The following is a 56,685-nucleotide window of genomic DNA, read 5'->3' on the forward strand; positions in this document are numbered from 1 at the left end:
CGGTTCCAGCCTGTTGTCCCCCATACCGTCAGCACACCGAAGAACAGCAGCCTGTCACCAGCACAGCCATGATCTGAAACAGAACACAGCTCACGTGGCGAAGCGAGACATCAAGACCGGCTCACTAGAGCCTGTCCGACGGATCCTCATCGGCTCCCGGTTCCTGGAGCGCCTCCGGCCCCTCGGAGGCCCCCGGGTCCTCGGGCCCGTCGTCGTAGGGGTTCCACTCCACGGGCCCCTGGTCCTCGGGGTCCTGGACGTAGCGGAGGACCCCCCACATGCCGTGCTCGTCGGCGTGCGGGGCGTCGCTCTTGCACGCCTCGAGTTCCTTGCCGAGGGCGGGAGCGTCGATGCCGGAGCCGATGAGGACCAACTGGGTGAGGCGTTCCTCGGCGTGGCCCCAAGGCTCCGGGTAGAAGCGGAGGAACCGTCCGACGGCGTGCACGGCGTAGCGGTTGCGGGTTTCGTACGGGCCGAAGTCGACGTACCCCTTGATCCGGTACAGCCCCTCGGGTCGGCTGTCCAGGAAGCCCATCAATCGCCGCGGGTCGAGGGGGACTTCGGAGACGAAGGAGAGGCTGTCGTAGCCGGTGTGCAGATGCCCGGCGTGCTCGTCCTCGCCTTCGCCGTGCTCGTGCAGGTCGTCGAAGGACAGCTGCCCGATGCGCTCCTCGCTGGGCCGGCAGTCGAAGAGGAACTCGGGGTCGATACGGCCGTAGGAGGCCGGGACGACGGCGGCGCGGTCGACGAGGGACCGGACGAGACCGAGCACCCGCTCCCCGCCGGCGGCCCGGTCGATCTTGTTGACGACGACGAGGTCGGCAAGGCCGAGGTGCCGGTCGATCTCAGGATGCCTGGCTCGGGTGTCGTCGAACTCGGCGGCGTCGACGACCTCGACGAGCCCGCCGTACACGGTCCCCGGCAGTTCGCTGGCGAGGACCATGCGCACGAGTTCCTGGGGCTCGGCGAGGCCGCTGGCCTCGATGACGATGACGTCGATGCCGAGGGAGGGCTCGGCCAGCCGCTCGAGATAGAGATCGAGCTCTCCCGCGTCGACGGCACAGCACAGGCAGCCGTTGCCCAGTGACACGGTCGAGTCGCCGAGCGCGCCCGCCACGGCCATCGCGTCGATCTCGATGGCCCCGAAGTCGTTGACGATGGCGCCGATACGGCTGCCGCCGCTGCGGTGGAGGAGGTGGTTGAGCAGAGTGGTCTTCCCGGATCCCAGGAATCCGGCCAGGACGATGACCGGGATCTGTCGGAGGCCGGAACTCGGGCTCGGGATCTGTCGGGAGCCGGAACTCGGGCTCGCGATCTGTCGAGGGCCGGAATACGGGCTCGGGCTCGGGCTCGGGCTCGCGCTGGGATGCCTGCTCGGGCTCGGACTCGTGCTCGGCTGACTCACCGTGCGACCTCTCTCACGCCGACGCGCGCACCGGCTCATGGCGCCGGTACACACACGAAGATTGAATGCCGCCCCAGGATACGAGCCGCAGGAATCGCGACGAAGTGAACGATTGTTAGCAGCACTTGCGGGGCAGACGTTGGGCATGGCGCCGGAGTGTGCGACCCTCGCTTCCCTCCGTGCGCCTTCCTCTCCGCCTCCCTGCCGATCAGAGCCGCTCGGCACTCTGGGAGACGGCAAGCGCCGCCCACCGCTCGCCGGTCCCCTCCTGTCGACCCGCACCCGACGACCGGCGGACGGCCGCCTGACTCGGGGGTTGACATGGCCACACAGAAGTCCGGGACGCAGGGGCTGAGTTCCGCCGCAGTGGCGGGCATCGGCCTGTTGGCGGGAGTTGTCGCCGCCATGGCCGCACAGCGCCGCAGGATCGATTCTTTGCGTATCCGGCTCGAGCACTTGGAGCAGGCTGCGCAAAACCAGCGCCACGCCGACCTCGCCATCCAGCAACGCCTCCACTGGGAACTACTGAGCAAGGCGATCGACAATCCGGATTTGGCGGAGGTGCTCGACGTCTTCGAAGGACAGGTCTCCCCCGAGCGGCGGCGGCAGTTCCTGTTCGCCAACGCCCTTTACACCAATCAGGTCTTCAGGTACCGGGTCGGCAACATCAACCGCGAGGAGTTCTTCGGCTTCATGCGCGGCCTGTTCCAGAATCCGATCGTCCGGGAGTACTGGTACGCGGGCCGGCACCAGCGGGCGACCATCGCCGACCGCTCCGACGAGGCCAAGCTCGGGCGCCTGGTCGACGACTTGCTACGTCAGCTGGAGGAGGCCGACATAGACGAATGGTGGGTCGTCGGAGAGCCACCGATGGAGTAACTTCCGCCACAAGACACCAACAGTCACATTGGGTCAACTTCGTTCGCGTTTCTTCAGGTATCGCAAGGGTGAACCCAATCCGGCGATAACGAAGTCGAAACACCTTCTGTTTCGCAGGTTTCACGGGGCTCGCCTGTCGCAGCACAAGAGCACCATATGAACCACTGAACACTCTGAGCGCTCTGGGCGCGGTGGTTGGCTATTCTCGACCCTGAGGCCGTGCCGGCTGCCCGCGTGCGCGCCCGCACCCATGCCTCGAACCCGTGCGAACGAAGGAAAAGCAACAGTGAGTCAGATCATCCGTCGCCTTGGTGCATCTCCACGCGACCGGGGCAGCGCCGGCGGAGCGAATTGCCCGGACATTTTCGAATTGTCCGACGGGCGCTTCGCCATTATTGGTACGGATGTCACGGACTCACTGGACACCGAACTCCCCGATGACGCCTCACGCGCCGACTACGAACGCATCGTGGTGATCACCCGCGAGACCCTGGTGAGGGCGAAGGCCGACATTCCCGACGCGTAGGCACCCTTCCTTGCGGGGCCGGCTCGGCAGAACTCCGAGCCGGCCTTTGTCACGCCGCCGGCACCGCCACCGGCGCCGTCGACCCCACATACCGCGCCACCGGCCTGATGATCTTGGAGTCCTCCGCCTGCTCCAGGATGTTGGCCCCCAGCGGAGATCCTTGCCCTACGGCACCAACTGCTGGTCCCAACGCCAGGTCGGCAGGCCCGCGTTCACCAACACCGACCGCGTAATCCTCGCCGACCTGCTCCACCGCCTCCCGAGAGACAAACTGCGACAGCTCCTGCTGCTGGTACAGCCGGACACGAGATTGCGCTGGCACCGCGATCTGTTCAAGCGGCGCCATGCCGCCACCTGCGTGCCGGAGCGCCGCGGGCGCCCGCCCACGATCCGCTCGATCCGCACCCTGGTCCTGCGCCTCGCCCGCGAGAATTCCTCCTGGGGGTACCGCCGGATCCACGGCGAGCTCGCGGCCCTGGGCTTCCAAGTCGCCGCCTCCACCGTCTGGGAGATCCTGAAGGAGCACGGCATCCCGCCCGCGCCCGAGAGACAGAGCCACACCCGGGCCGACTTCCTGCGCGGCCAGGCCGACGCACTGCTCGCCTGCGACCTCTTCGAGGTCCGCACCCTGACCGGTGCCCGCTTGTACGTCTTTGTCGTTCTCGAGCACGCCACCCGGCGTATCCGCATCCGCGGCGCCACCGCACACCCCACCGCCGAGTGGGTAGCGCGGCTCGGCGGAACCTCGTCATGGACCTCGAGGACGCAGGCAGCAAGGCCAGGTTCTCGATACGCGATCGCGACTCGAAGTTCACGCAGGCCTTCGACGCCGTCCTGGCGACGCCGGACTCAACGTCATCACCACCGGAATCCGAGTGCCCGTCGACTCGGCGGGACCCTTCACGAGTACCACATGCCGCTTGACCAGGCCGGATGATTAATTGACACCCGCACTGTCGCGAACCCTCTGGGCAGCCCCGATGTACTGCCCCTGGCCAGCGGCGGCAGATCGGGACCGCGGTTGCACAGCGGTTCAGAGCCCAAATCCGGGTAGCCGGACCATTCGACGTCCCGTGGGAGCGAAGGACGGCCTCCCTACTGTCCGACGACGGGACCAATCGCTGCTGGCCAGTACTCCAGTCGGCGTCCCAGGGTGGAGTCACAGGCGATCCCGTACAAGGTCAGGAGTGAAGCGGTCGAGCAGTGCGTCCAGCCCGGCGGCCAGCCCCGCCGGGCCACCATGCTCGATGAAAGCCGGGGCCGTTTTGCGAAGCCTGGGAAGTTCCTGAATTGGCATACGGTGCAGGCCGAGCCGAAACGCGGGGTCGGACTCCTCCGGGTTGTCCACCATGGCCCGTAGCTCCACGAAGACGTAGCCGAGTATCCAGCTGGTGAAGGCCCGGAAGGTCGCGGTGGCTTGGATTTCCTCGAGGCCGGCCTTTCCGAGCACGGTCAGCACGCGCTCATCGTCCTTGAGGACCGCCAGCGGGCGCCGGGCCAGCGGGACGGCCAGCATGCGGGTGGCCAGGAGCGGCACCACGTGTGGGTGGGCCAGCGAGACCTGGTAGGTCGCCTGGGCGATCCGGTGTAGTTCGGTGCGCCAGTCAAGCCCCGTTCCGGAGGAGGGGGTCTCGGGCCTGGCCGCCGCTTCACCGGAATCTGCTGCCAGGCAGTCCGGCAGCTCGGTGTACAAGGCTTCGACCAGACCGTCCAGGAGTGCGTCCTTGCTGAACGCGTACCGGTAGAGGGCCATCGCCTCCACCCCCAGTTCGGCTCCGACCCTGCGCATGCTCAGCGCGGACAGCCCTTCCCGGTCGACCAGCTGCTCCCGCTGGGAGCATGCCGCGCTATCTCCTCTTGACGGTATGCCTAAATGGGGCAAAAATGTATGTATACGTCGTAAATATACATCTGTTGCATACTACGCATATCTCTGGGAGAGGCCGTCATGTTCACGATGCAGAGGAGCCGTCCTCGGACGCCGTTCGTGCCGCACCCACTGCGACGCGCAACGGACTGGCCCGCCGCCGGCTCACGGCGCGCCTGCTCCTCGGCGGGTACCGATAGGCCAGGGGCGTCAGGCCACCGCGTTCGTCATCCCGCCCGGCGAGCTTCGGATCATTTCGTGCTCACTGCAGCCGACCGCCGTACTGGCCGACGTTGCGCCAGCGCTCCTCGGCGCCCGCGAGCACGGACGGGCTCCGCCCGGACCCGCACCGGTCGTCGCACGGCCGACGGCGGCGACCATCCAGATCATTCCCGTAGCCCTCGAGGCCAGCACGGGCACGAGAGGGGCGTGCTGATGGGCTCCCTGCCGCTCGTCTCGCCCGCACGGTTGGTCTTCCCTCTCCGCCACGACAGGCCTCGCCGTCATGACAAGCCGGATGAGATTCCGCCCTGGCTCGTGCGTCCCCTGGTGGACCTTGAGCTGATCGTTCCGGCGTTCAACGAGGAGCGCCGTCTGCCCCCGACCATCGCCTCCGCCGTTGCATACCTCTCGGGACGGCCATGGTCATCAGCCATCGTCGCGGTCGACAACGACAGCGCTGACTCCACGCGGGACGTCGTCGGGCAGTTCGCCCACGCCCCGATCAGCGTGTACGCCATCGACTGTAGCGATCACGACAAAGGAGCGGCCGTACGCCGCGGCATCGCCACCTCCCGCGCCCGATATGTCTGCTTCGTCAGCGCGGACAACGCCACGCCCATCGACACTCTTGACCGGATCATGGCCCCGCCGCGGAAGAGCCATATCGCCGTAATTGCCTCCCGGCGGACTCCCGGAGCGCGTTACGAGATCGAGCAGTCGCCAGCAAGGCGGTGCGGCTCGCGGGTGTTCCGGACACTGGCCCAGCTGACGCTTTGTCACGAAGAGGTGCCATTCGTGACAACCGGATGCGGCTTCGCGGCGCTGCCAGAGCGTGGGCGGGGCGGCGGAGACTCCCACGTATGCGTGTGACGAGGAAGACGGAGGAGAGCGTCGTGGACGTGCAGACAAGTCCGCGATCCAACCGTGGCACCGTCCTGCTGGTTGGCCACCACGAGACGGCGCCCGCGCCGGTGGCCGCCAGTCTGCAGCGCGCCGGCTACGAAGTGGCCACCGCGAGCAGCGGTCGCGAGGCTTTGGTCCAGATCGGTCTCGAACTGCCCGATGTCGTCGTTTTGGATGTGAGCATGCCCGACATGGACGTGTTCGACTTTGTCCAGCGACTGCGGGCGGACCCGGCCGGGCGGACCGTGCCTCTGATCTTCCTCATGTCCCGGCGAAGCTCGGTGGATGTGATGAAGGGGCTGCGGCTGGAGACGGACGACTGTGTGCACAAGCCATTCGAGGTTGACGAGCTGGTCGCCCGGGTGGATGCCAAGGTTGTCCGGCGCCCGGTCCCCGCGGACCTGCTGGAACGTGATGCGTACAGTGGCGTGCTCTCCGAGTGGAGGCTGCGGGAGATGGCGGGACGCGAGCTGGAGCACGCCGACCGGACTGGCCGTCCCGGTTTCTTCGCGGTGCTGGAGATCGCTGAGGCCGAGGAACTCCGGGCTCGGTTCGGTCCGGCGGCCCTTGACGCCTTGACGCGCCAGCTCGCGGCTTCGGTGGCTTCCGGTGCCGATCCCCTGGAGGACATCGGCCGTTCGGAAAGCGGGCGGGTCTTCGTCCTGCTGCCGGAGACAAGCCTGGAGCGGGCGAGGGAGAGGTTGTCGAGCATCGCGCGCACCGTTGCCGGGCGCAGCATGCAGGTGCACGAGGAATTGGTGTGGACGACCCCGGCGATCGGCTTCGTGGGTTTCTTCGAGGCGGCGGACGTCGACGATCTCGTAGCGAAGGCAGGGATTGCCGCGGAACACGCGAAGATTCTCCTGGACCTGCGGCCGCAGCAGTGGTCCAAGCGGATGCTCCCGCCGAAGAGGGCTGTCCGGCCGGTGTGGAAAATTTCGCTGACTGTCCTGCGGACGCCCTTCCAGATATGCCTGACGCTGCTGGTCGGAATGGCGCTGCCTTTTTTTTCTACGTGTGGGTGGGCGCGGTTTACGACCTTTCGAACATCACCTACCTGATCGTCGTCGCCTTCCTGGCGGTCACCGCTTTCACGATCTGGTGGGAGGGGTTTTTGGCGCTGTTTCCGCCCTCTCCGCCCGATGAGCCGGGATCTCCATATCCGGCCGCGAGTGCGATCATTCCTGCTTACCTGCCCAATGAGGCGGCCACGGTGCTGGAGACCATCGATGCTTTTCGGTCGGTCGACTACAGCGCGCCATTGCAGATCATTCTGGTGTACAATACGCCGCGCCCTCTGCCGATCGAGGGCGCACTGCAGGAGGTCGCTGCGCGGGACCCCGACTTCCTGCCTTTGAAAGTCAAAAGCTCCACATCGAAGGCACAGAATGTGAATGCCGCCCTGGCTCGGGTCACTGGAGAATTCGTCGGCGTTTTCGATGCGGACCATTGGCCCGCCCCGGGCTCCTTCCAGCGGGCGTGGCGCTGGCTGTCCAACGGGTACGACGTGGTGCAGGGACATTCGGTGATCCGCAACGGCGATGCCTCGTGGGTCGCGCGGACCGTGGCGGTCGAGTTCGAGGCCATGTATGCCATCAGCCACCCTGGCAGGACCCGGTTGCACGACTTCGGGCTTTTCGGCGGCTCGAATGGTTACTGGCGCACCTCGCTCCTGCGCAAGACGCGCATGCGCAAGTCGATGCTGACCGAGGACATCGACTCGTCACTGCGGGCCATCGAGGACGGCGCGAGGATCGGGACGGACCCGCTGCTGATTTCCCGCGAACTGGCCCCGGGCACCGCTCGCGCATTGTGGAAACAACGAATGCGCTGGGCACAGGGCTGGACCCAGGCTTCGCTGCTGCACCTGCGCCCCGGGCTGCGCTCCCCCCGCCTTACGTTTCGGCAGAAATGTGGATGGTTCTTCCTCCTCGGATGGCGCCAGGTATCTCCGTGGGTCGCGATGCAAATTTTCCCGATCATCGCATACAAGATCCTGTACCAAGGACCTCTGAACTGGGTCATTCCCGTCTTTTTGATGACGGCGACCTTCACGCTCTCGGTGGGTCCTGGCCAGACCTTCTTCTCCTATATCCGCGCCGATCCGTCGATTCGCCGACACACCGATTGGTTCTGGTGGTATCTGATCATCGCCAGCTTCCTCTATTCCGAGATCAAGAACCTCATCTCCTGTATCGCGCAATTCAAGGAGCTCATGCGCGAGCGGACGTGGAACATCACACCGCGCGCCAAACCGGATCACGGCCACTGATGATCTGGCCGCAACCGGACCGGGGTGCCATGAAAGCCAGCGTGCGGCCGCCCCGCGCATCAGCCCACCGGTGCACTCGGCCGATCATGAAAAAAACGATGACCCGCCTTCGCTGACGTCCACGTCGATGGCGCTGATCCGCGCCTGGCCACTGTCGACGGTGAGGGTGAGGGTGTGAGGGCCGGCGGTGACGCGGCCGAGGGCGATAGCGGTGTGACCGGAGGTCGAGGGGACCGGAGGGAGGTCGGTGCCGTCCAGGGAGAGGCGCAGGCAGGCGCCGGGCGCTACAGAGCCGAGGACGACGGCGGTGAGGTCGGCGGGGTCACGTGCCTCGAAGCGGTAGGCGACCCACTCACCCGCCGCGAGTCGGATCTCGAGCGCGTCCTCCAGATGCGGGTACGGGTCCCCGGTCGCCGGGAAGGAGACCGCGCCGGTGCGCTGGGGGTCGGTGAAGCCGATGGTGACGCCTTCGCTCTCGCGGACTCCGCGCAGCCCGGTGTCGCGCCGGGTCGCGGACCAGGAGACACCCTCCCCGCCGACCGGGAAGTGGGCGGCGTACAGGCGCAGCGGAGCGCGGCGCATCATGGCGTGGACGACGTCGGGGTGCTGCTCGCAGGCCTCGTAGGCGATGTTGTCGAGGTACTGGCCGAGGATCTTGGCCGCGGCCTGGGGGGCGGGGCGGTCACCGCCGGTGGCCGCGGCCTGGATGAGGTGCCAGTCGTCGGGGATGCGGACGGAGAGAGGGGAGACGCGGGTGTCCAGTTTCTTCCACTGCCAGAAGTTCCATCCGATGCCGAGGTCGTCACACATCCCGAAGGTGCCCTGGCACCAGGCGAGGTGGTTCTCGCCGCCTTCGCCGAGCCAGATGGGGACCTCGAGCCGTTCGCGCATCTGGAGGTAGGGGCGGATGCTGCCGATGTCGGGCGCGTCCCAGTACTTGTGGAACTCCAATACGACCTGGTCATCCCACAACTCGGTGAAGATGCTCCAGTCGTTGGACCAGTCCATGCCTTCCAGGAAGATCAAGTGCTCGTGGTCGACGGCCCGGATGGCGATGATCAGGTCCTGGTAGAGCCGTACGAGCCGGTCGCGGTAGCGGTCCCGGTGGTCTCCCGGCAGCGGTTCGTTCAGCAGGTCGTACCCGGCGATCACAGGATCGTGGCGGTGGCGGCGGGCGAGTTCCTGCCACAGGCGGACGGTGAGGTGCTGGTTGCGGGAAGTGGTGAACAGATCGGGCCAGCCAGCGGAGTCGTCGATATTCGTGCCGGTCTGGCCGCCGGGGGCGCCGTGCAGGTCGAGGACGACGTAGAGGCCGTGGCGGCGGCAGGCTTCCACCGTACGGGTGATCAGCGCGAAGCCGTCCTCGATCCACTCGCCGTCTTCGGTCACGAGAACCCGCCAGTTGAACGGCAAACGAATGGAGTTGTAGCCGTAGGCGGCGATGGCGGCGATGTCCTGATCGGTGATGTAGGCGTCGCGGAACCGGCGCCAGAAGTCCCTAGCGGCGACCTCGCCGATGAGGTTGGTGATCAGGGCCTCGATCTGCCGCGGACTGGCCGCTCCCTCGCCGAAGCGCCACATGTAGCCCTCCGGCAACAGCCAGTTGCCGAGGCCGACACCGCGCAGCAGCACGGGCTGTCCGGCGGCGTCGACGATCTGCCGGCCGTCACGGCGGAGCAGCGAGAGTGCCATGGGCCGATCTCCCGGGTGGGCTATGCGAGGCCGGAGGTGGCAAAGCCCTGGACCGCGTAACACTGGAGGGCGATGAAGGCGAGCGTGCCCTGGACGGTGTCGGCCCGCATAGCGGAAGAAGACGCGGACATAGCCGGCGCCGCCGCGCGCGGGGTGCACGTCGTACTGGCCGGAGCGGTCTGCAGAGCGGCCAGAAAGATCATGACATCGAGTCCACTGCCACCCCCAGATCGGCACCGCGCCGATGAACAGCTGGGACAGCAGGTCGTTCGCCAGGCCGTACTCGGTTTGGTGGAGACAGCCCCAGACTACCGCGATGAAGCCGTACGGACGGTAGCCGTGGCGGACGACGCGGGCTGCGGCGCAATAGGGCCCCTGTCCTGGGTGCGGGTGTCGCCTGGGACAGGGCGAGCTGCGCCATCGAGGGTGCTCACCGAGGTATTCGCGGTGGTTGTGGGGACCGGTCGGATACCGCCAGCTCTTCCGGTGACGTGATGCCACGCTTGCCCTGTATGCGCCGTATGCGCCGTGACGAGTGGCGGGTTTCCGCTGCTCGTCTTCCAGCGCGGTGATGAAGATTTTTGAATTCGGTTCTGACCGGGATTCCGTGAACGATCTTGCAGGACCGGGATTCCAGGATCAGCAGAGCGCAACCCGCACTGTGGCGATACACATCCCACTCTCCGCAAAGGGAAACTCGGGAGTCTGAACTCCGCCTGGGCGGTGTTGCATCCAGCCACCCAGGAGACCCGACGAAAGCCACGAATGAAATATTCGGGCTCACGCGTTCCACGCTCGCGTGGGCCATGTGCTGTCCGTGGTGGAGGAGGCCGCGCAGAGTTCGAAGCTGCGGTGCGGTGCGGCCGTGGTGATGGCCGCGTCCGGCGGGTGGCGGGGTGCGAAGGCGGCGGCCGCAGGCGTAGCGGCGCTCACGGTCGCACAGCGGGTCTCCAACGGCCTGGGTAAGCAGCTCGCCGAGCGGCCCAGGCCGCCGAAGGAGTGCTTTCCGCACGACGAGGCCGATGAACGTCCCGCCTCCTCGTCCTTTCCCTCCTGACACACTGCAGCCGCGATCGCCTTCACCACCGCCGTCGCCCCCACGTGGCCGGCCGTCGGCATCGCGTCTGCGGGCCGACAGTCATGGTGGCCGACGAGCGGGTGCAGTCGGGCGCCCACAACCCCAGCGACGTCACCGCTGGCGCCGCCATCGGCCTGCTCAGCGCCTGGCTCACCCGACACACCCTGCACCTGCTGATGCGGCTCTGGCTGTAGCAGCAGGTCTGTGACCTGGCATTTTCGGCGAGAAGCCCATTCCGGGGCACGGTCAACGCTTCCGCTACCGGACCTGCCGACGTCCCCCACCGACGCAGCGACCTGAACGAGGCCGTTCGGGGTACTCGCTCGACCGACGGGCGAGCGACCGGGACGCCGCTCACGGTGGACCAGGGAGCGGGAACGACATGGATGGGAGGTGATCGCTGGGTCGAGTATGCAGCCGCGCTCCACCGCTGCTGAACGGCAGGCGCACAATGCCGGCGATGAGCCGGTGAGCGAGCTGGTGCAGCGGGCCTCGCAGCAGCTGACCGAGCTGGTGCGCGGTGAACTGCGGTTGGCGCAGGCGGAGATGAAGGAGAAGGGCAAGCGCTACGGCAAGGGTGGCGGCCTGTTCGGCGGCGCCGGCATCCTCGGCTTCCTGATGCTGCAGGCGCTGGTCGCCACCGCGATCGCGGCGCTGGCGGTGCCGCTGCCGGTCTGGGCGGCGGCACTGATCGTCACCGCAGTACTGGGTGTGATCGCCGCGGTGATGGCCATGAGCGGGAAGAAGCAGGTCGACCAGGCCGCGCCGCCCGCGCCCGAGCAGACGATCGAGAACGCCAAGGCCGACGTGGCCGAGATCAAGGAGAGTGCACACCGATGACCCAGCCGCCTCACGATGAGCCCACCGCCTCCAGCCCCGAGGAGCTGCGAGAGCAGGTCGAGCAGACCCGTGCTGAGCTCGGCGAGACGGTCGAGGCGCTGGCAGCCAAGACCGACGTCAAGACCCGCGCCCAGGAGAAGGCCACTGAGGTCAAGGAACAGGCCGCTGCCAAGGCCGGCGAGCTGAAGGAACAGGCCAGTGCGAAGGCCGGTGAGCTGAAAGCGAAGGCCACCGACCTGGCGCACCAGGCACAGGACAAACTGCCCGACCCGGTCAAGGACAAGGCCGCCCACGCCGCCGAGCAGGCCCGGGCCAAGGCGGCCAAGGCCGGCCAGCTGTGGCAGGACAAGGCACCCGAGCCGATGCGGCAGAAGACGGCCCAAGGGGCGCGGCTGGCGCGGGACAACCGCAACCTGGTGCTCGCGGCCGCGGGCATAGCCGTCGTTGTCTTGCTGGCCTGCCGCCGACGCAAGGGGTGACCGGGTGCAAGCATAGAAGATCGCATACAAGCCGGTCGGGCTCGCCCTGGGCGCCGTCAGCGGCCATGGCCGCCGGAGCCTTGTTCAAGCAGACGTGGAAGATGCTGGGCCACGACCAGGACGCCCCCCGAGCGGAGCCACAGTTGAGCCGATGCCTGGCCGGCACCTGGCCCGGCTGACGCACCAAGAAGGGGTGCCGGAAATTGCCTGGATACCGGCACCCCTGCCCCGGAAGTACCCGCACGGAAAGATCACCACAGCAATGCCTGCTCACCAGCGGTGATCCCCGCACTGACCGCAGCAGCGGTCACAGGCATCATCCTGACCGCCCGCTGGACCGCCCTGCACCGGCACAGGCGCGGGCCGTACGAAGCAGCACCTGGTCGTCGAACCAAGCGACCGCGCACGGTGCTCTCCGAGGTGGAAGTCGCACAGATCAACAGCTACGCCCACGCGGTCACTGCAGACGAGCGCTACCTGGCCGGTCGGCGCGATCATCCGACGCGTGTGAAGAACGGCTGCGCAAGCAGCGGGAACGGCTGGACCACGGTTGTGTCGCTCATTGGCTGCCTGTCACGACGGCTGCGCCGGCTTGTGGTCCGTTCGTCGGTGCCCGAGGTGCGACCTTCCTTGTGTCGGGCGACAGTGAGTGGACGCGGTGCCGATGTGCTGCTGGCCTCACTGTCCAACGAAGGGAAGTCACGAGATGTCGGAACGCAATACCGTCATGCGCAGCCTGCACGACCTGGGGCTGGCCGCATGGTTCGGCGGCTCTTTGATGGGCGCGGTGGGCCTCAACGGCGCGGCACGAGCTGAAGGCGGAACGCAGGCGACCCCCGCGCGGATCGCCAGCTCCGGTTGGGCGAAGTGGGCGCCGGTGAACGCTGCGGCCGTCGGAGCCCATCTGGTGGGCAGCAGTGGCCTGCTCGCGGCGAACGCGGCACGGGTTGCTACCCAGCAGGGAGTGGCCGCCTCTACCGTGGCAAAGACAGTTCTGACCGGAGCGGCCCTGGCGGCCACCGCGTACAGCCGGGTGCTGGGCAAGAAGATCGAGCTGGCGTCCTCCAGCGACCCGGAAGATACCGAAAAGGCCGCGGAGCACCCCGTCGACACGGACAAGGCGCAGCGTCAGCTCGCCTTCCTGCAGTGGACTATCCCGGCGCTGACAGGCGGCCTGCTCGTCCTGAACGCGCTGCACGGAGAACAGCAGCGCCCCGAGGAGCAAGCCAGGGGGATGTGGCAGCGAGCCATGAGCAGGACGCCCCACATGCCCTCCATGGCGCACATGCCGTCCATGCCGGACTGGCGCTGGATGCAACCGCACGGCTGACGCAGACTGCCAGCACCCCGCGCGCGGTCACCCAGGCCCAACGGCCCGAGCACCGTTGTGAGGCGGAGCAGAGGCCGGTGAGCAACCATGCTTGACCGCGATCCGGGCGGCGACCTCGGGCGCCACGGCACCTCGCAGGCCCGCGGCGGCCGGTCCCGCTCGCGCGGCACGATCCGCCGGAGGATGTCCTGGCCGACCAGAGCCAGGCCCCGGCCGAAATACCGGCCCTGACGGACGGCTTGCTTGAAGCGCTGTTACCGGGCAGCACGACCAGTCGGCGCTACGGATGGGTGTCACCAACGGCACGCTGGCCCCCCATCCAGCCTGGCGTCCTCTGATCACCTGGGCGGCGAGCAGGCGCCGACTCTCCTTGGCCCGGTGGCACCGGCTCCACTCACATGGTCGGGGGCCAGGAACAGCATCACGGCTGTCTGCGTACGGATCGAGGCGATCGCCTCGGCCAGATGGTCACGCAGGCACCCACCCGTGTGGAACCATGCTGCCCGCAAACCGTCCGGCCTGCCCCGACCACCCATGTCTGAACCCTTCAAGGGAGCCGGTCCGTAACGGCAAGCACTACGGCTGCGGCGACCATCACCGCTGAGTAGCTGACCATCACGGCCCGGCCCCACCCGCCACGCTTGACGACGACGCCCAGGTCATCCCGCTCAGGCTCGGAGCCAGTGAGCCCGAGCGGTGCCGCATACCGCGCAGCGCCGTCCACGCGAGGATTCATGCCCGGGTCAACGCCTGATCAGAGTTTTGGACACAGCACAACCGCCGTCATCACCCGCTCAGCCCACACGCCCCCTCACAGCTGCGCTCGCCCCCCCCCGGCCGCGAGGTCAGGGCCGGTTCGCAAAGGGGAAGACTCATTGTCTGCGCCGCCCGTCAGGTGCCAGAAGGCGCCGAGGGCTTCGCGGCACCTGCCCTCAGGCCAGTTCGGACCGGCCGAACAGCAGCGCGTAGCCGGGTGGGAGCTGGGTGAGGATGCGGTGCAGCAGGTCCTCGCCCGCAATGTCGGCGAGGGTGCTCAGGACGGCGCCGGTGTCCCAGCGGGCGGTCTCGGGGGTTGCGCCCTCGATGAGCAGGGCGACGGCTTCGACGAACTCGTGCGGGGTGAGCGGTTTGGTCGCCGGCAGCGGTTCGAGCAGCAGGGGTTGGCACTGAGCCGGAAGCTGGTCGGCGAGTTCCTTGCGTTCGGAGCCCAGCAGATGGGCGCCCAGGGCGGCCAGCACCGTCCGGGTGACCCGCTCGGCCTCCCGCGTGGTGGTGTACTCACCGCGTTCTTGGACCTGGGCCAGGAACGGTTCCCATGCGATGGCCACGGTGGCCTCCTTCATCGACATGCGGCATTGCGCATTTCTCAGGGCCAGCCTGCCCGCAGTCCGGCCGCCCCGGCCCCGGGCGCAGCAATCACCAGGGGCCGGGGGTGCGGACCTGACCCGCCTGGCGGGGACTTCGGCGGTCAGCCGCTGCTCTGCTGGCGGCCCTCACCGGCGCTGACGGCGATCTTGCGGGGCTTGGCCTGCGTCACCTGGTACGTGCCCCCCAGTGGTGGCCTTCCATCCGTCCTGCGGCGCGCTGGGATCACGCCGGGCGGATGTTCTCCGCCTGCGGTCCCTTCTGGCCCTGCGTGACGTCGAACTCGACTTTCTGCCCCTCCTGCAGCTCACGGAAGCCCTGAGCGGCAATGTTGGAGTAGTGGGCGAAGACGTCAGGTCCGCCGCCCTCCTGCTCGATGAAACCGAAACCCTTTTCGCTGTTGAACCACTTCACGGTGCCCTTGGCCATGGTCTGCTCCTTGGAGGAAACACAGGCGCGCACCCTGCACGCCCGGGAGGTGATCGCCCTGGTCCGGAGAGGCGCTGAACAGCAAGAACGCCCATGATCGTGATCACGGGCGAACGGGACTTCGGAACCACGACTGCTAAATAACGACGCTACACCGCGCGGCCGGAAGCCGCTGACAACGCGGCCGTGGACCGTGCCTCTTGCCCCGGCTGTCGCGCAGGAAGAGACGTCCGCGCGGCGATCCGGCTTTGCCCACCGGGTGTGAGCCGCGAAAAGGAGGTCCCTGATTTTCGGGTGGCTTGCCCGGCCGTCGCGCAAGGGTTCAGCGGCTGCGCGTAGTGCTCGCGCGCCGACGGTCAGGGTCGTCGACGTCAGCTCGCCGTGCTGGAGGCGGGGCAGTGCGGTGGCGAGGCGGGTCCGCGGGCGCGGTGAGTACGTCGGCAAGGGGAAGCGGCTCAGGTCACCACGGCCGTCCTGCAGGTCCTCGCCCAGACCAAAGACCTGGCAGCCCAGGAGTCCGAGGGCACCGGATCCCTGCCCCGCACCACCCTGCGCCACCGTGTCCTCGATCAGGGGGAACTGCCCGACCTGCGGCGACGGCGACGCCACCGGCTTCCGCAGGGGCGGGCGGGCGAGGGAACGGCCGGGACCGGGCGGCGTGGCGTTTACAGATGGTGAAGACCAGGTAACCCTACTTGCCGTCGCACTACGGTTACGTAAGCGTAGGTACGTCGGACAGGACGAGGAACGGAGGGCCGGGATGGCAGGTGCGCTCCGGCACCTGGCGCGGCCGATATGGCAGGCCGCCGGCCGGCTGAGCACGCCGCTGCTGCCGGACGACTTCCTTGCGGTGGTGGATCCACTGTGGTCGGCCCGGTGGCCGGCGGGCCGGGTGGAGGCGCTGTGCGCGGAGACGGCGGACGCGACGACGCTGATGGTGCGGGCGGGGCGGGGCTGGTCGGGGTATCGGGCCGCCGGGCAGTACGTGCCACTGGGGGTGAGTATGGACGGGGTGCTGCACTGGCGGACGTACTCGATCACGACTCCGCCGGACGGCTCCGGGCGTTTCGCGATCACCGTGCGGGCGGTTCCGGGCGGGCGGGTGTCGTCGTACCTGGCGCAGCGGGTCAGGCCCGGGACGATCCTGCGTCTGGGACCCGGCCAGGGGGAGTTCGTCCTCCCGGACCCGCCGCCCGCGCGCCTGCTGTTCCTGACCGGCGGCATCGGCATCACTCCTGTGGCGGCCATGCTGCGCGCGCTCTCACGGCGCTCGGGCCGCCGGCCGGACACCGTATTGGTGCACAGCGCGCCGGACGCCGGCCGGGTGGTCTTCGGTGGCGAGCTGCGTGACATGGCCGCCCGCGAGAGCTGGTTCACGCTGTACGAACACCACACCCGCGGGGAGGGACGGCTGGACCTTGCCCGTCTGGACGCGCTGTGCCCCGACTGGCGGGAGCGCGAGACATGGGCCTGCGGGCCCGAAGGGCTGCTGGCGTTCGCCGAGCGGGCCTGGCGTGACGCGGATGTCCGCCACCAGCTGCACCTGGAGCGGTTCCGGCCGCCGCCGGTGGCCGCGTCCGGCGGCGGAACCGGCGGGCGGGTGTGCTTCACCCGCAGCGGTGTGGAGGCCGAGGCCCGCCCAGCCACGTCCTTGCTGGACATCGGCGAGGCGGCAGGCGTGGCCATGCCCAGCGGCTGCCGTATGGGCATCTGCCACAGCTGCGTCAGCCCGCTGTCCGCCGGACGGGTCCGCGACCTGCGGACCGGCAAGGTGCACGGCGAGCCGGGCGACCTGATCCAGACCTGCGTGTCGGCCGCCTGCGGCCCCGTTCACATCGACCTGTAGAGACGATCTGCCACGCTTTGGGAAGGGGAACACCTGTGGCCGCTGCGCTGGGTCTCACGCCGTCCGATGCCGACGCCTTCGGGCGGGAACTGGACCGTATCCGCGCCGAGGTGCTGGAAGACCTCGGCGCGCAGGACGCCCGGTACATCCACACGCTGATCACCGTCCACCGCGCCCTGGAGGCGGGCGGTAGGGCCGCATTGGCAGTGTCCCTGCTGCCGCCCGCCTGGCTGGCCGGCACAGCCCTGCTCACGACCGCCAAGATCCTGGAGAACATGGAACTGGGCCACAACATCCTGCACGGCCAGTGGGACTGGATGCGCGACCCGGCCATCCACTCCACCACCTGGGAGTGGGACTTCCCCACCCCGGCCGCCGCCTGGAAACACACCCACAACGACCTCCACCACACCTGGACCAACGTGGTGGGACGCGACCGGGACCTCGGGTACGTAGCCATGCGGATGAGCGAGGACCAGCCCTGGCACCCCGTCCACCTCCTCCAGCCGCTGTACGGCGGGCCGCTGCTGGCACCGGTCTTCGAATGGGCCATCGCGCTGTACGACCTGGAGCCCGAGGCCGTCGTCCAGGGCCGAAGGTCCGTGCGCGCGTTCCTGGGCGACCTCGCCGGGATGGCCCACAAGGCGGCACGGCAGTTCACCAAGGACTACGTCCTCTTCCCGCTGCTGGCCGGCCCGTCCGCCCTGCCCTGCCTGCTCGGCAACCTCACCGCCAACACCGTCCGCAACATCTGGGCGCACACCGTCATCTTCTGCGGTCACTTCCCCGTCGGCGCGGAATCCTTCACCGAGGACGAAATCGAGGGCGAGTCCCGCGGCGAGTGGTACGTACGTCAGGCACTCGGCTCGGCGAACATCGACGGCGGACCGCTCCTTCACATCCTCACCGGCAACCTCAGCCACCAGATCGAACACCACCTCTTCCCCGACCTGCCCAGCAACCGCTACGCCCAGATCGCTCCCCGGGTGCGCGAGCTGTGCGAGAAGTACGGCATCCCCTACACCACCGGCCCGCTGCCGCGGCAGTACGCCTCCACCTGGGCCCGCATCTGGCGCATGGCGCTCCCGTAACCCTGGCACCGATCCCACCCGCAGGCCGGGCATCCCACCGCCCGTCTCCGCGACCAGGTAGAAGCCCGCCTTGCTGAGGACGTGCCGTACCTGGGCGGCACAGACGAGGTGACGCCATCCCGTGCACCTGCCCCGGAGCCCGTCATGCGGGTCGGCCTCCCCATCGAGCCCCTACGGCGCAGTGCGGCCGGCGATGTTCCCGCCGGGGTCGTCGGCCAGCGCGATCAGCGCCGTGACGCGTTTGCCGACCGGTTCACGGTGGACTTCGTAGCCTTGGCTGACGGCGAGGGTGATCTCCAGGCCGTGCCGGCCCACTCGCCTCGGATCGGTGGCGGCTACGTCCGGCAGGACCGGATCGCTGTCCCACACCGAAACCCGTACCGCGCCGCCGACGATCTGCAGATCGAGCATGACCGGCCCAGGCGCGTACTTCACCGCGTTGGTGACCAGTTCACTGACCACCAGTTGCGTCATGCCCAGCGCCCGCTCGGACACCGGCAGCCCGTGCACGGCCTGCACATCGCTGAGAAAACCGGTGGCCAGGCGCCGCGCGGCACCAATACAGGAAGAGTCGCCGTCATAGGCGGCCGACGCCGACAGCGGATCACTGTCCCCGGTCTTCTGTCCTGCATCCCCCGCCGTCTGCCCCATACACCCCGCCCCGTTCCACATGATCGTCACAAAATATTCACGCTGCGCGTCCGGGCAGCATGCCATGCCGGCCGCCTGTCGACTGCCCCGCTGTGCTGTACGTGCCTGGGGGAGTTACTCGAAGTGACTGTGAGAGTCACCGTCCGACCAGACATGCGAAAACAATTAGGTGTTGTGGGGCGGGGAAGCGGCGCCGACCTCCCCAGGCGTTCCGCCGCTTCCCCGCCAGCACGGCCCGCCTACCCGAGGGCGCCCGTCTTACGCTCGCCCGTCACCTCGAAGCCCGCCGCGCCGCCACCGCGGCGGCCAGCTGCTTCTGCAGATGCTCCGGCATGGGCTCCTGCTGCGTCGTTCCGATCACGGCTTGGGCGATGTCGTGCAATTTGGTGTTGGTGTTCTGGGAGACCCTCACCAAGATCTCCCACGCTTCCTCCATCGTGCACGACCAGACCGCCATCAGCACTCCGCGGGCGATATCGATGACCGGCCGCCGCTCCAGCGCCGCCTTGAGCTGCTCGGTCTCCTCACGCAACAACTCTGCCCGCTCGGCAAGCGACAGCTCGCCGTCATCGGACATGGGGGAACGGGCCACACCGTCGCGCGCGCCGCCTGAAGGCTCTGTTCCAGTGCGGCCACGCCGGGGGCCCGGGCGTTGGGAAGGTCGCATATCCGACGCCTTCCCGGCAGCATCCCCCACACACCGGCCCCGTACGGTGACGCGAGTATAGAAGAGCACAAGAGCCAGGTACTGCCGCGTCGACGGCCCCTGTGTGTGTCCTCACACGTCGCGGTCGCCGGACGTCGCGAAACGCCTCCCCGACGCCACCGCGAAACGACTCCTGCGGACCCCCCGGCGCAAGGCGCTTCATCCTGGTTTGACCGGGGCAGTTGACATTGTGCTGCGGCGTACATTTACGTGGTCGGTGACCTCGTAACCGACGAGTGCCCACCACGGACGAAAAGGAGACGGCATGAGCCAGGCCCGCTTGACCGTCTCCCAGCACACCACCGCCGACGGCGTGAACGTCCTCGCCCTGGCCGGAGAGATCGACCACACCACGGCCGACATCTTCCGCCAGGCACTCACCGCAGACGACGGCCCCGCCCGGTACACGGCCGTCGTCGACTTCCGCGACGTCACCTTCATGGACTCCAGCGGCATCAACGTTCTTGTCGCCGCGAACAACGCGGCCCGGGCCCGCGGCGGCTGGCTGCGCCTGGCCCACACCCCCACGCGCGTGCTGGACCTCCTGCACATCGTCGGCCTGGACAACGTCCTCGAGCTGTACCCGACCCTCCATCAGGCCCTCGCGCCGGAAACCGCTGCCTGATCCCCGCCCGCTCCCTCCAGTGCCCGGCTTCGCTCCGCCAAGGTGCGCCGCTCTCCCAGCCGGAATCCCACGACCCCTGCGAGGAAGAGCAGCGCCGCCTTGACCGCCGTGTCACCGGCCGGCCAGGACATGCGTCAGCTGCCGATCGTGGCCAGGCCGGCTATGCCGGCGGCGTACGAGAGGAGGACGGCGATGCTGTCGACGCCCATCCGTAGGTACTGGCGTTGGGGCCGGAAGACCAGTCCGGTGACGTAGACGGCGGTCACCGCGATGCCGAGGGCGGTGAGGTAGATGTCGGTGTGATGCGCGGCGGGCAGGACCGGCTTGCCGGAGATGAGGGTGGCCAGCAGGAACAGCACTGGCAGGAACGCGTTGCCACCGAAGACATCGCTGATGGCCAGCTTTCCCGAGACGGGAGGCGGAGGCCAGTAGCCAACACGGGTACCGGCTCAACTTCACTGCCTCGTCCCGCGCGAGGCCTGCGGAGAGTGTTCGGCCCCGGCGCCGTCCCACGGAGACGGGCGGCGCCGGGGCCGAGGTTGCCGGACTCCGCAGCGGTGTCTGCGGGAGGGTGTGCGTCAGTGGCTGGCGGCGAGTTCGCCGCTGAGCTTGCCGTGGAGGTGGGCGCTCGGTTCGTTCAGGCCGGTGATCTCGACGCTCTTGCCGCGCTGGGCGTACTTGGTCTCGATGGCGTCCAGGGCGGCGACGGAGGAGGCGTCCCAGATGTGGGCGGCGGACAGGTCGACGACGACCTTGTCGGGGTCGCCCACGTAGTCGAACTGGCCGACGAGGTCGTTGGAGGAGGCGAAGAACAGCTCACCGGTCACCCGGTAAACCACGCTTGTGCCGTCGGGATCGGTCACCGCAGTGACCTCGGCCAGGTGGGCGACCCGCTTGGCGAAAACCACCATCGCGGTGATCGAGCCGACGACGACGCCGACGGCGAGGTTGTGGGTGGCGACCACGCAGGCGACGGTGATCACCATGACGGTGATCTCCCCGGCGGGCATCCGCTTGAGGGTTTTCGGGGCGATGGAGTGCCAGTCGAACGTCGCGAACGACACCATGACCATCACCGCGACCAGGGCGGCCATGGGGATGTCGGAGACGACCGGGCCGAAGACGATGCACAGCACCATCAGGAACGCCCCGGCGAGGAAGGTGGACAGGCGGGTGCGGGCACCGGACACCTTCACATTGATCATCGTCTGGCCGATCATGGCGCAACCGCCCATGCCGCCGAAGAAGCCGGTGACGATGTTGGCGATGCCCTGCCCGATCGACTCGCGGGTCTTGCTGGAGTGGGTGTCGGTGATGTCGTCGACCAGCTTTGCCGTCATCAGCGACTCCATCAGGCCGACCAAGGCCATCGCGAACGCGTACGGGGCAATGGTCGTCAGGGTGTCCAGGGTGAAGGGCACGTCCGGCAGGCCCGGAACCGGCAGTGAGGACGGCAGTTCACCCTTGTCGCCGACGGTGGGCACCGCGATCCCGGCCGCGACCGTGACCACGGTGAGGATCAAGATGGACACCAGCGGCGCCGGGATCACCGTGGTGATCTTCGGGAAGAGCACCATCAGCGCCAGCCCGGCCGCGATCAGCGGGTACACCGGCCAGGGCACGTCGGTCATCTCGGGGACCTGGGCCATGAAGATGAGGATGGCGAGGGCGTTGACGAAGCCGACCATCACCGAGCGCGGGATGAACCGCATCAGCTTCGCGACCCCCACCGCGCCCAGGATCACCTGGAAGACCCCGGCGAGGATGACCGCGGCGACGAGGTAGCCCAGGCCCTGCTCGCGGTTGAGCGGTGCGATCACGAGGGCCACCGCACCGGTGGCGGCGGAGATCATCGCCCGTCGGCCGCCGACGACGGCGATGGTGACGGCCATGGTGAAGGACGCGAACAGGCCGATCGCCGGATCGACCCCGGCGATGATCGAGAACGAGATCGCCTCCGGGATCAGGGCGAGCGCGACCACCAGGCCGGCCAGCGCCTCGGTGCGCCAGACCTTCGGATCACGCAGCCAGTCCGGGCGCAGGGCGCGCAACCGCGCGCCGGGAGAGAGAACGGAAGAAGACAAGAAAGCAGCTACCTGTCGTGCTCGGGCACACCCCGAGGGCAGGTCGGGGCGCGCGAAGAAAGGCGCGGGAGGCCGGGCCGACATCCCGCGATCGGCCCGCTGAGCAGGGCCGGAAGTCAACGTGAGGCAGAGTCGGCGAAGCAGCGGACGGGGCGCCTGCTCGGGCTCTGGTCAAAGGCGAAGCGTCACGGCGGACAGGCAGCGGCGCCGGGCACCACGGACTCGCGCACGCGTCTCTCCTGCAAGACTCGGATTCTTCGCCGGGGGCTGCATCGGCCCCGACACGGCAGCACGGCACGGCCTGCATGCCCGCCCCGCGCACGGAGCGAGGAACGGCTCGCAGGCCCAACCCTCACCACTGGAAACTCTACCCTAACGTTAGAGTAGAGATCGGCGGGCCGGGCAGGGGCACGGTACGGCCGGATACGAGAAGGGCCGGATCGGGGACGTGGACGGCAAGCACATGCAGATCGGCGAGGTCGCCGCGCGGACCGAGCTGTCGCTGCGCACCATCCGGCACTACGAGGAGGCCGGCCTCGTCATCCCTTCCGCCCGCTCCCAGGGCGGCTTCCGTCTCTACACCGAGACCGACGTGGCCCGCCTCATGGTGATCCGCCGCATGAAACCGCTCGGCTTCACGCTGGAGCAGATGCGCGACCTGCTCGAAGCCACCGACCGCCTTGACACCGCCGAGCAGCCCGACGCCGCCGAGCGGGAAGCCCTGCTGAACCGGGTGCGCGGTTACGAGCAGGCCGCCGCACGGAAGGTCGAGGAGCTGCGCGTCCAACTGGAGCGCGCCGAGGACTTCGCCTACACCCTCCGCAACCGGCTGGAGGCAGCCGCCCCTGAGAGCGGCTCTTTCGCCGGGCCGGCTGCGCACGCCTGACAGCGGCCGCGCGCCACGCGTCACTGGCCTTGCGCCTTGTGCGTGGCGGCGGCCCGGCGGGCACGGCGACGGTGTGCGGCAGGGCAGGCGGCGGGAGCGGCGGACCGCGTGGAGGCGGGCGGTCAGGGCGTCGGCGGCGAGGCGGGCCCGCTCGTAGGGTGACTTGGCCCGGGCGCGGGCCAGTGGGCGCACCACGGCCTGGTCCTCGGTGTCGTGCGGGTACAGGGCGCGCAGGTCGGCGGTCATCGAGCGGCCGGCGGGGCGGGTGTAGCCCTCGATGGCCGTCTGCACGATCTGTTCGTCCAGGCGGGGTTCGTGGGGGTGGCCGCGCAGGGTGGGCGAGGTGGCGGCGGCTTCGGCGAGCAGGTGCCAGCGCCGGAACCCGCCGTGCATCACGTACACCACGGCGGTGATGTCGACGGCGGCCAGCGCTATGTCGACGACCGGCCGCACCCGCGGCCCAGACCGCCGCGGCTGCCGCCCGGGCCCGTTCCGCCAGGCGGTAGGCGACGCAGGCGCCCACCTTCCGGATCGACGAATCCCGCCAAGCCGCAGGCAGTTCGGACAGCGACCGCACCTCCGCCGGCTTCGGCGGGCGGGAGCAGTCGGCGGCCTGCTGGTCCAGCGCGTAGGTGGCCCGCTCCCCCGGCGGATGGCCCTGCGTCGCCTCGTAATCGGTCACAAGGGCGGGCATCACGTCCGCGATCTGCCAACGGCGGGTGGACTGCCAGCCGATGAGCCGCTGGTCGATATCCGCGATCTCCGTGACCGGGCGCTTGCCGATGGACGACCACTCACCGGTTCCAGGCCAGCGGATCAGGTGCTGAGCCGGTCACTGCCGGGTGGTGTGCGTGGGCCAGGCATTCTTCGGCGAACGCCAGAACCTTGAGGTGGTAGGCGCGGGCAGTCCAGCCGAGACTGATGTTGTGCCCGGCGTGAGGCAGACGGTCGACGACAATCCGCGGAGCTGCGGACAGCCGTGCGGTCAGATCGGCGATCTCCTCATCGTTGTGGCGCCACCAGGCCTCATGCTCGGCGAAGGTCAGCCGGACGGGGACGCCAATACGCGGCAGGAGCACAGCCGACAGCCGCGTCCAGCCCGCCACCGTGCCGACCTCATGCGCAGGCATCGGCGCCACCACGGTCTGGCTCATCTGAAATGTCTCTGCCGGATACAAGCCCAGCGGCCCCCAGTTCAGCCGCCGCAGTCCCGCACCCGCCTCCCGGCCGACCAATCCGGGATTCACCGCGAGCCTGCGCCCGCACCCCGAGACATCCACGCCCAGCAGCTTGCGCACGCCGCTGTCCGCGGCGGCGGCCAAGGCGACCTTGGCCCCGAAGGAATGACCCAGCAGCAAGGTGCCGACACCGGGTGCATGGCGGGCAGTGAAGGCGGCTATTGCGGCCCGCACGGTCGCGGCCTGCGCGGTCAGTCTCTGCCCGCGGGGAAAGCGGCCGGCTGACGCACCGTAGCCGGGACGGTCCAGCGCCAGCACCGCATAACCCAAGCGCGCACCCAACGCCAGCAAGGACACATCCGGGTGCGCCTGGCCATCGAAATACCCGGCATTCATACCCCCGCCGTGCAGCGCAACGATCACCGCACGCGCAGAACCATCCACGGGTTCACTCATCAGACCGGACAGGGCGACGCCGTCCGCATCGACGCTGACCACCCGTACACCCGGCGAGAGCTGCCTGTGGCGCACCTGGGGTGCAGTCGGCGGCCTGCCTGCAGCGGCCTGCACCGTCGGGGCATCACCCACGGCACAGACCCCGACCGGGCCGGGAAAGGGTAAGCACCGATACCGCCCTGCCAGCCGCACACAGCACGCCAACCCCTCCACCCTCATCCCGAGCCGGACCGAAGCCAAGGGCAGCGCCCCGCCCCTCATCCTCCCAGCCGCATCCGCTGCCAGCCAGCCGAGCCAGCCACGCCCTCCCCCATCCACGGATGCAGACCATCATCCCGGTCCGTGACGCGGCGGGCCGTCAAGGGATCAACAATGCGTGGTGGTAGAAGTGCGTCGAGTGTCCGTAAGAACGGCGGAGAAACCAGGGAAATCGAGCGTGTGTTCTTCGATTGACAGGGCATCCGGAGCGTCGGAGGTTGATCACTATGGTTCCCCTGCTTCTGGTTCTGCTGCTGGCTCTGATCCTCTTTGGTGCGGGTTTCGCACTGAAGGCACTGTGGTGGATCGCCGTGATCGTGCTGGTGGTCTGGCTGCTGGGCTTCGTCGTGCGGACGGCGGACACAAGCGGCCGCAAGGGTCGCTGGTATCGCTGGTAACCCTCAAGCGGCAACGCGCCACACTGCGGGCCCCGGGTGCACCCGGGGCCCGCAGACATGTCCGGCAGTGGGGCCCGGTGAAGCAGCGGAACCTGCGCCTCCGTCCATCGGACCCCAGCTCCCTCCTGTCGGCGTCGCCATCGGGCCTTTACCGAGCAGTGCGGCCGGCGATGTTCCCGCCGGGGTCGTCGGCCAGCGCGATCAGCGCCGTGACGCGTTTGCCGACCGGTTCACGGTGGACTTCGTAGCCTTGGCTGACGGCGAGGGTGATCTCCAGGCCGTGCCGGCCCACTCGCCGCGGATCGGTGGCGGCTACGTCCGGCAGGACCGGATCGCTGTCCCACACCGAAACCCGTACCGCGCCGCCGACGATCTGCAGATCGAGCATGACCGGCCCAGGCGCGTACTTCACCGCGTTGGTGACCAGTTCACTGACCACCAGTTGCGTCATGCCCAGCGCCCGCTCGGACACCGGCAGCCCGTGCACGGCCTGCACATCGCTGAGAAAACCGGTGGCCAGGCGCCGCGCGGCACCAATACAGGAAGAGTCGCCGTCATAGGCGGCCGACGCCGACAGCGGATCACTGTCCCCGGTCTTCTGTCCTGCATCCCCCGCCGTCTGCCCCATACACCCCGCCCCATCTCACATGCTTCGCAAGAGATTCACGCTGTGTCCGGGCAGGATCGCATGACCAGCCAGACAGCGCCCATCCGCCTCCCGAAACCGCTGTCGAATGTGCGTCCGCTGTCGTGGAGAGAGCCAGACTGCCTGTTGGCTGCCCCGCTGGATCGCCGCACAAGCCTCTGGTCCGGCATAGAGGTTGCTTACCTCTTTGCGGAGGCGGGCGGGCTGTCGGTCACGTCGGCGGCTGTGGCATGGACAGGCAGGAGTGAGTCGATGCCGGTCATGCTGAGCATGCGCATCAGGCGGTCGGGGACGGCTGCGAGGCTGAGTGAGCCGCCCGCTTCCTGAGCTGCGTGCCAGATGCCGATGATCGCGCTGAGACCGGCGGAGTCGCAGAAGCCGACCCGTGCCAGGTCCAGGGTCAGGCGTGGGTGTCCTTGCTGAATGATCTCCAGGGCCCCGGAGCGCAGGTTGGGCGCGGTGTGCATGTCCACATCCCCGACGATCGTGGCGACCGCAAGGCCGGGGTGGGGGTGCTGGACGGTCAGGTGAAGCGTGTGGGTCACGTCGGTCATCACTCCTGGCCGAAGTGTTCGGGTGCGGTGGTGGTGTGGGCGGTGGCGGCGACCCCGGCATCGGGTGCGGTTTCGGGGTCAGACACGGACAGGGCCAGCAGGGCCACGTCGTCGCCGGCTCCGTCGGGCAGGGAGGCCAGCAACGTGACGGCGTCTTCGACCAGGGTGGTGGCGGTAAGGGGGCCGGTGCGCTGGTGGAGGAAGCCGGTCAGGCCGTCCTCGCCGAGCATGGTGCCCTGGGTGGTGCGGGCTTCGGTCAGCCCGTCGGTGTAGAGGAACAGGCCCTCCCCGGGGGCCAGGGAGAAGGTGGCCTGGGCGAAGTGTGCCTGGGGGAAGGCTCCGATGAGCATGCCGCCCTTGGGTCGGATCGCCTTGACCCATACCGCGCCGCTGTCGTCGGGGCGCAGGTGGTAGGCCGGCGGGTGGCCGCCGGTGGCCACTGTGACGGTGAAGCCGCCGTCCTCCCGTGGTACCAGCAGGCCGAAGAGAGCGGTGCAAAAGCGGCTTCCGGCGGTGACGTCGGTGAGCAGGGCGGTGTTGAGCGTGCTCAGGACGGTGACCGGGTCCGGATCCATCTGGGCCGCGACGCGCAGGGTGTGGCGGGTCAGGGCGGTGACGGTCGCCGCCTCGGGGCCCTTGCCGCACACGTCACCGAGGAAGAACGCCCACTGGCCGCCGCCGACGGGGAAGACGTCGTAGAAGTCGCCGCCCACATCGTGGACGGAGGCGGTGTGATAATGGCAGGCCAGCTCCAGGCCGGGCACCACGGGAAGCGCCGGGGGCAGCAGGGTTCGCTGGAGGGTGGAGGCGAACGCGGCGATGGCGGATTTGTCTTTCTCCGCTTGTTCCCGCGCCGCCCGTTCCGCCTCCCGCCGTTCCTGCTCGTTGCGTAGTGCGCGCAGCGCCGACAGCCGCAGCTCCATCTCGTCCAGGACGATCGCGGCAAGATCGGCCAGTGTGGCGGTGTCGTCCTCGGTGATGGAGCGCGGCTTGGTGTCCAGGACGTTGACCGTGCCCAGCCGGTGGCCGTCGGGGGTGATGATCGGTGCGGCGGCGTAGAAGCGCACACCCATCTCTCCGGCGACCAGCGGATTGTTTGCCGCCACGGGATCACGAAGGGTGTCGGGGATGACCAGCGCGTCATCGCGCAGAATCGCCGAGCCGCACAGGCCCGGATCGCGGCCGATCTCCTTGACGCCCTCCAGGCCGTGTGCGGCCTTGAACCAGATGCGGTCGGTGTCCACGATCGTGACCGTGGCCACGGGGACATCGAAGAGGCGGGCGGCCATGGCCGCCACCCGGTCGAACGCGCCGTCGGGCGGAGTGTCGAGGATGTCGTAGCGGCGTACCGCCGCAATACGGGCCGCCTCCACAGCCGGGTCCGGGACCAGCTCGGGGCGCCGCCCAGGCGCCGGGTGGGCCGCCGAAGCCTGCTGCGTCATCGGCTTTCCTCTCCGTCGATGGGCCGCCGCGAACGGCACGAACCGACGCAGCCTAGATCGAGTACACGTCCGAACGCCAATGCCGCGGTGAACGCCAGATTTGCGGCAGCATCGCTCACCTCCTTTCGCGCTCACGGCCGACACACGACACCACCGCTCAATCCGGAGAGGCCCTGACGTGACCGAACAGCACCAGGCCGAGCTCCACCACATCCGCGCGGCCATGGACCGGCTCCTGGCAGGACAGGCCATCGCCTCTGACGGGAGCCTGACCATCGTCGCTCTCGCTGCCGAGGCTGGCGTCGACCGCATGGCCCTCATGAAGCGACACGCTGATCTGAAGAACGAGTTCTCCGAGCGCGTCCGACACGAAACCCGGCAGGTCCCGGAGCCTGAGAAGCGGCTGCGGGAGACCGTCGCCAAGCTCAAGAAGACCATCGCGAACCAGAACGCCGAGATCGAAGAGCTCCGCCAGCTGGTGACCAACCAGATCTTCACCGTGGCGCCCGCCAGGTGGGCCACCCCGGCAGCACGAGACGGTAAGGCGTCGGCTGGTGCACTCTCCCGCCCATGACGATCACCAGGTATGGAGGAGCCCTGCCCTCTCTGCCGCACGCCGCTGCTCGTGGACGTGTGCCAAGTCCGCTCCGCACAGTCCGACTCCCCCACGGCTGAGCGGGTCACCGGACACCGCTGCCATGGCTGCCAAGCGACCCGGCCCTTGCAGTGGACGGAAGTGATGCGCGCCGTCTACGGCGACGCCTGACGGCGTCGTGCGAATGCTGTCGTCCGGCCGTTTCAGCCGCGACTCGTACGGCGAGCGGCCCGCCTCGTAAACCGATCGGTTTCCGCTTGTAGCCGACGTGCCTCCAGGGAAGGCACTTCGGCCCCTCCTCGCCGGGTTCAGCCCGCTACCGGGATCGGCTTGTCGGCGTCGGTCGGCACGTCGGTCTCTTTGACGCCGTACCGCATGTAGAAGCGGGCCAGCGGGCCAGGAGCCCACCAGGCCGCCCTGCCCATCAGCTTCATGACGGCCGACCCCAGCAGGATGCGCACCACCAGCACGTCCACCAGGACCGCGAACACCATGCCGACGCCGAAGAGCTTCATGGTCAGCACACCGCTCATCCCGATCGCAGTGAGCGGCACGCACATCAGCAGCGCGGCGCTCAGGACCAGGCGGCCGATGGACTGCAGAGACACGTCGGCCGACTGCCACCAACCCGGGATCATCGTGCGATAGAGGTAGCCCCAGGTCGGCTCGTCGTGAGCGAGGACCACGACCGGGCCGTCGGGCGGCCCCTCGTCGACATAGTGCACACGCAGGCCCTACCGACCATGGCCGTACCGAGGCTCGTACGGCCAATCGGAGAGGCCGACGAAGCGCTCGTCAGGTGTTCGTTCGATGTTTATGCGACGCAGCGTACACCGATCGGTTTCGGGTCACACCGATCGGTTTCCCGCTGCGGTTCGGTCGGCTCGCGGAATGGTCCGAGGCCGTTGTTGCAGGTCACCGTCGGCCCCACTGTGCAGCCGACGCCTTTCGCCGGACGGCGAGATGTGGGTCGAGGGAGATGGCCACCCCTTGGGCTTGCCATGCGGAAACCGACCAGTTTACGCTGATGGAAACTGATCGGTTTCTCGCCGCGGCGGCGAGTCTCCACGCCAGACTCACTCACTAGGAGCACCCGATGACCACCGCGCGCGACGCCGAGGGACAGTCGGCGGATCCCAGGCTTCCGGCGAAGCTGGCTGCGCACCCGTCGGTGCGGGCCGTGCTCGCCCGGCGCAGAGCCGGTGACGTCACGAGCCCGCCGGCGGTGATCGACGCGGCTTGGCTGCGCGAACTGTGCCTGGCGACCGGCGCGGACGACGCGGCCGCGGTCAGCCTGGACCACCCCGACCTGGCAGGCGAGCGCGAGCACGCACAGTCCGCACTGCCCGGCACCCGCACTCTGATCGCGATGGCGGTCCGGATGAACCGCGACAACTGCCGCTCCCCGGCCCGCAGCGTGGCCAACCAGGAGTTCCACCAGACCGACGAACAGGCCAACCACGCCGCCCGCAGCGTCACCCAGGCACTGCAGGACGCCGGCTACCGCGCGCTCAATCCGTCGGTCGGCTTCCCCCAAGAGATGGACCGCTTCCCCAGTGAGCGGATCTGGGTGGTGGCGCACAAGACGGTCGCGGTGGCCGCGGGGCTCGGCGTGATGGGCCTGCACCGCAACGTCATCCACCCGAAGTTCGGCAACTTCATACTGCTGGCCACCGTCCTGGTGGACGCCGAGGTGAGCGAGTACGGGCAGGCGCTGGACTACAACCCCTGCATCGACTGCAAGCTGTGCGTCGCCGCCTGCCCGGTCGGCGCCATCAGCAAGGACGGGGCATTCGACGCGCTGGCCTGCACCACGCACAACTACCGGGAGTTCATGAGCGGGTTCACCGACTGGGCGCAGACCGTGGCCGACAGTCAGGACGCCGCCGACTACCGCTCCCGGGTCTCCGATTCCGAGAGCGCCTCCATGTGGCAGAGCCTGGCCTCGCCCCCCGGCTACAAGTCCGGCTACTGCATGGCCGTCTGCCCCGGCGGCGAAGACGTCCTGGGCCCCTACCTGGACGACCGCAAGACCTTCATGGACACCGTCCTGCGACCGCTGCAGGACAAAAAGGAAACCCTCTACGTCCTGCCGGGCTCACACGCGCAGGAATACGCCCGGCGCCGCTTCCCCCACAAGCCCGTCAAGGAAGTCACCGGCGGCTGGCAGCCCCCGACGTAACACCCCGCGGCCCCCTGGCACTGCCGGGGCAGGGAGACCTCACGGGCATACTCGCGCTGCTGTTCACCGTGCTCTACGTCGGTGCCGACATCGATCCGGTCGACCACACGAAGAAGCTGCCCGTCGGTCTGGTCAACGCCGACAGAGGGGCTTCTGCCGGGGGCAAGCACATCAACCTGGGAGCGCAGCTCACCGAGTCGATCATCAGGTCCACTGCGAGCGGGCGCAAGATCGACTGAAAGGTGCTGGACGAGAAGGGGGCGAAGGACGAAGTCGGGGAGGGCAAGCTGTACGGCGCGCTCGTCACCCCCGCTGACTTCTCCTCCTCGACCACCGCACTGACCAGCACGACGACCACCGGGACCCCGGTCCGCCCGGCGCTGACGATGCTGGCCAACCAGTCCGCCGGCAGCCTGGGCTCCAGCCTGGCTCGGGCGGCGACGACGGCGGCGGCGGCCGAGAGTGCCTCGCTCCAGGCGGGCAGGGAGCTGACCGCGCAGAACGGGGCCGGGCACGCGAAGCTGCCCGTCGCGGCGCGCGTCCTGCTCGCCGACCCGGTCGCCGTCACGGTCAAGGACGGGCGTCCACTCGACCCGCACAGCGGCCTGGGTCTGACGGCGTTCTACTACGCGCTCGTCCTAGTGGTCTGCGGCATGCTGTCCACCAATGTCATCAGCGGCCAGGTGGACCACGCCCTCGGCTATACCCACAACGACATGGGCCCGCTGCGCCTGCACCGCCCGCCGATCCGGGCGACCCCGGGTGCAGACCCTCGCGATCAGCAGCACCCTGATGATCGCTCTGTCCCCGCTGATGGGAACCCTGGTCATGGTGGGCGCGGTCGGCATCATGGGGATGGACGCCGCCCATCTGCCGCTGCTGTGGCTGGTCTCGGTATGCGCCATCGCGGTCTCCGGGATCGGTGCCCTCGCCCTCCTTGCCGTCTTCGGCACGCCCGGCATGCTGGTGGTCACGCTGGTCTTCATCGGGATGGCGGTGCCGACGGCCGGCGCCACCACCCCCATCGAGGCGCTCCCCGGCTTCTACCGCTTCCTCGCGGAGTTCGAGCCGCTGCGGCAGCTCACCGGCGGTCTCCGCTCGATCCTCTGCTACGACGCCCAGGCCGACGCGGGCCTGACCCGGGGCTGGGTGATGATGGCCGTCAGCCTCGCGGCGGCCGTGCTGTTCGGCTTCGGCACGGCCGGTTGGTACGACCGTAGGGGGTTGCATCGCATCCCGGCCGAGACGAAGTCCGAGAAGACCGCCGCCCCGGCGTAGCGGAAGCCGTCCCGCCACACCCTGAAAACCGATCGGTTTTCATTTCGTCCTCAGCGAGTTAACCTCGCAGCATGACCACCGAAGTGAAGCCAAGTACCAGAGAGCGGCTGCTGGAGGCAGCGGCCACGCTCACCTACCAAGAGGGTGTCGGTATCGGCGTCGAGGCACTGTGCAAGGCGGCGGGGGTGTCGAAGCGCTCCCTGTACCAGCTGTTCGAGAGCAAGGACGAACTGCTGGCGGTGAGCCTGGAGGAGCGCGCCTCCGCGTTCGTGGCGACCCTCCTGCCCGCGGCGGACGACGGCCGCTCACCCCGCGAGCGGATCCTGCACGTCTTCGAGCAGGTGGAACTGCAGGCAGGTGCGCCCGAGTTCCGGGGCTGCCGGTACCTGGCCGTTCAGATCGAGCTCAAGGATCAGAGCCACCCCGCGAGCCGGGTGGCCCACCGGATCAAGGCGAACCTGACGGCGTTCTTCCGTGGCGAGGCCGAACAGGGCGGGGCGAGCGATCCGGACCTGCTGGCCCGGCAGCTCAGCCTGGTCTTCGACGGCGCCAGTGCCCGTGCAGGGATCGGCGCCGACAAGCTGACCGGGCTCATCGCGCCCACGGTGGCCACCCTGCTCGATGCGGCAGGCGTGCGCTGACGCATCCCTTTTCGAGCAGGCGCGGGCACTGAGGTGCTCCTCGAGTTGATGCCGGTTTGGGCAGCCGGAGCAGCTCGCATGACCGCATGCCCCTTACTTGCCGCGCTCAGCGGAAGCCCGGCAGGCTTCCCAGAGTCTCCTCCAGCCGGCCCGGCGAGCTCGCGACCGCCCGTTCGAAAGCCGGCCGGATGTCTTCCGTGCTCCACATCAAGGCGGCGGCGAAGATCGCCTTATTGCCCGGGAAGAGCCCGGAAGGCGTACGGCCGCGTGACACCGACGCGCTGGGCAAGCACCTCCGCAGAGGTGCCGTAGTGGCCCATAGCCCGTAGCCCGTAGCGCGAACTCGGCGATCCCGCACGGACGACGCTCTCGACTCGCTTCCCGCGCACCGATCCCGCCCATGCCGTCACCCCGGCAGACGCGCTCCGGCCGACTGCCCCCGAGATCCCGCACCGGCGTCCCGCGGTGTCGGGGCAACGGGCGGCGCCGCGAAGCTCCCGCGCCGTACGGGCGACACCTCGCGCGGACGCGCCCGGCCCGACGGCGGTCGAACGCGCCGACCGCCCGGTGACGGATCGACCTGAACGCAGCCGGTGACGCGGCCCGGATCAGTTCCTGCGTGAGCTTGCACATGAAAACCGATCGGTTTACAGTGTAAGGAAACCGATCAGTTTCTCAATGTGTGCGGGAGTCCATGATGACGACAAGCCGGCCGGTGGCACTCGTGACGGGTGCGTCATCCGGCATCGGGAAGGAAGCCGCACGCGCGCTGGTCGCAGCGGGTTTCGACGTGGTCGGCACAGGCCGCGACACCTCGCGCGTCGCCCCGCTCCGCGGTGTGACGTTCCTCGACCTCGACGTGACCAGTGACGCCTCGGTCACCACCGCGGTCGAGCAGGTGATCGTGCTGTTGGGGCAGATTGACGTCCTGGTCAACAACGCCGGCGTCGGCTCGATGGGCGCGGCCGAGGAAACCTCCGTCGCGCAGGCCCAGGGCGTCTTCGACACCAATGTCTTCGGGGTCATGCGCATGGTGAACGCGGTCCTGCCGCACATGCGCGCGCAGGGACGCGGGCGCATCATCAACATCTCGTCCGTGCTCGGATTCCTGCCCCAGCCCTACATGGCCGCCTACGCCGCCTCCAAGCACGCGATCGAGGGCTACTCCGAGTCCCTGGACCACGAGGTCCGCGAGCACGGCGTCCGGGCACTCATCGTCCAACCCGCCTACACCAGGACCGGATTCGAGGCCAACAGCGGGAAGCCCGACACGCCCCTGCAGGTCTACGCGAAGCAGCGGCAGACCGTCGACCGCGTGATGGCGGAGGCGATCAGCAACGGCGACGCACCCGCCGTCGTCGCCAAGGCGATCGTCGCGGCGGCGACCGACGCCAAACCGAAGCTGCGCTACACCGCCGGCCCCACGGCCGGACGCGCGAGCACACTGCGCCGCGTCGCTCCCGCCCGGGTCTTCGACAAGCAGATCCGCAAGATCAACCGGCTGGCCGGCTGACGCGCAACGCGCGCACCGGGCGCCCCTGTTCAATCAGCATGTCGACCATCGTTCGGCTCACACCACCGATCTCACCGGCGGCACCGGTGATCAGGATGGGGTCGCGCTCCGGCATCAAAGTGTGCTCTGCCTGGTCGGGGTGCGGCGGTTTTCTAGATGGCGCTCTGTAAGGCGAAGGCGTTGAGCTCGGTGGCCGCCTCCGCGTGAGCCTGTCCATCGGTGCTGCGAGTCCGGCGTCGCCCGGCTCGTCGAGAGCCACGGTTTCGGGCGCGCCGCGTCCTTCCGCTGAGAGAACGAGCAGCGTTCCTGCTGCTTCGGACGGTCCTGCAGCAGGCCGCTGAGCGGCATCCTCGGGTGCCGAGTCCGGCGTTGAAACCGCAGGCACCTCGGGCCTCCTTTGTTGCTTGGATAAGTCTGTTCACCTACCTGCGGCGGGAGAGAGCTGATCCGGCACTCAATTTCCCGACACCCGCTGTGATTCACGCCATCCCTCACTGTCTGGCAGCGTTCCCCTTTCGCCGGCCCAACTCAGCCGCCGTCGCTCGAAGGGGCTGGCCGATCATCGCCCTGACACCACATCACTCCGCGTGGCAGGGTCAGCTGTGATCACGAACAGCTGAGACGAGGGGTCTTCCGTGGACGCGCGGATGTGGGACGGACTGGTCAGCGTGATGAAGGAGGCGTACACCGCCGGCCTCGGGACGGGCACCGTGCCCCGCCCGGCCATCATCCGACTCCACGCGCCAGCCGTGCGCATTGTCACCGATACGACGCACTGCGACGCGTCGACGTGGAGGGCTGCGATCGGTGCCGGCTGCGAGCGCCAAGCACCGCGTCGCACGGTATTTGGCAGCCAGGATCAGGCGATGACGGGCACCGCCACCGGAGGTTGTGGTCCCACGTACCGCGCCGCTGGGCGGATGATCTTCGAGTCCTGTGCCTGTTCGAGGACGTTGGCGCTCCAGCCCACCACCCGTGCCGCCGCGAACGTGGGGGTGAACATCTCGCGGGGCAGACCGCACAGTTCCATGACCACGCCTGCGTAGAACTCGACATTGGTGTGGAGTTCACGGCCGGGCTTGAGCTCAGCCAGGATCGCCTCCACATGCTGTTCGACCTCGACCGCGAACTCGACCAGCGGGCCGCCGATTTGTTGCGCGATGCCGCGAAGCATGCGCGAACGCGGGTCCTCGGCACGGTAGACGGGATGCCCAAAGCCCATGATGCGCTCCCCCGCCAAGACGTGGTCGCGGATCCACGCATCGATCCGGTCACGGCTACCGATCGCATCCAGAGTGTCCAGCGCGCGGCTGGGAGCACCTCCGTGCAGCGGACCGGAGAGGGCTCCGACCGCGCCGACCAGGGCGGCCGCCACGTCCGCGCCGGTGGAGGCGATGACCCGTGCGGTGAAGGTCGAGGCGTTGAAGCCGTGGTCGATGGTGGAGATCAGGTACTGCTCGATCGCCTTAGCCCGCTCGGCATCCGGCTGCGAGCCGGTCAGCATGTAGAGGTAGTTCGCGGCGTAGGGAAGATCCTCACGCGGCTCGACCGGTTCCAGGCCCTGCCCCAGCCGATACAGGGCCGTCAACAGGGTGGGCACGGCCGCCACGGCCGCCACCGTGTCCGCTCGGCGCTGCTCGGCGTCGATGTCGTACACCGGTCGGAACCCCTTCACCGCCCCGAGCAGCGACAGCGCACTGCGCAGGCCGGCCAGCGGCCCGGACGGGCCGCTGGCCGCGGCGACGGCGGGCAGCGCGGCGCGCACCTCGTCGGGCAGCCGACGCAACTGCGCCGTGTGAGCGGCGAACGCGGCACACTGCGCGGCGTCCGGCAGGTCGCCGTGAACCATCAAATGCCACACGTCCTCGAAGCTGCGGCTCTGCGCGAGGTCGACAGCGGAGTATTGGCGATAGTGATAGAAGCCCTCCTGCCCCCTCACGTCGCCCAGGGCAGTGTCGGTGACGACCACCCCCGCCAGGCCCCGCGGAACATCGACAGGGGCAGATGCAGCCCGGTTGATCGGCATGCCTCCTCCTTCAACTTGATTCGACTATCAATGCTTGACTACACCGATGTCAATATTGATTTAATCAACATGGATCAATGTGCAGGGAAGGCGGTTACGGTGACCCCTATGCGCGATCAAGAACCCTCCCCGGCCGACGCGGAACGGCGGCTGAGCACCAAGGAGGCCGCCGACCTGCTCGGCGTGAAGCCCGAGACCGTCTACGCGTACGTCAGCCGTGGCCAGCTCAGCAGCCGGCGGATGGCCGGCGGCAGGGGCAGCACCTTCGACGCGAAGGAGGTTGAGGCGCTCGCCCGGCGCAACAGGCGGGAGAGCGGCGGGAGTCCGGGCTCGGGCGGAGAGTTGTCCGTACGGACCCGCATCACGCTCATCGACCGGGACCGGTACTACTTCCGGGGCGTCGACGCGGTCGACCTGGCGGCACGCCACACCTACGAAGAGGTCGCCGAGTGGCTGTGGACCGGCCGGATCCGTCCCGGCGTCACCTTCCTCGCGCCCGACGCCGCCGTCGCCGTCGCCCGCCGCGCCGTCGACGCGCTGCCCGAACACGCCGCGCCCACCGACCGGTTGAGGGTCGCCGCGATCGCCGCCGCGAGCGCGGACCCGCTGCGCTTCGACCTGTCCGAGAATGCCGTGCTCGGCGCCGCGCGCACCCTCATCCCCACCCTCGTCGCCGCGCTGCCGCCGGTGCGGCTCGATCATCGGGACGAGGGCCCGCTCGCCCGGCGCCTCTGGGCGCGGCTCAGCGGGTGGGACCCGGACGAAGCGTCACTGCGCGCCCTGGACCGGGCACTCGCCCTCCTGGTCGACCACGACCTGGCCGCCTCGACGCTCGCGGTGCGCGTCGCCGCTTCGGCGCGTGCACACGCCTACGCGGCCGTCTCCGCCGGGCTCGGCGTACTGGAGGGCCCGCTGCACGGCGCGGCCAGCGGGCTCGCCCACCGGCTGCTGCTCGACGTGCTCGACCACGGCGACGCGGCCCCGGTGATCGCCGACGAACTGCGGGCCGGCCGCCGTATCCCGGGGCTCGGCCACCGGCTCTACCCCGGCGAGGACCCACGCGCGCGTGCCCTGTTCGCCCTCCTGGAGGAGATCCCGCGCGCGGCGCCCGCCCTCGCCGCGGCCCGCGACATCGTGGCCACCACCGCCCGCCACACGCCCCTGCACGCCAACGTCGACCTGGCGCTCGCCGTACTCACCACGTCCTCCGGCATGCCCGCCACGGCAGGCGAGACGATCTTCGCCATGGCCCGTACGGCGGGCTGGATCGCCCACGCCCTGGAGGAGTACGGCGAACGCCCGCTGCGCATGCGCCCGAGCGGGCTGTACGTGGGCCCGAGGCCGCCGCAGCCCCTGCCGGAGTAGGACACAGGCGGGGCGAGAAGTCATCCCGGCTCAAGTCAGGTTAGGCTCACCTCTGTGAGTACGTGCTCAACCGTCTCCCGAGGCCTCGACGAGCCCGTTTCGGGAACCGCGGCGACCGCCAGGACCTGGCTGCTGCTGGAGCAGCCCGGTCCGTGGGGTGCCAAGGCGCTCACCTCGAGCCACCTGGACCCCGCGCTGGGCCGCGCCCTGGAGGCGGCCGCGAAGGGCACAGGGGTCCGCATCGCGCTCATACGCCGCCCCGGGCGCCACGCGGACTGCCGGATGCCCGCCACGCGCCGGGTGTACGCGGCGCACACCGTGCCGGGAAAGGTGTGGTTGCACGGCGCCACGACCACCGACCCCGGGCAGCTGCTCGACCTCGACCTCACCGCGCTCGGCAAGGGCGACCACCGCAGCTTCGACGCGGTGCTCGGCGGACGGCCCCACGAGGGAGACCCCCTCGCCCTCGTCTGCACCAACGGCAAGCGCGACCGCTGCTGCGCGCTCCTCGGCCGGCCCCTTGCGGCCGAACTCGCCGCCTCCGGGGTCCAGGGCGTCTGGGAGGTCACCCATCTGGGCGGTCATCGATTCTCCCCGACGGTGCTCGTCCTGCCGTACGGATACGCCTACGGCCGTGCCGAGGCGCACACCGTCAAGGAGGTCCTGCACGGCGCGCAGGAGGGCCGGATCGTCGTGGAAGGGTGCCGCGGGAGCTCCGCCTGGGAGCGTCCCGGCCAGGCGGCCGAGCTGGCCGTGCGCACGACGGTGGGCGAGTACGCGGCGGAGGCGCTGCGCGTCGTACGGACGGACGGTGCCGCCCCGCGCTGGGAGGTGACCGTCGCACACGTCGACGGGCGCCACTGGCGGGTCGTCGTGGCCCAGGGCGCGTCCCAGCCGCCCCGCCCGGAGAGCTGCGGGGTGTCGGTGCTGGGCTCGCCGGCGCGGATGGACGTGGTCGAGGTGCGCGAACTGACGGTGGCGGCGGCGCTCGCGAGCTGACGGCTCCGGGGACGCGCGGGTCCCCGTCCCTCTCGGGCCGGCTGTCCCTGCAGCGGGCCCGGGCGCGGTCGTGCGCCTGTCGACGCTCCTCCCCTCGTGCACGTCCCCTCATGCACGCGCGCGTGCGTGGCCATTAGGCGAACGGGCTGATCACGGCCCTCACCCGGCCTCGTGCACGCGCGCGTGGGCGGCCGTTTCCCCGGAGCGCTTGCCGTAGCCGGACCCCGGCTGCCGCGCCCCGGCCGAGAGATCCACGCCCCGGCCGAGAGATCCACGCCACACCCCTACGGCGCGGCGCACCCGCCCACGTACCGTCATGGGTATGAGCCCCACTCCCCCCGCACGTCGCCTGCGTCTCGGCCTGCCGCGGCGGGTGTTTTCGCAGGTGCTGCTGATGCAGGTGGCGATCGCCGCGGGTGTCGCGGTGCTCGCGACCGGGCTGTTCCTCGCGCCGCTCAGCGACCAGCTGGACGACCAGGCGATGCGCCGCGCGCTCGCGATCGCGCAGACCACCGCGCAGCAGCCGCAGATCGCCGACGACCTGCTCAGCACCCGTCCGTCGCCGGACGGGCCGGTGCAGCAGGAGGCGGAGCGGATCCGGAAGGCCACCCACGCCGAGTACGTCGTCGTGATGGACCGGCGGGGCGTGCGCTGGTCGCACACCGACCCGCAGCGGATCGGCGGGCACGTGTCGACCGACCCCGGCCAGGCCCTGGCCGGCCGGGAGGTCATGGAGATCGACAGCGGCACCCTGGGCCGCTCCGCCCGCGGCAAGGTCCCGTTGCGCGACAGCCGGGGCGACATCGTCGGGGCGGTCTCGGTCGGCATCGCGTACGACAGCGTCCGGGCGCGGCTGCTCCACGCGATCCCGGGGCTGTTCGCGTACGCCGGCGGCGCCCTGGCCGTCGGCGCGCTGGCCGCCTGGCTCATCTCCCGGCGCGTCCAGCGGCAGACCAGGGACCTGGCCTTCTCGGACATCGCGGCGCTGCTGGCGGAGCGCGAGGCGATGCTGCACAGCATCCGGGAGGGCGTCGTCGCCCTGGACCGCACCGGCCGCGTCCGCCTCCTCAACGACGAGGCGCAGCGTCTGCTGGACATCGACGGCAGCGCGGTGGGCAGAACCCCCGACGAGGCGCTCGGCGAGGGCCGTACGGCCGACGTGCTGGCCGGGCGGGTGACCGGCACGGACCTGCTCACCGTCCGCGGCCAGCGCGTCCTGGTCGCCAACCGGATGCCCACCGACGACGGCGGCGCCGTCGCCACTCTGCGCGACCGCACCGAGCTGGAGCAGCTCGGCCGGGAACTCGACTCCACGCGCGGCCTGATCGACGCCCTGCGCGCCCAGGACCACGAGCACGCCAACCGCATGCACACGCTGCTGGGCCTGCTCGAGCTGGGGATGTACGACGACGCCGTGGAGTTCGTCGGAGAGGTGGTCGGCGACCACCGGGCCACCGCGGAACAGGTCACCGAGAAGATCCAGGATCCCCTGCTCGCCGCCCTGTTGGTCGGCAAGGCGACCGTCGCGGCCGAGCGCGGTGTCGCTCTGTGGGTCTCGGACCGGACGCGGCTGCCGGACCGGCTGATCGACCCCAGGGGGCTCGTCACCATCGTCGGCAACCTGGTGGACAACGCGCTCGACGCCGCCGCGGGCACACCGCACGCGCGCGTGGAGGTCGAATTGCGTACCGAGGGGCGTACCGCGATCCTCAGGGTGCGCGACACAGGGCCTGGAATCCCCGCCGAACACCGCGAGTTGGTCTTCACCGAGGGATGGTCCACCAAGAAGCCGCCCGCCCACCGCGAGCGCGGGATCGGGCTCTCCCTGGTGCGCAGGCTCGCCGAGCGGCAGGGCGGCAGCGCGACCGTGGCAGAGGCGCACGGCGGCGGGGCGGAGTTCATCGTCGTCCTGCCCGAGGCGCTGGCCGAGCCCGGCCCGGAACCGGCCCTGAGCGTGCCGTCAGCCCCGCAGACCGCCAAGGAGGAGTCGCGATGATCGAGGTCCTGGTCGTGGACGACGACACCAGGGTGGCGCGGGTCAACGCCGCCTACGTCGAGAAGGTGCCGGGCTTCCACGTCGCCGGCGAGGCCCACAGCGCCGGGGAGGCCCTGCGCAAGCTGGAGACGCTGCCCCGCCTGGACCTGGTCCTCATGGACCACTACCTGCCCGACGAGACGGGCCTCGCGGTCGTCCAGGAGATGCGCCGGCGCGGCCACCAGACCGACGTGATCATGGTGACTGCGGCCCGGGACGTGTCCACCGTGCAGGCGGCGATGCGGCACGGCGCGCTGCAGTACCTGGTCAAGCCGTTCGCCTTCGCGGGCCTTCGCGCCAAGCTGGAGGCGTACGCGGAGCTGCGCCGCACCCTCGACGGCGGCGGCGAGGCGGAGCAGGCCGAGGTGGACCGCATCTTCGGCGCCCTGTCGGCGCCGTCGGAGCCGGACCTGCCCAAGGGGCACTCCCCCACCACGGCGGAGCTGGTGCGCCAGTCCCTGATGAACGCCGACGGCCCGCTGTCCGCGCAGGAGATCGCCGAGCGCACCGGGGTGAGCCGCCAGACCGCCCAGCGCTATCTGAAGCTCCTGGAGCGCACGGGACGGGCCAGGCTGACCCTCAAGTACGGCGACGCGGGCCGCCCGGAACACCGTTACGTGTGGGCGACCCGCGCCTAGGGCACGGCCGGGTGGGGGCGGGAAGGGACCGTGCCCACTCTCCTGTACGGATTCGGCGCGCAGCCTTCTCTCCTCTACGGATCCGGCCCCGGCCGTCTCCGCGAACTCGGTCGTGGACCTGGCGGGGTTTCCGGCTCTGACCCTTGGCACAGGCCGGCCGCCTCGGGCTCCTCCCTCGGGTACTCATGCGGCTCCAGCCCCCGTCAGCGACCGCACCTCCGTCTCCGCGTGCTTGGCCTCGTCGGGAACCTCCGCCGAGGTGACCGTGCCGAGCCAGCCCGCCAGGAAGCCCAGCGGGATGGAGACCAGGCCGGGGTTCTGCAGCGGGAAGTACTGGAAGTCGACGCCCGGGAACAGTGATTCTGGGCTGCCCGAGACCACCGGGGACAGCAGCACCAGCGCCACGGCCGGGATCAGCCCGCCGTAGACGGACCACACGGCGCCGCGTGTGGTGAAGCCGCCCCAGAACAGCGAGTAGAGCAGCACCGGCAGATTGGCGGAGGCGGCGACGGCGAAGGCGAGGCCCACCAGGAAGGCGACGTTGAGGTCGCGGGCCAGCAGACCGAGGGCGATCGCGACCACGCCGATACCGACCGCGGCGGCCCGGGCCACCGCCACCTCACTGCGCGGCCTGCCACGCCGCCGCCGCAGGGACGCGTACAGGTCGTGCGCCACGGATGCCGAGGAGGCGAGCGTGATTCCGGCGACGACGGCGAGGATCGTGGCGAAGGCGACAGCGGCGACGACCGCGAAGAGAACCGTTCCGCCGGTGGAATCCGCGCCGCCACCCAGATCGAGCGCCAGCAGCGGAACCGCCGTGTTACCGGCCGCGTTCGACCCGCGTACGGCGTCCGGCCCCACGATGGCGGCCGCACCGAAGCCGAGGACGATCGTCATCAGGTAGAAGCCACCGATGAGCCCGATCGACCAGACCACCGAGCGCCGTGCGGCCCGCGCGGTCGGCACGGTGTAGAAGCGGGACAGGATGTGCGGCAGCCCGGCCGTGCCCAGCACGAGGGCAAGTCCGAGGCTGATGAAGTCGAAGCGGGCGGTCCAGTCCCCGCCGTACCTCAGCCCGGGCGCCAGAAACGCTTCGCCATGTCCGCTGCGCTCGGCCGCCGTGAGCAGCAGGCGGTCGACGTCGCCGTGGAACCGCACCAGGACGAGCACGGTCAGCGCGATCGTGCCGCTGAGCAGCAGCACCGCCTTGACGATCTGAATCCACGTGGTGGCCCGCATCCCTCCCAACGACACATAGATCACCATGAGCGCACCGACGCCGATGACGGTCCACGCCTGCGCCGCCTCGCTCGTGCCCCCGAGCAGCAGCGCGACCAGGCTGCCCGCCCCCACCATCTGCGCCACCAGATACAGAACGGACACCGTGACCGAGGAGGTTCCCGCCGCGATCCGCACCGGCCGCTCTCTCATCCGTGCCGCCACCACGTCGGCCAGCGTGAACCGGCCACAGTTGCGCACCAGTTCGGCGACGAGGAACAGCACCACGAGCCAGGCCACCAGGAAGCCCACCGAGTACAGCATTCCGTCGTAGCCGTAGAGGGCGATGAGCCCGGAGATCCCGAGGAAGGAGGCGGCCGACATGTAGTCGCCCGCGATGGCAAAACCATTTTCCATAGGTGAGAAGAGCCGGCCGCCGGCGTAGAACTCCTCCGCCGAACCGCGCCGCTTGCGGCTGACCCACGTCGTGATCGCCAGCGTGACCGCGACAAACGCGCTGAACAGCACCAATGCCAGCGTCTGGTGGTCTCCCGTCACGACACACCACCTCTCACACCACGTGTCATCTCCTGGGTGTCCCAGCGCAGTTCGAGCGCGGCCCGGTCCCTGCGCAGTCGCGCGTGGCGGGCGTACGCCCAGGTCAGCAGGAACGTGGTCAGGAACTGGCCGAGCCCCGCGAGCATCGCCACGTTCACCGCGCCCGCCACGGGCCGGGCCATCAGCTCCGGTGCGGTCGTGGCCGTCACGACGTAGGCCACGTACCAGGCGAAGAAGACGGCGACGGCCGGAACCACGAACCTTCGGTACCGGCTGCGCACCTCTTGGAACGCCGCGCTGCGCTGCACCTCGAGATACACGTCCGCCGCGGCCACGGCCCCGTCCTCCGTGCGTGCCGCCGGCACCACCGGAGCCGGCGCCCCCACGCCGACCGACTCGCCCCAGCCGGAGGCGAGGGCGTCGTACCAGGGATCGTCGTACCGTACGTGTCCGGACGCCCCGGCGACGGCCGGATCGTGACCGCCGAGGTGCCCGGCCGGACTCTCGTGACCACCTCCGCCTCCGCGGGGGCGACCGTTGCTTGGCTGCATGCCCAAGGATGGACAGAACGGGGAGATCCCCGGCTCTTCTTCTCCTGGCTCTTCACCCCATCAGGTGACTCAACCCGCTGGTCGACGCACGAGTCCCTGCGCGTAGGCGTAACGCACCGCCTGGGCACGGTCCTTGAGTCGCGTCTTGGCTAGGAGGTTGTTGATGTGGGGCTTCACCGTCGCCGTGGAGACGTGCAGCCTGCGGGCGATCTCCTGATTGCTGAGCCCTTCGGCGATCAGCAGCACCTCGGTCTCCCGCGCGGTGAGCCCGTCCGGCGCCTCGGGGGGCGGTGACGGTCTTGGCTTGGCTTCCGACAGGCGCTCCAGCACCCGGCGTTGGATACCCGGCGAGAGCCCTGCCCACGGCCCGCACGATCTCATCTGCGGACGAGGAGCGTGCCCGAGAGCGCGAGCAGCAGGGCGGAGATACGGCAGGCGCAGACTGGCGGGCGATCACAAACGACACCCGCCCCGCACCCAGGACCACCCCTGGCACGGGCCCGCCCCTCGCCGGCCGGGGGCTGCCTCCACCCCCGGCCCAGGCCCAGCGCCTACGCGTCGATCCGCGACCGGTCCAGCGTCGCCGCCGAGTTGGAGATGAACTCCTTGCGCGGGGCGACGTCGTTGCCCATCAGCAGGTCGAAAACCCCTTCCGCGGCTTCCAGGTCGGTGAGGTTGATCCGGCGCAGGGTGCGGCGGCGCGGATCCATGGTCGTCTCGGCCAGCTGGTCGGCGTCCATCTCACCGAGACCCTTGTACCGCTGGATGGAGTCCTTGTACCGGATGCCCTTGCTCTGGAACTCCATGAGCTTGTCGCGCAGCTCACGGTCCGAGTACGTGTAGACGTACTTGTCCTGGCCCTTCTTCGGCTGGATGAGCTCGATCCGGTGCAGCGGCGGCACCGCGGCGAAGACCCGGCCCGCCTCGACCATGGGCCGCATGTAGCGGTGGAACAGAGTCAGCAGCAGCGTACGGATGTGGGAGCCGTCGACGTCGGCGTCGGTCATCATGATGATCTTGCCGTAGCGCGCCGCGTCGATGTCGAAGGTGCGGCCCGACCCGGCTCCTATGACCTGGATGATCGCGCCGCACTCGGCGTTCTTCAGCATGTCCGTCACGGACGACTTCTGGACGTTGAGGATCTTGCCGCGGATCGGCAGCAGCGCCTGGAACTCGGAGTTCCGGGCGAGCTTCGCCGTGCCGAGCGCGGAGTCTCCCTCGACGATGAACAGCTCGCTGCGGTCGACGTCGTCGCTGCGGCAGTCGGCGAGCTTGGCGGGCAGCGAGGAGGACTCGAGGGCCGTCTTGCGGCGCTGGGCGTCCTTGTGCTGGCGGGCGGCGATGCGCGTACGGGCCGCGGCGACGGCCTTCTCCATGACGACGCGGGCCTGCTGGGCCGCGTCCCGCTTCGTGGAGGTCAGGAATGCCTTGAGTTCCCTGGAGACCACCGTGTTCACGATGCGGCGGGCCGCCGAGGTCCCGAGGACCTCCTTGGTCTGGCCCTCGAACTGCGGCTCGGCGAGGCGGACGGTGACGACCGCGGTGAGGCCCTCCAGGGCGTCGTCCTTGACGATGTCGTCCTCGGCGACGCGCAGCAGCTTCTTGGCGCGCAGCACCTCGTTCATCGTCTTGGTGACGGCCTGCTCGAAGCCTGCGACGTGGGTGCCGCCCTTGGGGGTGGCGATGATGTTGACGAACGACTTGACCGTCGTGTCGTAGCCGGTTCCCCAGCGCAGCGCGACGTCGACGCCGAGCTCGCGGGTCACCTCGGTCGGCGTCATGTGACCGCGCTCGTCCAGAACGGGCACTGTCTCCTTGAAGGTGCCCTGCCCGGTCAGACGGAGGACGTCGCAGACCGGCTTGTCGTTCGCCAGGAACTCGCAGAACTCGCTGATACCGCCGTCGAAGCGGAAGGACTCCTCGCCCTTGCTGCCGCCCTCGCCGAGCCCGAATTCGTCGCGGACGACGATGGTCAGGCCGGGCACCAGGAACGCGGTCTGGCGGGCGCGCTGGTGCAGGTTCTCCAGGGAGAGCTTGGCGTCCTTGAGGAAGATCTGGCGGTCGGCCCAGTACCGCACGCGCGTGCCGGTGCGGGTCTTCGGGATCTTCTTGGTCTTGCGCAGCCCGCTCTTGGCCTCGAACTTCGCGTCCGGGCCGTTCCCGGCGAAGGCACCGGGGACGCCGCGCCGGAAGCTGATGGCGTTGGTGTGCCCGCCGCGGTCCACCTCGACGTCCAGCCGGGCGGACAGGGCGTTCACGACGGACGCGCCGACGCCGTGCAGACCGCCGGAGGCGGCGTACGAGCCGCCGCCGAACTTGCCGCCGGCGTGCAGCTTGGTCATGACGACCTCGACACCGGAGAGGCCGGTCTTGGGCTCGACGTCGACGGGGATGCCGCGGCCGTTGTCCCGGACCTCGACAGAGCCGTCGTCGTGGAGGATCACCTCGATGTGGTCGCAGTACCCGCCAAGGGCCTCGTCCACGGAGTTGTCGATGATCTCCCACAGGCAGTGCATCAGACCGCGACTGTCTGTCGATCCGATGTACATGCCAGGGCGCTTGCGCACGGCCTCGAGCCCCTCGAGGACGAGCAGGTGCCGCGCGGTGTAGTTGGAACCGTCCCGGTCTGCTCCTGCCAGCAGCGCTGTGGACGGCACGGACGTCTCGGCGGTCACGCGGTTCGCTCCTCGCTGAATTTCAGATGGGGCCCTGTTGGGTAAGGGCGCGGCTTCGGTCACCGGTGAGAGGGTACCGAGGCCTGGTAGAGCCGTTGTAACGCCACCCTCGCCGGGACCTCAGAGTAGTCCAGCATCGCATACATGTTCGATCCCTCGATGGAGTGAAGTACACATCACGTTCCCTTCGAGGCATGAACCATTTAGGCTCCGGGCACGTCCTCATGAACAAACCGGCAACCCAGCCGGGAGGACCGACACCGACCGACAGCGCGAACCCGTAGACACTGCAGACACGCAATACGGCACATTCGCCGCCAACCGGCAGCAGCCAGCCGCCTCGGGAAGATTTTTTCGAGGAAAAGCCGCGAGCGGGAACGTTTTGGGGCTGGTTGGATGTTGACCCTGGTACGACAGCTCGTCGAGCTAGAGAAGAGGCGACGTGACTACTGTTCTGACTTCCGCGAGCCCGCTGACGGCCGCTGATCGCTGCGACCGCTGCGGCGCCCAGGCATACCTGCGCGTCGTCCTGCTGAGCGGCGGAGAACTGCTCTTCTGCGCCCACCACGGTCGCAAGTTCGAGCCGGAACTCAAGAAGATCGCCGCTGAGATACAGGACGAGACGGAGCGGCTGACGTCCGTTCCGGGCAACGTCTCCGAAGAGGAGCGCTGACACCTCACGTCCGACGACGAGCAGCCCGGCACAGGCCGGTGAACGGGCGGCTGCCTCTGAAAGCAGAGGCAGCCGCCCGTCGTCATGCCCCCACGAGCCCGCTCAGGCTCCGTCGGACGCCCTCTGCGGCCCTCTGACGCCCGTGTCCCAGCCGAGCCTGCGCATGACGTCCGACACGCGCGTGTAGACCCCGGGGCTGTCCGCCCGCCCGCAGCCGCTCCCCCAGGACACGAGCCCGATCAGCCGCCCCTGGGCGACCAGCGGCCCGCCGCTGTCGCCCTGACAGGCGTCGCGGCCACCGTCGAGCTCCCCGGCGCACAGCATGGTCTCGGCGCGGTAGGCGCCCTCGGCACTGCCGGGATAGGCCCTCTCACAGAGCGCGTCGGGCAGTACCCGCACGCGTGCGGCCCGCAGACTGGTCGCGTAGTCGCCGGCACCCGTGGCATCCCCCCACCCATAGACCATCGCGGCCGTGCCCACCCCGTACGCGGGATCCCCCGCGGCCGCCATTGCGATCACCGAGCCGGCGGGAAGGGGTGCGGCCAGGATGAGCACCGCGAAGTCACCGGAGTTGCTGCGGTCGTCATAGCCCGGGTTCACCCAGGTGGCGCGCACGGCGATTTCCTGGCCCCGGTCCGAGAGCAGGTCCGTACGCCCAGCGATGACTCTGAGGTCGCGCACCCGGTCCGGCGGGGCTCCCAGGACCTCCTCGTCCAGGCAGTGAGCCGCGGTGAGCACGATCGTGGGGCCGACGGCCACGCCCCCGCAGAACTGTCCCGCCCGGGTACCCCCGAACCGGTCACGGCTGGACAGCGCCACCGTCCACGGACTCTGCGACACCTCCACCGGGAAACCGCCGACGACAACGCTGTCGGCGGCTGCGGGGGCGGCGGACGCCAGCGGTATGGCGGACGCCGCGGCCGCCAGGGCCAGCGGCGCGGCGAGGGCCCGGGCAATGCGACCACGCATGTGTTCTCCTCACTCTGGGGTTCACCATGGGACACCCAGAGTGATCCAGCCGACCGCGCCGCGCACCCGCGGGGCAGCACGAAGGCCCGGTTCCCGCTCAGGGAACCGGGCCTTCCGCGTCGTACGACCGAGACCTAGTCGAGGTAGTCGCGCAGCACCTGCGAACGCGACGGGTGGCGCAGCTTCGACATGGTCTTGGACTCGATCTGGCGGATGCGCTCACGCGTGACGCCGTACACCTTGCCGATCTCGTCGAGGGTCTTCGGCTGACCGTCGGTGAGACCGAAGCGCATGGAGACGACGCCCGCCTCGCGCTCGGACAGGGTGTCGAGCACCGAGTGCAGCTGCTCCTGCAGCAGCGTGAAGCTGACCGCGTCGGCCGGGACGACGGCCTCGGAGTCCTCGATGAGGTCACCGAACTCGCTGTCGCCGTCCTCACCCAGCGGGGTGTGCAGCGAGATGGGCTCGCGGCCGTACTTCTGGACCTCGATGACCTTCTCCGGGGTCATGTCGAGCTCCTTGGCCAGCTCCTCCGGGGTGGGCTCGCGGCCCAGGTCCTGGAGCATCTGGCGCTGCACGCGCGCGAGCTTGTTGATGACCTCGACCATGTGCACCGGGATACGGATGGTGCGGGCCTGGTCGGCCATCGCGCGGGTGATCGCCTGACGGATCCACCAGGTGGCGTACGTGGAGAACTTGTAGCCCTTGGTGTAGTCGAACTTCTCGACCGCGCGGATCAGGCCGAGGTTGCCCTCCTGGATGAGGTCCAGGAAGAGCATGCCGCGGCCGGTGTAGCGCTTGGCCAGGGAGACCACCAGTCGGAGGTTGGCCTCCAGGAGGTGGTTCTTGGCGCGGCGGCCGTCCTCGGCGATGATCTCCAGTTCGCGCTTGAGCTTCGGCGCCAGCTTGTCGGAGTTGGCCAGCTTGTCCTCGGCGAACAGACCCGCCTCGATGCGCTTGGCGAGCTCGACCTCCTGCTCGGCGTTGAGCAGGGGGACCTTGCCGATCTGCTTGAGGTAGTCCTTGACCGGGTCGGCGGTGGCACCGGCGGCGGCGACCTGCTGCGCGGGCGCGTCGTCCTCGTCCTCGTCGGAGAGCACGAAGCCGGCGCTCTCGGCACCCTCGGGCTCGTCGGCGACCTTGGCGTCCTCGAGGACCTCGTCCTCGATCAGCTCGACGTCGTCCTTCTTGGCGCCGGTCTTCTTGGCAGCCGTCTTCTTGGCAGCGGCGGTCGTCTTCTTCGCCGCCGCCTTCTTGGCGGTCGCCTTCTTGGCCGCGGCCTTCTTCGCGGGCGCCTCTTCCTCGGCGGCGGGCTCGGCAGCGGGCGCCGCCGGGGTGGCCGTGGCGGTGGCCTTCCTGGTGGTCACCGCCTTCGCCGCGACCGTCTTGGTGGCGGTGCGCTTGGCGGGGCTCTTCGCTGCGACGCTCTTGCGGGTGCGCTTGGGCTCTGCGGCACTGACCATCAGCGTCACACCCTCTTCCTCGAGGATCTGGTTGAGGCTGCGCAGTACGTTCTTCCACTGAGTGGCCGGAATCTGGTCAGCTTCGAAGGCCCGACGCACGTCATCGCCGGCGATCTGCCCCTCAGCCTTTCCCCGCTCAATGAGCGCCATGACAGAGACGGACTCGGCGATCTCCGGCGGGAGCGTACGGGATGTGCTGGCCGACACGAACAACCTCTCGGAACGTTGGAAAACGGCTTCCGGCCCCGTCCACAGTGGACAGGAGCCGACCGCCGGCTTGGGGATGGGCCGACGGCGCGGGCGAGGACCCGGGAGATGCACAGCGCCGTGACCGGCGTCCGTATTCCCTCCGCGGCTGTCACCTCTTAGGTCATCGCGTTCTCTCCACGAGCGTTACGCCCAATCCGCGTGGCCCGAGTCACACCCCGTAAGCGTTCAAAAGCGGTCAGATGTGAGCAGAGGGGATCGTTTGCGGCTCTGACCGGACCGCTTCGGCGTGTCTGGTGTGTCTGCCGTCTCTTCGCGCCGTGGGACTCCGCGGGATCGCGATGGATCCCGCGGAGTCCCACGGGGGACGGTTCACCGGCCGGACGGTGCCACAGGAGGGGGGTGGCACGTCCGGCCGCGCCGTCCGCGGAACGCGATCAGTGCTCGCGCGGGGCGGGCACCACACGTTCCACCTCGGGGTGGACCGTGAGCAGTTGGCGCATGGCCGCCTCGGCCGCCGCGCCGTCGCCGGCGGCGAGGGCATCGACGATCCGGCCGTGCTGCGCCAGCGACGCCTCGTTCGGCCGGTCGCAGCCCGTGACCGGGCCGCCCGACACCTGAAGCGCGGCGGACACGATTCCGGAGAGGTGCTCCAGCATCCGGTTGCCCGCGACCTGGATGAGCAGCGAGTGGAACTCGGAGTCGGCGCGGGAGAAGGTGAGCGCGTCACCCTGACTCATGGCGTGGCCCATGATCTCGACCATGTCGGCCAGACGCTGCTGGACGTCCTCGCGCCCGTGCCCGGCGGCGAGGCGCGCGGCGAGCGGTTCGATCGTCCAGCGCAGCTCGCTCAGCTCACGGCGCTGGTTGTCGCGCTGGGGCCCGAAGGCCCGCCACTCGATGATGTCCGGATCGAGGAGGTTCCAGTCGCTGACGGGACGCACGCGCGTGCCGACGTTCGGACGGGCGCTGACCAGGCCCTTGGCCTCCAGGACGCGGAGCGACTCGCGGACGACGGTGCGGGAGACCTCGAAGCGCTGGCCGATCTCCTCGGGCACCAGCGGACGGTCGGCGCCCAGATCGCCGGAAACGATCATCTGACCCAGCTGCTGGACGAGTTGGCCGTGCAGGCCGCGTCCGCGGCTGCCCGCGGCACGTCGGCCCACGCGGCCCAGCTCGGGGTCCGCGCCGTCCCAGGCAGGGACTCCGACGCGGTCGACGGCGGGCGCCTCCGCGTAGGGGTAGCGGTCGAGTTCGCCCGGGTTCGCGAGGCCGGAGTCGGCGGAGCGGGCGGCGGTCATCATGGTGTGCGCAAGGGTACTCACGCATCCTTTGTCGGCGCCGCTTCCAACTCCCTTGAGGTCTTTGGTGAAAAGCACACGAAAGGGTGATCGCTCACCCCGTCGCAATTGACGCCTTATCGGAAAGAAATGGGCGTTCTCCGGGGAGTTGCGCACACGGCCGGATCGGGCGGCTGCGGACCGTAGTCACCGGACCCTGCTTCGCAGGGTCATGAGCAGGTACGCGCAGAACAGCGCGGTCAGCGACAACGTCAGCGCGCCACCCACGGGTTGGGCGATCACCCTGAGCGCGCTCTCCAGATAGCGCTCTCCCCCGAAGGGCCACCGCAGCAGGACCGTCTCGCGCAGCCGCACGGGAAGCCCGGCCGCGGTCCGCACAGACGACCCTTCCAGGACCTTGTGTACGAGGGGCACGACGAGGAGGGGCACGGCGACCACCGCGGCGAGCCCGGCCGTGGTGGATCGGAAGAGGCCCGCGGCCAGCACACCGGCCCAGGCGCACCCGACCACGAGCCCGATCCAACTCGCACCGAGCGAAAGCCAGTCGGCGGGAACCTGCGCGAGTTCCCGTCCGTAGACGAGATAGAGCACCTCGGCGTCGCAGCCCACGGTGAGGAGGGCCAGCACCAGCGCGGTTGCCGAGGCGACGAGGAGTTTGGCGGCCAGCAGCCCCAGTCGGCGGGGGACGGTGCCGCGGTCCGCCGCCAGGGCGGGATGGCGGAACTCGTCGCCGAAGGCGAGCGCACCGAGCAGTCCGGCACCGAGCGCCGCGGGGGGCAGCGGCAGCTCCCGTGGCCACGCGACGAGCAGGCGCGGCTGCGGAGTGTGACCGATACGGGCCAGCAGTACGGCGGTGAGCGCGGACACGACGAGTACGACGGCCCCGGTGAGGAACCCTGTGCCGATGCCGGCGGCACGGCGGATTTCGTAGCGCAGCGGGCGGAGGGGGCTGGGCGCGGGGCGGACGGAGATGGGAGGTGGGAGAGCGGAGAGCGCGTGGAGCGGGCGTCCTTCGGGGCAGCCAGGACCCTGCGCGGTGGAAGGTCTGCTGAGTGTCTTTGCGGGGATGCCCGGTGTCGGCTGGGAGCCCGTGGTCGGCGTGGTCACGGTGGTCGGGTCGTCGCCCGTAGGGGCGTGGGCGCCTGCGCGCGACTCGCTTCCGGGCAGTGATTGATCGCCGACGGGCTGAGGTTCGTCGCTCGGGCCCCTGGGTTCCCCGACGGAGGGCGCCGGTCCCCCGGACCTCGCGTCGCCCTTCGGCTCCGACGCGTCGACGGGGATCCCCGCCGCGTCGGCCGGTTGTCGCGCGTCCGTCTCGGGCCGCTCCTCGGTGCGGTGCGGTTCATGGTCGGTGTGCGGCTCCCCAGCAGGGGGCGCTCCCGCCCCCGGCCCCATGTCCCCGATCTCGTCGGCAAGTTGATGCACGACGATGCCGTGCCGGAACGCGGTCTCGCCCACGTGGGCGCAGGTACTGCCGTACACGGAAAGGCGGTTGCCGCCCTCTCGTACGACCTCGACGGAGCGCTGTGCGGTGCGGGCCTCCTTGGCGAGGAGGGCCGCGAGGCGGGCGGCGTGCGGGCTGCGGACGGCCACGCGGGGGCGCAGGCGGGTGCGCGAGAACTCCGCGGCTTCCTGGTCGGCGACGAGCCTGCCCGATTCCAGTGTGACGACGCGGTCGGCGGTGCGCGCGGCCTCCTTGGGGTCGGCCGTGGTGAACAGGACCGTGCCGCCCTGGGCGGCGTGGGCGCGCAGCATCCCGTACAGCCAGCGGCTCTCCCGCACCGAGAGCCCGTCGGCGGGGTCGTCGAGGACGAGAGTGTGCGGGTCGGCCAGCAGGGCGCAGGCCAGGCCGAGGCGGCGGTCCATGCCCCGGGAGAGGGTGCCGAGGCGTTCGTCGCGCAGGCTCACGAGTCCGACCGCTTCGAGGACTTCGTCGGCGCGCCGGACCGGGACACCCGCGGCGGCGCACAGCATGCGCAGGTGGCCGCGGACACTGCGGGCCGGGTGGCCCGGCACGTCGCCGAGCAACACACCGACCTCGCGCGAGGGGTGGGCGATGCGGTGCAGGGGGCGGCCTCTGAAGTAGGTGAGACCACGGCCCCGTTGGAGTTCGAGCATGAGTCTGAGCGCCGTCGTCTTGCCCGCGCCCGGCGCTCCGAGCAGTGCGGTGACCCGGCCCGCGTGGGCCTCGAAGGAGACGTCGTCGACGGCGGGCGGAAGCTCTTTGCGGGGGTTGCTGGTCAGTCCGAAGGCGTGGATCACGCGCAGCAAGATAGCGTGCTATGTCCGGTTTTTCGGGCATCGCAAGGCTCGCTCCGCACAGGGCGACCGGCCCTGTCGGACCCGTGATCGCCGCTCGTTCCGGAGTCGGGATCCGTGTCCCGGCCCGGGCTGCCCGCCCGTCCGTACCCGGCGTCACACCTCGGGACGCAGCATCGGGGGGTTGAGCAGGGTGGCGCCGCCCGCGCGGAAGAGCTGGGCCGGGCGGCCGCCCTGGCGCGTCGTCGTGCCCCCGGTCGGGACCAGGAAGCCGGGCGTGCCCGTCACCTTGCGGTGGAAGTTGCGCGGGTCGAGCGCCACGCCCCAGACCGCCTCGTAGACGCGGCGCAGCTCGCCGACGGTGAATTCGGGCGGGCAGAAGGCCGTGGCCAGCGACGAGTACTCGATCTTGGAGCGGGCACGCTCGACTCCGTCCGCCAGGATCTGGGCGTGGTCGAAGGCGAGCGGCGCCACCGGCTCGCCGTCACGGCCGTAACCGCCCCGCTGCAGCAGTTCCTCGACCGGCGCCCAGCGCGCGTTGCTGGCGTCGCCGCCCGCCCGGGGCGCGGGCAGGTCGGGGGCGAGGGCGAGGTGGGCGACGCTGACCACGCGCATCCGCGGGTCCCGCTTGGGGTCGCCGTACGTGGCGAGCTGCTCCAGGTGCGCGCCGTTGCCCTGGGCGGGGACGGACGGGTCGTGGACGCGCAGCCCGGTCTCCTCGGCCAGCTCGCGCGCCGCTGCCTGCGCCAGATCCTCGTCGGCCCGTACGAAGCCGCCGGGCAGGGCCCAGCGTCCCTGGAACGGCGGTTCGCCCCTGCGTACCGCGAGCGCGCACAGGGAGTGGCGCCGTACGGTCAGCACGACCAGGTCCACGGTGACGGCGAAAGGCGGAAAGGCTGACGGGTCGTAGGGCATGCGGCGATCATAGTCGTCTGCCTGACGATAAACACTCCCTTCGTCGGCTGCGTCGGCGGTTGATCCACTTCGGTCCGGTAGGGGCCTCACCGTCTGTTCCCGGTCGCCTTACGGTGGCGCGTCGTGCCAGGTCACACTCCCAGTTGGAGTCCGTCGGCCGCTTCCTCGACCATGGCGAGGCCGAGCCGGCTGACGCGCACGGAGAAGGGGGCGCCCGCGACCCGCAGTCCCGCGAAGCCGATCTCGCCCAGGGGCGCGCTGCGCACGGGACGCAGGGTGACCGTGCCCGCCGGGGCGTCGGGGCGGATGCCCGCGAGCGTGGTCAGCATCAGGACTCCGGCGGCCGCCGCGGTGGCCGCGGGACGGCAGGCCGCCGGGTGCGGGAGGGGAGCGCTCCCGTCCGCGCGCCGCTCCCCCGCGTACATCTCGGGCAGCCGGTGACCGAATGCCTCGGCTGCCGCCAGCGCTCCCTTCAGCAGGGAGCTCGCCTCCTTCTCGTATCCGGCGGCGGCAAGGCCCGCGACCGCGAGTGCCGTCTCGTGGACCCGGACGGCGCCGGCGCGGTGGCCGAACGGGTTGTATCCCGGCTCCTTCGCGCCCAGGCCGCGCAAGCCCCAGCCGGAGTCCATGGCCGGGCCGCCGAGGAGCCGGGCGAGGTGTTCGGTCTGCACCTTGTCGAGCAGGCCGGGCGCCTGCTCGCCCCCGCCCAGCAGGCCGGTGTCGAGGAGGTGGACGGCGGCGGCGCCGAGGTGCGGAACGGGCCTGCCGTCCGGGGCGCGGGCCAGGGCCGGGCGGCCGCCGCCCAGGTCGTCGACCCAGAACTCCTCCCGGAACGCTGTCCGCAGCGCCTGCGCCCACTGCCGCAGCCCGGCTCCGCCCGCCCTGCCGCAGGCGTCGAGGAGATCGGCACCGAGGAGGGCGGCGCGGTGGGCGTGGGCCTGGATCTCGCAGCGGACGGGGCCGCCGGGGTGCGGGTCGCGGAGGTACGTGCCGTCGCCCACGGTGGTCCGCAGCCAGGTCAGGCAGCGCTCGGCGGCCGGCAGCAGTACCTCCGTCTCGTGTTCGGGGAGTCCCCAGCGGCGGGCCTCCGCGAGGAGTGCGGGGAAGAGCAGCGTGGCCTCCGTGCCCGTGCACTGTGGCGGCAGGTGCGGGCCGGCGTCCCGTCTCGGTCCGGGGATCAGGCCGGACTGCGGTCCCGGGCCGGGGAGTTGGCTGCGGGCGAGGGTGCGCAGGGTGCCTGCGGCCAGGCCGGTGCCGAGGGCCAGCGTCATCCGGGCCGCGGCCAGCGCGTCGGCGGGGGCGAGGCCACAGCGCCAGGGTGCCCCGGCCGCGAGATGGACGTCGGCGGGGTTGGCGGGGTCGCGCAGCAGGAGGGCTTGGAGGTCTTCGACGCTGGTCCGCACAAGAGCGGGGACCCTGGGGTCGTCGCCGGCCGCACGTGCGGGGGCGAGGGGGCTGGTCGCCGCGCGGCCCACGGCACGGAGGGGGCCCGCGCCGTCCGCTCGCACCCGCAGTTCCAGGCTCGTGCTGCCGCCCGGGGGCAGGACGAACTCCCATCGGAGCAGTCCGGCCGAGGCCAGCGCGTCAGCGGGCGGCGGTTCAGCCGTGACCGACGCGTTCCCGGTGGCGCAGGACCAGCGCAGGCCGGAGTCGTGGACGCTGGCGGTCAGTTCGGGTCCCGCGTTGCCGGACGCGATCGCCCCGAGGTCGGCCAGGTCCGTGCCGAGGGCCACTTCGACCGGCAGGCGCAGCGGACGGAGGGCGGCACTGTGCAGCGTGATCCGTTCCGTGCCGTCCGCGTAGCGGTTCCGTTCGACGACCAGGTCCGGGTCCGGGCCCGCCTGCGGAGAGGCGCGGAGCGTCCCCACGAAGCGGGCGCGGTCGGACGCGGCCATCCGGGCCTGGACCGCGAGCGGTTCCCGTCCCGCCACACGGACCTGGCATCGGGAGAGCAGGCGCCGACCCGCGCGGTAGAACCCCTCCAGCCCGCGGCCCGTCATCTGCCCCTGTTCCGTGGAGATCGCGAGGCCCGGCAGAGCGACGCAGATCATGGCGGAGTGAACCGGCGGCAGATCGGCGAACCGGCGAGGCGGCGGGAGCGGAGCGCCGCGGGGAGGGGCGGGAGATGGCCGTGGCGCCTGCCCGGCGGGCGGCAACGGGGAGCCGTTCCGCCCCGCCGACCGGGGCACGCCGCGGGCTGATGTGAGGGGCGGCGCGGGCCCACCCACGGCGGGGCGGTCGGCGGCGGAGGGCGGAGTCGGCTGATGCATGGGAGGGCTTCCTCTGCGCTCTGTGCGCCTCGGGCGGGTGGGGCGCCGGTGGTGGAGGGCTCCGTCGGGGCAGGGGCGGTGTGGCGTCACGGCCCGTCCAGGCGTTCCGCCACTCAGGTGAACGGCGCGGGCCTCCTCCGGGTCACGCCTGCGGCCGGATGACCCGGCCAGGGGTGCGTCGCGGCCCTCAGGGCGCCGTCGACGACGGCTTTTCCCACACGCCCGTTCGTCGTGGCAACGGTCACG

At 69.9% G+C, this 56,685-nt stretch carries 48 protein-coding genes and 6 pseudogenes; 26 read left to right on the forward strand and 28 right to left on the reverse strand.

The window, feature by feature from the left end; all coding sequences use genetic code 11:
• Positions 1-124: 124 nt before the first annotated feature.
• A complete protein-coding gene (locus ACYVMZ_RS27160; RefSeq protein WP_461084299.1) occupies positions 125-1,285 on the reverse strand; it encodes a CobW family GTP-binding protein in 1,161 nt (386 codons plus the stop codon).
• A 441-nt stretch (positions 1,286-1,726) separates the two neighbouring features.
• On the opposite strand from ACYVMZ_RS27160, the gene ACYVMZ_RS27165 reads away from it, so the two are divergent.
• From ACYVMZ_RS27165 to ACYVMZ_RS27175, 3 genes and pseudogenes are all read left to right on the forward strand, one after another.
• Entirely contained in the window at positions 1,727-2,284 is a 558-nt protein-coding gene (locus ACYVMZ_RS27165) for a DUF6082 family protein (protein WP_461084110.1), read from the forward strand.
• Between the two features lie 286 nt (positions 2,285-2,570).
• Positions 2,571-2,810, forward strand: coding sequence for a hypothetical protein (locus ACYVMZ_RS27170; protein ID WP_461084112.1), 240 nt, complete (start codon positions 2,571-2,573; stop codon positions 2,808-2,810).
• A 156-nt stretch (positions 2,811-2,966) separates the two neighbouring features.
• Positions 2,967-3,691 (forward strand): annotated as a pseudogene (locus ACYVMZ_RS27175) (integrase); the annotation flags it as partial.
• Between the two features lie 278 nt (positions 3,692-3,969).
• Here the strand turns inward: ACYVMZ_RS27175 and ACYVMZ_RS27180 are convergent.
• Positions 3,970-4,635: pseudogene (locus ACYVMZ_RS27180) on the reverse strand (TetR/AcrR family transcriptional regulator); the annotation flags it as partial.
• Between the two features lie 477 nt (positions 4,636-5,112).
• Between ACYVMZ_RS27180 and ACYVMZ_RS27185 the strand changes: the two are divergent.
• The 3 genes from ACYVMZ_RS27185 to ACYVMZ_RS27195 are packed head-to-tail and all read left to right on the forward strand — an operon-like array spanning position 5,113 to position 8,074.
• On the forward strand, positions 5,113-5,769 hold the full coding sequence (locus ACYVMZ_RS27185; RefSeq protein ID WP_461084301.1) for a glycosyltransferase: 657 nt from the start codon (positions 5,113-5,115) through the stop codon (positions 5,767-5,769).
• Positions 5,770-5,792: 23 nt separating this feature from the next.
• Positions 5,793-6,863, forward strand: a complete 1,071-nt coding sequence (locus ACYVMZ_RS27190) for a response regulator (protein WP_461084114.1) — start codon at positions 5,793-5,795, stop codon at positions 6,861-6,863.
• Positions 6,824-8,074, forward strand: coding sequence for a glycosyltransferase family 2 protein (locus ACYVMZ_RS27195; RefSeq protein WP_461084116.1), 1,251 nt, complete (start codon positions 6,824-6,826; stop codon positions 8,072-8,074). Before ACYVMZ_RS27190 ends, ACYVMZ_RS27195 begins: the two co-directional genes overlap by 40 nt.
• A gap of 84 nt (positions 8,075-8,158) precedes the next feature.
• Here ACYVMZ_RS27195 and ACYVMZ_RS27200 read toward each other — a convergent pair whose 3' ends face one another.
• Positions 8,159-9,766, reverse strand: a complete 1,608-nt coding sequence (locus ACYVMZ_RS27200) for a cellulase family glycosylhydrolase (RefSeq protein WP_461084118.1) — start codon at positions 9,764-9,766, stop codon at positions 8,159-8,161.
• A gap of 799 nt (positions 9,767-10,565) precedes the next feature.
• On the opposite strand from ACYVMZ_RS27200, the gene ACYVMZ_RS27205 reads away from it, so the two are divergent.
• The 5 genes from ACYVMZ_RS27205 (at position 10,566) to ACYVMZ_RS27225 (ending at position 13,493) form a co-directional block, all read left to right on the forward strand.
• Positions 10,566-10,823 carry a hypothetical protein gene (locus ACYVMZ_RS27205; protein ID WP_461084120.1) on the forward strand — a complete coding sequence of 86 codons (258 nt, stop codon included), beginning with the start codon at positions 10,566-10,568 and terminating at the stop codon, positions 10,821-10,823.
• Positions 10,824-10,906: 83 nt separating this feature from the next.
• Complete coding sequence (locus ACYVMZ_RS27210) at positions 10,907-11,038, forward strand: phosphatase PAP2 family protein (protein WP_461084122.1); 132 nt, start codon at positions 10,907-10,909, stop codon at positions 11,036-11,038.
• Positions 11,039-11,255: 217 nt separating this feature from the next.
• The gene (locus tag ACYVMZ_RS27215) at positions 11,256-11,684 is read left to right on the forward strand and encodes a phage holin family protein (protein WP_461084124.1); all 429 of its coding nucleotides are present in this window, start codon (positions 11,256-11,258) and stop codon (positions 11,682-11,684) included.
• Positions 11,681-12,163 (forward strand): DUF3618 domain-containing protein, encoded by a 483-nt coding sequence (locus ACYVMZ_RS27220; RefSeq protein WP_461084126.1) that lies wholly within the window; start codon positions 11,681-11,683, stop codon positions 12,161-12,163. Before ACYVMZ_RS27215 ends, ACYVMZ_RS27220 begins: the two co-directional genes overlap by 4 nt.
• Before the next feature lie 706 nt (positions 12,164-12,869).
• Positions 12,870-13,493 carry a hypothetical protein gene (locus ACYVMZ_RS27225; protein WP_461084128.1) on the forward strand — a complete coding sequence of 208 codons (624 nt, stop codon included), beginning with the start codon at positions 12,870-12,872 and terminating at the stop codon, positions 13,491-13,493.
• Between the two features lie 137 nt (positions 13,494-13,630).
• On the opposite strand, the pseudogene ACYVMZ_RS27230 reads toward ACYVMZ_RS27225, so the two are convergent.
• The 3 genes and pseudogenes from ACYVMZ_RS27230 to ACYVMZ_RS27240 form a co-directional block, all read right to left on the reverse strand.
• Positions 13,631-13,767, reverse strand: a pseudogene (locus ACYVMZ_RS27230) (kinase); the annotation flags it as partial.
• 658 nt (positions 13,768-14,425) lie between these two features.
• On the reverse strand, positions 14,426-14,821 hold the full coding sequence (locus ACYVMZ_RS27235) for a DUF2267 domain-containing protein (RefSeq protein WP_461084130.1): 396 nt from the start codon (positions 14,819-14,821) through the stop codon (positions 14,426-14,428).
• 262 nt (positions 14,822-15,083) lie between these two features.
• Positions 15,084-15,287, reverse strand: a complete 204-nt coding sequence (locus ACYVMZ_RS27240; RefSeq protein ID WP_007379522.1) for a cold-shock protein — start codon at positions 15,285-15,287, stop codon at positions 15,084-15,086.
• A gap of 760 nt (positions 15,288-16,047) precedes the next feature.
• Here ACYVMZ_RS27240 and ACYVMZ_RS27245 point away from each other — a divergent pair.
• Both ACYVMZ_RS27245 and ACYVMZ_RS27250 read left to right on the forward strand, forming a co-directional pair.
• Complete coding sequence (locus tag ACYVMZ_RS27245) at positions 16,048-17,133, forward strand: ferredoxin reductase (RefSeq protein ID WP_461084133.1); 1,086 nt, start codon at positions 16,048-16,050, stop codon at positions 17,131-17,133.
• Positions 17,134-17,168: 35 nt separating this feature from the next.
• Positions 17,169-18,224, forward strand: coding sequence for a fatty acid desaturase family protein (locus ACYVMZ_RS27250; RefSeq protein ID WP_461084135.1), 1,056 nt, complete (start codon positions 17,169-17,171; stop codon positions 18,222-18,224).
• A gap of 171 nt (positions 18,225-18,395) precedes the next feature.
• On the opposite strand, the gene ACYVMZ_RS27255 is transcribed toward ACYVMZ_RS27250, so the two are convergent.
• Both ACYVMZ_RS27255 and ACYVMZ_RS27260 read right to left on the reverse strand, forming a co-directional pair.
• Positions 18,396-18,875 (reverse strand): ATP-binding protein, encoded by a 480-nt coding sequence (locus ACYVMZ_RS27255; RefSeq protein WP_461084137.1) that lies wholly within the window; start codon positions 18,873-18,875, stop codon positions 18,396-18,398.
• 271 nt (positions 18,876-19,146) lie between these two features.
• On the reverse strand, positions 19,147-19,452 hold the full coding sequence (locus ACYVMZ_RS27260) for an ANTAR domain-containing protein (protein ID WP_461084139.1): 306 nt from the start codon (positions 19,450-19,452) through the stop codon (positions 19,147-19,149).
• A gap of 394 nt (positions 19,453-19,846) precedes the next feature.
• On the opposite strand from ACYVMZ_RS27260, the gene ACYVMZ_RS27265 reads away from it, so the two are divergent.
• Entirely contained in the window at positions 19,847-20,206 is a 360-nt protein-coding gene (locus tag ACYVMZ_RS27265; protein ID WP_461084141.1) for an STAS domain-containing protein, read from the forward strand.
• Positions 20,207-20,340: 134 nt separating this feature from the next.
• Here ACYVMZ_RS27265 and ACYVMZ_RS27270 read toward each other — a convergent pair whose 3' ends face one another.
• A complete protein-coding gene (locus tag ACYVMZ_RS27270; protein ID WP_461084143.1) occupies positions 20,341-20,565 on the reverse strand; it encodes a hypothetical protein in 225 nt (74 codons plus the stop codon).
• Positions 20,566-20,784: 219 nt separating this feature from the next.
• On the reverse strand, positions 20,785-22,290 hold the full coding sequence (locus ACYVMZ_RS27275) for a SulP family inorganic anion transporter (protein ID WP_461084145.1): 1,506 nt from the start codon (positions 22,288-22,290) through the stop codon (positions 20,785-20,787).
• 448 nt (positions 22,291-22,738) lie between these two features.
• On the opposite strand from ACYVMZ_RS27275, the gene ACYVMZ_RS27280 reads away from it, so the two are divergent.
• Positions 22,739-23,176: a MerR family transcriptional regulator gene (locus ACYVMZ_RS27280; protein WP_461084147.1), complete on the forward strand. Its 438-nt coding sequence runs from the start codon at positions 22,739-22,741 to the stop codon at positions 23,174-23,176.
• 595 nt (positions 23,177-23,771) lie between these two features.
• Here ACYVMZ_RS27280 and ACYVMZ_RS27285 read toward each other — a convergent pair.
• A pseudogene (locus ACYVMZ_RS27285) lies at positions 23,772-23,996 on the reverse strand (hypothetical protein); the annotation flags it as partial.
• Entirely contained in the window at positions 23,971-24,810 is an 840-nt protein-coding gene (locus ACYVMZ_RS27290) for an alpha/beta hydrolase (protein WP_461084303.1), read from the reverse strand. The gene ACYVMZ_RS27290 and the pseudogene ACYVMZ_RS27285, both read right to left, overlap by 26 nt.
• A gap of 485 nt (positions 24,811-25,295) precedes the next feature.
• On the opposite strand from ACYVMZ_RS27290, the gene ACYVMZ_RS27295 reads away from it, so the two are divergent.
• Complete coding sequence (locus ACYVMZ_RS27295) at positions 25,296-25,466, forward strand: hydrophobic protein (RefSeq protein ID WP_361950522.1); 171 nt, start codon at positions 25,296-25,298, stop codon at positions 25,464-25,466.
• A gap of 148 nt (positions 25,467-25,614) precedes the next feature.
• On the opposite strand, the gene ACYVMZ_RS27300 is transcribed toward ACYVMZ_RS27295, so the two are convergent.
• From ACYVMZ_RS27300 to ACYVMZ_RS27310, 3 genes are all read right to left on the reverse strand, one after another.
• Positions 25,615-26,094, reverse strand: a complete 480-nt coding sequence (locus ACYVMZ_RS27300) for an ATP-binding protein (RefSeq protein WP_461084149.1) — start codon at positions 26,092-26,094, stop codon at positions 25,615-25,617.
• A 197-nt stretch (positions 26,095-26,291) separates the two neighbouring features.
• Positions 26,292-26,657, reverse strand: a complete 366-nt coding sequence (locus ACYVMZ_RS27305; RefSeq protein WP_461084151.1) for an STAS domain-containing protein — start codon at positions 26,655-26,657, stop codon at positions 26,292-26,294.
• An 8-nt stretch (positions 26,658-26,665) separates the two neighbouring features.
• Positions 26,666-28,108, reverse strand: a complete 1,443-nt coding sequence (locus tag ACYVMZ_RS27310; protein WP_461084153.1) for a PP2C family protein-serine/threonine phosphatase — start codon at positions 28,106-28,108, stop codon at positions 26,666-26,668.
• Positions 28,109-28,286: 178 nt separating this feature from the next.
• Between ACYVMZ_RS27310 and ACYVMZ_RS27315 the strand changes: the two genes are divergently transcribed.
• On the forward strand, positions 28,287-28,682 hold the full coding sequence (locus ACYVMZ_RS27315; protein WP_461084155.1) for a hypothetical protein: 396 nt from the start codon (positions 28,287-28,289) through the stop codon (positions 28,680-28,682).
• Positions 28,683-29,011: 329 nt separating this feature from the next.
• On the opposite strand, the gene ACYVMZ_RS27320 is transcribed toward ACYVMZ_RS27315, so the two are convergent.
• Positions 29,012-29,428 (reverse strand): MMPL family transporter, encoded by a 417-nt coding sequence (locus ACYVMZ_RS27320; protein WP_461084157.1) that lies wholly within the window; start codon positions 29,426-29,428, stop codon positions 29,012-29,014.
• Between the two features lie 371 nt (positions 29,429-29,799).
• On the opposite strand from ACYVMZ_RS27320, the gene ACYVMZ_RS27325 reads away from it, so the two are divergent.
• From ACYVMZ_RS27325 to ACYVMZ_RS27340, 4 genes and pseudogenes are all read left to right on the forward strand, one after another.
• The gene (locus ACYVMZ_RS27325; protein WP_461084159.1) at positions 29,800-30,885 is read left to right on the forward strand and encodes a 4Fe-4S binding protein; all 1,086 of its coding nucleotides are present in this window, start codon (positions 29,800-29,802) and stop codon (positions 30,883-30,885) included.
• Positions 30,867-32,163, forward strand: a pseudogene (locus ACYVMZ_RS27330) (DUF3533 domain-containing protein). The gene ACYVMZ_RS27325 and the pseudogene ACYVMZ_RS27330 overlap by 19 nt, the downstream one beginning before the upstream one ends.
• 71 nt (positions 32,164-32,234) lie before the next feature.
• A complete protein-coding gene (locus ACYVMZ_RS27335; protein ID WP_461084161.1) occupies positions 32,235-32,804 on the forward strand; it encodes a TetR/AcrR family transcriptional regulator in 570 nt (189 codons plus the stop codon).
• A 697-nt stretch (positions 32,805-33,501) separates the two neighbouring features.
• A complete protein-coding gene (locus ACYVMZ_RS27340; protein ID WP_461084305.1) occupies positions 33,502-34,317 on the forward strand; it encodes an oxidoreductase in 816 nt (271 codons plus the stop codon).
• Here the strand turns inward: ACYVMZ_RS27340 and ACYVMZ_RS27345 are convergent.
• On the reverse strand, positions 34,298-34,432 hold the full coding sequence (locus tag ACYVMZ_RS27345) for a hypothetical protein (protein ID WP_461084163.1): 135 nt from the start codon (positions 34,430-34,432) through the stop codon (positions 34,298-34,300). The genes ACYVMZ_RS27340 and ACYVMZ_RS27345 overlap by 20 nt on opposite strands.
• A 744-nt stretch (positions 34,433-35,176) precedes the next feature.
• Positions 35,177-36,343, reverse strand: a complete 1,167-nt coding sequence (locus ACYVMZ_RS27350) for a citrate synthase (RefSeq protein WP_461084165.1) — start codon at positions 36,341-36,343, stop codon at positions 35,177-35,179.
• 108 nt (positions 36,344-36,451) lie between these two features.
• Here ACYVMZ_RS27350 and ACYVMZ_RS27355 point away from each other — a divergent pair, with 108 nt between their 5' ends.
• From ACYVMZ_RS27355 to ACYVMZ_RS27370, 4 genes are all read left to right on the forward strand, one after another.
• Positions 36,452-37,708: a citrate synthase gene (locus ACYVMZ_RS27355; RefSeq protein ID WP_461084167.1), complete on the forward strand. Its 1,257-nt coding sequence runs from the start codon at positions 36,452-36,454 to the stop codon at positions 37,706-37,708.
• A gap of 54 nt (positions 37,709-37,762) precedes the next feature.
• Positions 37,763-38,707 (forward strand): sucrase ferredoxin, encoded by a 945-nt coding sequence (locus ACYVMZ_RS27360; RefSeq protein WP_461084169.1) that lies wholly within the window; start codon positions 37,763-37,765, stop codon positions 38,705-38,707.
• A gap of 322 nt (positions 38,708-39,029) precedes the next feature.
• Complete coding sequence (locus tag ACYVMZ_RS27365) at positions 39,030-40,703, forward strand: ATP-binding protein (RefSeq protein WP_461084171.1); 1,674 nt, start codon at positions 39,030-39,032, stop codon at positions 40,701-40,703.
• On the forward strand, positions 40,700-41,380 hold the full coding sequence (locus ACYVMZ_RS27370) for a response regulator (RefSeq protein WP_461084173.1): 681 nt from the start codon (positions 40,700-40,702) through the stop codon (positions 41,378-41,380). Before ACYVMZ_RS27365 ends, ACYVMZ_RS27370 begins: the two co-directional genes overlap by 4 nt.
• Before the next feature lie 183 nt (positions 41,381-41,563).
• Here the strand turns inward: ACYVMZ_RS27370 and ACYVMZ_RS27375 are convergent, their stop codons facing one another.
• The 4 genes and pseudogenes from ACYVMZ_RS27375 to ACYVMZ_RS27390 all read right to left on the reverse strand — a co-directional run bounded on the left by ACYVMZ_RS27375 (position 41,564) and on the right by ACYVMZ_RS27390 (position 46,382).
• Positions 41,564-43,156 (reverse strand): solute symporter family protein, encoded by a 1,593-nt coding sequence (locus ACYVMZ_RS27375; protein ID WP_461084175.1) that lies wholly within the window; start codon positions 43,154-43,156, stop codon positions 41,564-41,566.
• Positions 43,153-43,707 (reverse strand): DUF485 domain-containing protein, encoded by a 555-nt coding sequence (locus ACYVMZ_RS27380; RefSeq protein WP_461084177.1) that lies wholly within the window; start codon positions 43,705-43,707, stop codon positions 43,153-43,155. The genes ACYVMZ_RS27375 and ACYVMZ_RS27380 overlap by 4 nt, the downstream gene beginning before the upstream one ends.
• Positions 43,708-43,776: 69 nt before the next feature.
• Positions 43,777-44,067 (reverse strand): annotated as a pseudogene (locus tag ACYVMZ_RS27385) (response regulator transcription factor); the annotation flags it as partial.
• Positions 44,068-44,258: 191 nt separating this feature from the next.
• Entirely contained in the window at positions 44,259-46,382 is a 2,124-nt protein-coding gene (locus ACYVMZ_RS27390; protein WP_461084179.1) for a DNA gyrase/topoisomerase IV subunit B, read from the reverse strand.
• Between the two features lie 442 nt (positions 46,383-46,824).
• Here ACYVMZ_RS27390 and ACYVMZ_RS27395 point away from each other — a divergent pair, with 442 nt between their 5' ends.
• Entirely contained in the window at positions 46,825-47,055 is a 231-nt protein-coding gene (locus ACYVMZ_RS27395; RefSeq protein WP_461084181.1) for a DUF7455 domain-containing protein, read from the forward strand.
• Positions 47,056-47,157: 102 nt separating this feature from the next.
• Here the strand turns inward: ACYVMZ_RS27395 and ACYVMZ_RS27400 are convergent, their stop codons facing one another.
• The 6 genes from ACYVMZ_RS27400 to ACYVMZ_RS27425 form a co-directional block, all read right to left on the reverse strand.
• Complete coding sequence (locus ACYVMZ_RS27400; protein WP_461084183.1) at positions 47,158-48,024, reverse strand: serine protease; 867 nt, start codon at positions 48,022-48,024, stop codon at positions 47,158-47,160.
• Between the two features lie 134 nt (positions 48,025-48,158).
• On the reverse strand, positions 48,159-49,694 hold the full coding sequence (locus tag ACYVMZ_RS27405) for an RNA polymerase sigma factor (RefSeq protein ID WP_461084185.1): 1,536 nt from the start codon (positions 49,692-49,694) through the stop codon (positions 48,159-48,161).
• Positions 49,695-50,131: 437 nt separating this feature from the next.
• Positions 50,132-51,019, reverse strand: coding sequence for a FadR/GntR family transcriptional regulator (locus tag ACYVMZ_RS27410; protein WP_461084187.1), 888 nt, complete (start codon positions 51,017-51,019; stop codon positions 50,132-50,134).
• Between the two features lie 162 nt (positions 51,020-51,181).
• The gene (locus ACYVMZ_RS27415) at positions 51,182-53,257 is read right to left on the reverse strand and encodes an ABC transporter ATP-binding protein (RefSeq protein ID WP_461084189.1); all 2,076 of its coding nucleotides are present in this window, start codon (positions 53,255-53,257) and stop codon (positions 51,182-51,184) included.
• A gap of 153 nt (positions 53,258-53,410) precedes the next feature.
• Entirely contained in the window at positions 53,411-54,169 is a 759-nt protein-coding gene (locus tag ACYVMZ_RS27420; protein WP_461084191.1) for an NUDIX hydrolase, read from the reverse strand.
• A gap of 131 nt (positions 54,170-54,300) precedes the next feature.
• Positions 54,301-56,220: a glycogen debranching N-terminal domain-containing protein gene (locus ACYVMZ_RS27425; protein WP_461084193.1), complete on the reverse strand. Its 1,920-nt coding sequence runs from the start codon at positions 56,218-56,220 to the stop codon at positions 54,301-54,303.
• Positions 56,221-56,685: the final 465 nt, after the last annotated feature.

The sequence above is a fragment of the Streptomyces deserti genome, from assembly GCF_054782695.1.

Coding starts and splice junctions, on each gene's coding strand:
- ACYVMZ_RS27425 (WP_461084193.1), bottom strand. CDS start 56,220: ATGATCTGCGTCGCTCTGCCGGGCCTCGCGATCTCCACGGAACAGGGG.
- ACYVMZ_RS27225 (WP_461084128.1), top strand. CDS start 12,870: ATGTCGGAACGCAATACCGTCATGCGCAGCCTGCACGACCTGGGGCTG.
- ACYVMZ_RS27295 (WP_361950522.1), top strand. CDS start 25,296: ATGGTTCCCCTGCTTCTGGTTCTGCTGCTGGCTCTGATCCTCTTTGGT.
- ACYVMZ_RS27240 (WP_007379522.1), bottom strand. CDS start 15,287: ATGGCCAAGGGCACCGTGAAGTGGTTCAACAGCGAAAAGGGTTTCGGT.
- ACYVMZ_RS27365 (WP_461084171.1), top strand. CDS start 39,030: ATGAGCCCCACTCCCCCCGCACGTCGCCTGCGTCTCGGCCTGCCGCGG.
- ACYVMZ_RS27200 (WP_461084118.1), bottom strand. CDS start 9,766: ATGGCACTCTCGCTGCTCCGCCGTGACGGCCGGCAGATCGTCGACGCC.
- ACYVMZ_RS27400 (WP_461084183.1), bottom strand. CDS start 48,024: ATGCGTGGTCGCATTGCCCGGGCCCTCGCCGCGCCGCTGGCCCTGGCG.
- ACYVMZ_RS27350 (WP_461084165.1), bottom strand. CDS start 36,343: ATGCCGATCAACCGGGCTGCATCTGCCCCTGTCGATGTTCCGCGGGGC.
- ACYVMZ_RS27340 (WP_461084305.1), top strand. CDS start 33,502: ATGACGACAAGCCGGCCGGTGGCACTCGTGACGGGTGCGTCATCCGGC.
- ACYVMZ_RS27310 (WP_461084153.1), bottom strand. CDS start 28,108: ATGACGCAGCAGGCTTCGGCGGCCCACCCGGCGCCTGGGCGGCGCCCC.
- ACYVMZ_RS27245 (WP_461084133.1), top strand. CDS start 16,048: ATGGCAGGTGCGCTCCGGCACCTGGCGCGGCCGATATGGCAGGCCGCC.
- ACYVMZ_RS27185 (WP_461084301.1), top strand. CDS start 5,113: ATGGGCTCCCTGCCGCTCGTCTCGCCCGCACGGTTGGTCTTCCCTCTC.
- ACYVMZ_RS27300 (WP_461084149.1), bottom strand. CDS start 26,094: ATGGGGCAGACGGCGGGGGATGCAGGACAGAAGACCGGGGACAGTGAT.
- ACYVMZ_RS27255 (WP_461084137.1), bottom strand. CDS start 18,875: ATGGGGCAGACGGCGGGGGATGCAGGACAGAAGACCGGGGACAGTGAT.
- ACYVMZ_RS27215 (WP_461084124.1), top strand. CDS start 11,256: ATGCAGCCGCGCTCCACCGCTGCTGAACGGCAGGCGCACAATGCCGGC.
- ACYVMZ_RS27260 (WP_461084139.1), bottom strand. CDS start 19,452: ATGTCCGATGACGGCGAGCTGTCGCTTGCCGAGCGGGCAGAGTTGTTG.
- ACYVMZ_RS27220 (WP_461084126.1), top strand. CDS start 11,681: ATGACCCAGCCGCCTCACGATGAGCCCACCGCCTCCAGCCCCGAGGAG.
- ACYVMZ_RS27290 (WP_461084303.1), bottom strand. CDS start 24,810: ATGAGTGAACCCGTGGATGGTTCTGCGCGTGCGGTGATCGTTGCGCTG.
- ACYVMZ_RS27265 (WP_461084141.1), top strand. CDS start 19,847: ATGAGCCAGGCCCGCTTGACCGTCTCCCAGCACACCACCGCCGACGGC.
- ACYVMZ_RS27210 (WP_461084122.1), top strand. CDS start 10,907: ATGGTGGCCGACGAGCGGGTGCAGTCGGGCGCCCACAACCCCAGCGAC.
- ACYVMZ_RS27380 (WP_461084177.1), bottom strand. CDS start 43,707: ATGCAGCCAAGCAACGGTCGCCCCCGCGGAGGCGGAGGTGGTCACGAG.
- ACYVMZ_RS27420 (WP_461084191.1), bottom strand. CDS start 54,169: ATGCCCTACGACCCGTCAGCCTTTCCGCCTTTCGCCGTCACCGTGGAC.
- ACYVMZ_RS27325 (WP_461084159.1), top strand. CDS start 29,800: ATGACCACCGCGCGCGACGCCGAGGGACAGTCGGCGGATCCCAGGCTT.
- ACYVMZ_RS27335 (WP_461084161.1), top strand. CDS start 32,235: ATGACCACCGAAGTGAAGCCAAGTACCAGAGAGCGGCTGCTGGAGGCA.
- ACYVMZ_RS27355 (WP_461084167.1), top strand. CDS start 36,452: ATGCGCGATCAAGAACCCTCCCCGGCCGACGCGGAACGGCGGCTGAGC.
- ACYVMZ_RS27165 (WP_461084110.1), top strand. CDS start 1,727: ATGGCCACACAGAAGTCCGGGACGCAGGGGCTGAGTTCCGCCGCAGTG.
- ACYVMZ_RS27370 (WP_461084173.1), top strand. CDS start 40,700: ATGATCGAGGTCCTGGTCGTGGACGACGACACCAGGGTGGCGCGGGTC.
- ACYVMZ_RS27345 (WP_461084163.1), bottom strand. CDS start 34,432: ATGCCGGAGCGCGACCCCATCCTGATCACCGGTGCCGCCGGTGAGATC.